This window comes from uncultured Lutibacter sp. (assembly GCF_937891065.1).
Taxonomy (GTDB): Bacteria; Bacteroidota; Bacteroidia; order Flavobacteriales; family Flavobacteriaceae; genus Lutibacter.
The window spans coordinates 1-57,671 of sequence record NZ_CALAEQ010000159.1 but is presented as its reverse complement, the minus strand read 5'-3'; the positions used below and the strand labels follow the sequence as shown (position 1 = coordinate 57,671).

At 28.1% G+C, this 57,671-nt stretch carries 54 protein-coding genes (1 of these 54 running past the window's edge); 36 read left to right on the top strand and 18 right to left on the bottom strand.

The window, feature by feature from the left end:
* The 3 genes in view from fmt to Q0352_RS08920 are tightly spaced (each overlapping or abutting the next) and all read right to left on the bottom strand, a layout consistent with a single transcriptional unit that may run on beyond the window.
* Window positions 1–909 carry the 5' portion of a methionyl-tRNA formyltransferase gene (gene fmt, locus Q0352_RS08930; protein WP_299526818.1) on the bottom strand. It extends 36 nt beyond the left edge of the window, so 909 of the gene's 945 nt are visible here — the first part of the coding sequence; it begins with the start codon at window positions 907–909; its stop codon lies off the left edge, out of view.
* Complete coding sequence (locus Q0352_RS08925) at window positions 909–2,804, bottom strand: ATP-dependent DNA helicase RecQ (RefSeq protein WP_299526816.1); 1,896 nt, start codon at window positions 2,802–2,804, stop codon at window positions 909–911. Before Q0352_RS08925 ends, fmt begins: the two co-directional genes overlap by 1 nt.
* Window positions 2,804–3,337, bottom strand: a complete 534-nt coding sequence (locus Q0352_RS08920; protein ID WP_299526814.1) for an ATP-binding protein — start codon at window positions 3,335–3,337, stop codon at window positions 2,804–2,806. The genes Q0352_RS08925 and Q0352_RS08920 overlap by 1 nt, the downstream gene beginning before the upstream one ends.
* Before the next feature lie 115 nt (window positions 3,338–3,452).
* Here Q0352_RS08920 and Q0352_RS08915 point away from each other — a divergent pair, with 115 nt between their 5' ends.
* From Q0352_RS08915 to Q0352_RS08895, 5 genes are all read left to right on the top strand, one after another.
* Complete coding sequence (locus Q0352_RS08915; protein ID WP_299526812.1) at window positions 3,453–3,734, top strand: DUF493 family protein; 282 nt, start codon at window positions 3,453–3,455, stop codon at window positions 3,732–3,734.
* A gap of 103 nt (window positions 3,735–3,837) precedes the next feature.
* On the top strand, window positions 3,838–5,442 hold the full coding sequence (locus tag Q0352_RS08910) for a peptidylprolyl isomerase (RefSeq protein ID WP_299526810.1): 1,605 nt from the start codon (window positions 3,838–3,840) through the stop codon (window positions 5,440–5,442).
* 7 nt (window positions 5,443–5,449) lie between these two features.
* On the top strand, window positions 5,450–6,298 hold the full coding sequence (locus Q0352_RS08905; protein ID WP_299526808.1) for a peptidyl-prolyl cis-trans isomerase: 849 nt from the start codon (window positions 5,450–5,452) through the stop codon (window positions 6,296–6,298).
* A 1-nt stretch (window position 6,299) separates the two neighbouring features.
* The gene (locus tag Q0352_RS08900; RefSeq protein WP_299526806.1) at window positions 6,300–7,688 is read left to right on the top strand and encodes a peptidylprolyl isomerase; all 1,389 of its coding nucleotides are present in this window, start codon (window positions 6,300–6,302) and stop codon (window positions 7,686–7,688) included.
* A gap of 1 nt (window position 7,689) precedes the next feature.
* Window positions 7,690–8,643, top strand: a complete 954-nt coding sequence (locus Q0352_RS08895; RefSeq protein ID WP_299526834.1) for a MoxR family ATPase — start codon at window positions 7,690–7,692, stop codon at window positions 8,641–8,643.
* Here Q0352_RS08895 and rsmD read toward each other — a convergent pair.
* From rsmD to Q0352_RS08880, 3 genes are read right to left on the bottom strand one after another with little or no spacing between them, the layout of a single operon-like run.
* Window positions 8,640–9,188: a 16S rRNA (guanine(966)-N(2))-methyltransferase RsmD gene (gene rsmD, locus Q0352_RS08890; RefSeq protein WP_299526803.1), complete on the bottom strand. Its 549-nt coding sequence runs from the start codon at window positions 9,186–9,188 to the stop codon at window positions 8,640–8,642. The genes Q0352_RS08895 and rsmD overlap by 4 nt on opposite strands.
* Before the next feature lie 3 nt (window positions 9,189–9,191).
* Complete coding sequence (locus tag Q0352_RS08885; protein WP_299526801.1) at window positions 9,192–10,034, bottom strand: DUF3822 family protein; 843 nt, start codon at window positions 10,032–10,034, stop codon at window positions 9,192–9,194.
* Window positions 10,003–10,734: a hypothetical protein gene (locus tag Q0352_RS08880; RefSeq protein ID WP_299526799.1), complete on the bottom strand. Its 732-nt coding sequence runs from the start codon at window positions 10,732–10,734 to the stop codon at window positions 10,003–10,005. Before Q0352_RS08880 ends, Q0352_RS08885 begins: the two co-directional genes overlap by 32 nt.
* Before the next feature lie 102 nt (window positions 10,735–10,836).
* Between Q0352_RS08880 and Q0352_RS08875 the strand changes: the two genes are divergently transcribed.
* The 4 genes from Q0352_RS08875 to Q0352_RS08860 all read left to right on the top strand — a co-directional run bounded on the left by Q0352_RS08875 (window position 10,837) and on the right by Q0352_RS08860 (window position 16,987).
* Window positions 10,837–12,264 carry an ATP-dependent RecD-like DNA helicase gene (locus Q0352_RS08875; RefSeq protein ID WP_299526797.1) on the top strand — a complete coding sequence of 476 codons (1,428 nt, stop codon included), beginning with the start codon at window positions 10,837–10,839 and terminating at the stop codon, window positions 12,262–12,264.
* Window positions 12,265–12,401: 137 nt separating this feature from the next.
* Complete coding sequence (locus Q0352_RS08870; RefSeq protein ID WP_299526795.1) at window positions 12,402–14,468, top strand: S9 family peptidase; 2,067 nt, start codon at window positions 12,402–12,404, stop codon at window positions 14,466–14,468.
* Between the two features lie 82 nt (window positions 14,469–14,550).
* Entirely contained in the window at window positions 14,551–15,588 is a 1,038-nt protein-coding gene (locus Q0352_RS08865; RefSeq protein ID WP_299526793.1) for a PLP-dependent cysteine synthase family protein, read from the top strand.
* Window positions 15,589–15,742: 154 nt separating this feature from the next.
* Window positions 15,743–16,987, top strand: a complete 1,245-nt coding sequence (locus Q0352_RS08860; RefSeq protein ID WP_299526791.1) for a pyridoxal phosphate-dependent aminotransferase family protein — start codon at window positions 15,743–15,745, stop codon at window positions 16,985–16,987.
* Between the two features lie 82 nt (window positions 16,988–17,069).
* Here Q0352_RS08860 and Q0352_RS08855 read toward each other — a convergent pair whose 3' ends face one another.
* A complete protein-coding gene (locus tag Q0352_RS08855; protein WP_299526789.1) occupies window positions 17,070–17,756 on the bottom strand; it encodes a Crp/Fnr family transcriptional regulator in 687 nt (228 codons plus the stop codon).
* 113 nt (window positions 17,757–17,869) lie between these two features.
* On the opposite strand from Q0352_RS08855, the gene Q0352_RS08850 reads away from it, so the two are divergent.
* The 10 genes from Q0352_RS08850 (at window position 17,870) to ppk2 (Q0352_RS08805) (ending at window position 28,041) form a co-directional block, all read left to right on the top strand.
* A complete protein-coding gene (locus tag Q0352_RS08850) occupies window positions 17,870–20,239 on the top strand; it encodes a heavy metal translocating P-type ATPase metal-binding domain-containing protein (RefSeq protein WP_299526787.1) in 2,370 nt (789 codons plus the stop codon).
* Window positions 20,240–20,349: 110 nt separating this feature from the next.
* Window positions 20,350–20,553, top strand: a complete 204-nt coding sequence (gene ccoS / locus Q0352_RS08845; RefSeq protein WP_299526785.1) for a cbb3-type cytochrome oxidase assembly protein CcoS — start codon at window positions 20,350–20,352, stop codon at window positions 20,551–20,553.
* 24 nt (window positions 20,554–20,577) lie between these two features.
* Entirely contained in the window at window positions 20,578–22,749 is a 2,172-nt protein-coding gene (gene ccoN, locus Q0352_RS08840; RefSeq protein ID WP_299526783.1) for a cytochrome-c oxidase, cbb3-type subunit I, read from the top strand.
* A 6-nt stretch (window positions 22,750–22,755) separates the two neighbouring features.
* Window positions 22,756–22,953 carry a CcoQ/FixQ family Cbb3-type cytochrome c oxidase assembly chaperone gene (locus tag Q0352_RS08835; protein WP_299526781.1) on the top strand — a complete coding sequence of 66 codons (198 nt, stop codon included), beginning with the start codon at window positions 22,756–22,758 and terminating at the stop codon, window positions 22,951–22,953.
* The gene (locus Q0352_RS08830; RefSeq protein WP_299526779.1) at window positions 22,946–23,626 is read left to right on the top strand and encodes a cbb3-type cytochrome c oxidase N-terminal domain-containing protein; all 681 of its coding nucleotides are present in this window, start codon (window positions 22,946–22,948) and stop codon (window positions 23,624–23,626) included. The genes Q0352_RS08835 and Q0352_RS08830 overlap by 8 nt, the downstream gene beginning before the upstream one ends.
* A 163-nt stretch (window positions 23,627–23,789) precedes the next feature.
* The gene (ccoG, locus tag Q0352_RS08825; protein WP_299526777.1) at window positions 23,790–25,205 is read left to right on the top strand and encodes a cytochrome c oxidase accessory protein CcoG; all 1,416 of its coding nucleotides are present in this window, start codon (window positions 23,790–23,792) and stop codon (window positions 25,203–25,205) included.
* On the top strand, window positions 25,206–25,661 hold the full coding sequence (locus Q0352_RS08820; RefSeq protein WP_299526775.1) for a FixH family protein: 456 nt from the start codon (window positions 25,206–25,208) through the stop codon (window positions 25,659–25,661).
* A 1-nt stretch (window position 25,662) separates the two neighbouring features.
* Window positions 25,663–26,385, top strand: a complete 723-nt coding sequence (locus tag Q0352_RS08815) for a sulfite exporter TauE/SafE family protein (protein ID WP_299526773.1) — start codon at window positions 25,663–25,665, stop codon at window positions 26,383–26,385.
* A gap of 2 nt (window positions 26,386–26,387) precedes the next feature.
* Window positions 26,388–27,245, top strand: coding sequence for a polyphosphate kinase 2 (ppk2, locus tag Q0352_RS08810; protein ID WP_299526771.1), 858 nt, complete (start codon window positions 26,388–26,390; stop codon window positions 27,243–27,245).
* A gap of 1 nt (window position 27,246) precedes the next feature.
* Window positions 27,247–28,041, top strand: a complete 795-nt coding sequence (gene ppk2, locus Q0352_RS08805) for a polyphosphate kinase 2 (protein WP_299526769.1) — start codon at window positions 27,247–27,249, stop codon at window positions 28,039–28,041.
* Between the two features lie 53 nt (window positions 28,042–28,094).
* Here ppk2 (Q0352_RS08805) and Q0352_RS08800 read toward each other — a convergent pair whose 3' ends face one another.
* The 3 genes from Q0352_RS08800 to Q0352_RS08790 are packed head-to-tail and all read right to left on the bottom strand — an operon-like array spanning window position 28,095 to window position 34,176.
* Window positions 28,095–29,252: a C1 family peptidase gene (locus Q0352_RS08800; RefSeq protein WP_299526767.1), complete on the bottom strand. Its 1,158-nt coding sequence runs from the start codon at window positions 29,250–29,252 to the stop codon at window positions 28,095–28,097.
* 7 nt (window positions 29,253–29,259) lie between these two features.
* Complete coding sequence (locus Q0352_RS08795; RefSeq protein WP_299526765.1) at window positions 29,260–30,450, bottom strand: alpha/beta hydrolase-fold protein; 1,191 nt, start codon at window positions 30,448–30,450, stop codon at window positions 29,260–29,262.
* Between the two features lie 24 nt (window positions 30,451–30,474).
* Complete coding sequence (locus tag Q0352_RS08790; RefSeq protein WP_299526763.1) at window positions 30,475–34,176, bottom strand: metallophosphoesterase; 3,702 nt, start codon at window positions 34,174–34,176, stop codon at window positions 30,475–30,477.
* A gap of 71 nt (window positions 34,177–34,247) precedes the next feature.
* Here Q0352_RS08790 and Q0352_RS08785 point away from each other — a divergent pair, with 71 nt between their 5' ends.
* Window positions 34,248–35,462, top strand: coding sequence for a Pycsar system effector family protein (locus tag Q0352_RS08785; protein ID WP_299526760.1), 1,215 nt, complete (start codon window positions 34,248–34,250; stop codon window positions 35,460–35,462).
* Between the two features lie 17 nt (window positions 35,463–35,479).
* Here Q0352_RS08785 and Q0352_RS08780 read toward each other — a convergent pair whose 3' ends face one another.
* A complete protein-coding gene (locus Q0352_RS08780) occupies window positions 35,480–37,873 on the bottom strand; it encodes a GAF domain-containing protein (RefSeq protein ID WP_299526758.1) in 2,394 nt (797 codons plus the stop codon).
* Window positions 37,874–38,048: 175 nt separating this feature from the next.
* Between Q0352_RS08780 and Q0352_RS08775 the strand changes: the two genes are divergently transcribed.
* Together Q0352_RS08775 and Q0352_RS08770 are read left to right on the top strand one after the other, a co-directional pair.
* Window positions 38,049–38,888 carry a 1,4-dihydroxy-2-naphthoyl-CoA synthase gene (locus Q0352_RS08775; protein WP_299526756.1) on the top strand — a complete coding sequence of 280 codons (840 nt, stop codon included), beginning with the start codon at window positions 38,049–38,051 and terminating at the stop codon, window positions 38,886–38,888.
* Between the two features lie 26 nt (window positions 38,889–38,914).
* Window positions 38,915–39,526, top strand: a complete 612-nt coding sequence (locus Q0352_RS08770) for a fumarylacetoacetate hydrolase family protein (RefSeq protein WP_299526754.1) — start codon at window positions 38,915–38,917, stop codon at window positions 39,524–39,526.
* 3 nt (window positions 39,527–39,529) lie between these two features.
* On the opposite strand, the gene Q0352_RS08765 is transcribed toward Q0352_RS08770, so the two are convergent.
* Window positions 39,530–39,943, bottom strand: a complete 414-nt coding sequence (locus tag Q0352_RS08765; protein WP_299526752.1) for a hypothetical protein — start codon at window positions 39,941–39,943, stop codon at window positions 39,530–39,532.
* A 293-nt stretch (window positions 39,944–40,236) separates the two neighbouring features.
* On the opposite strand from Q0352_RS08765, the gene Q0352_RS08760 reads away from it, so the two are divergent.
* The 8 genes from Q0352_RS08760 (at window position 40,237) to Q0352_RS08725 (ending at window position 47,313) form a co-directional block, all read left to right on the top strand.
* Window positions 40,237–41,484 carry a competence/damage-inducible protein A gene (locus Q0352_RS08760; protein WP_299526750.1) on the top strand — a complete coding sequence of 416 codons (1,248 nt, stop codon included), beginning with the start codon at window positions 40,237–40,239 and terminating at the stop codon, window positions 41,482–41,484.
* A 77-nt stretch (window positions 41,485–41,561) separates the two neighbouring features.
* A complete protein-coding gene (gene rpmB / locus Q0352_RS08755; RefSeq protein WP_299526748.1) occupies window positions 41,562–41,801 on the top strand; it encodes a 50S ribosomal protein L28 in 240 nt (79 codons plus the stop codon).
* Between the two features lie 12 nt (window positions 41,802–41,813).
* Window positions 41,814–41,999, top strand: coding sequence for a 50S ribosomal protein L33 (gene rpmG, locus Q0352_RS08750; protein WP_299526746.1), 186 nt, complete (start codon window positions 41,814–41,816; stop codon window positions 41,997–41,999).
* A 9-nt stretch (window positions 42,000–42,008) separates the two neighbouring features.
* The gene (locus tag Q0352_RS08745) at window positions 42,009–42,161 is read left to right on the top strand and encodes a DUF4295 domain-containing protein (RefSeq protein ID WP_299526744.1); all 153 of its coding nucleotides are present in this window, start codon (window positions 42,009–42,011) and stop codon (window positions 42,159–42,161) included.
* Window positions 42,162–42,247: 86 nt separating this feature from the next.
* Complete coding sequence (gene ftsY, locus Q0352_RS08740; protein ID WP_299526742.1) at window positions 42,248–43,201, top strand: signal recognition particle-docking protein FtsY; 954 nt, start codon at window positions 42,248–42,250, stop codon at window positions 43,199–43,201.
* Window positions 43,202–43,300: 99 nt separating this feature from the next.
* A complete protein-coding gene (locus Q0352_RS08735) occupies window positions 43,301–44,947 on the top strand; it encodes an amidase family protein (RefSeq protein WP_299526740.1) in 1,647 nt (548 codons plus the stop codon).
* Between the two features lie 70 nt (window positions 44,948–45,017).
* Window positions 45,018–46,328: a 30S ribosomal protein S12 methylthiotransferase RimO gene (gene rimO, locus Q0352_RS08730; protein WP_299526738.1), complete on the top strand. Its 1,311-nt coding sequence runs from the start codon at window positions 45,018–45,020 to the stop codon at window positions 46,326–46,328.
* A 52-nt stretch (window positions 46,329–46,380) separates the two neighbouring features.
* The gene (locus Q0352_RS08725) at window positions 46,381–47,313 is read left to right on the top strand and encodes a TerC family protein (RefSeq protein ID WP_299526735.1); all 933 of its coding nucleotides are present in this window, start codon (window positions 46,381–46,383) and stop codon (window positions 47,311–47,313) included.
* 47 nt (window positions 47,314–47,360) lie between these two features.
* Here the strand turns inward: Q0352_RS08725 and Q0352_RS08720 are convergent, their stop codons facing one another.
* Complete coding sequence (locus tag Q0352_RS08720; protein ID WP_299526733.1) at window positions 47,361–48,197, bottom strand: universal stress protein; 837 nt, start codon at window positions 48,195–48,197, stop codon at window positions 47,361–47,363.
* A 224-nt stretch (window positions 48,198–48,421) separates the two neighbouring features.
* Here Q0352_RS08720 and Q0352_RS08715 point away from each other — a divergent pair, with 224 nt between their 5' ends.
* Complete coding sequence (locus Q0352_RS08715; RefSeq protein WP_299526731.1) at window positions 48,422–49,072, top strand: methyltransferase domain-containing protein; 651 nt, start codon at window positions 48,422–48,424, stop codon at window positions 49,070–49,072.
* Window positions 49,073–49,168: 96 nt separating this feature from the next.
* Window positions 49,169–50,761, top strand: a complete 1,593-nt coding sequence (gene bshC, locus Q0352_RS08710) for a bacillithiol biosynthesis cysteine-adding enzyme BshC (RefSeq protein WP_299526729.1) — start codon at window positions 49,169–49,171, stop codon at window positions 50,759–50,761.
* On the opposite strand, the gene Q0352_RS08705 is transcribed toward bshC, so the two are convergent.
* Window positions 50,762–52,351, bottom strand: coding sequence for a peptide chain release factor 3 (locus tag Q0352_RS08705; RefSeq protein WP_299526727.1), 1,590 nt, complete (start codon window positions 52,349–52,351; stop codon window positions 50,762–50,764). It abuts the gene before it with no gap.
* 139 nt (window positions 52,352–52,490) lie between these two features.
* Here Q0352_RS08705 and idi point away from each other — a divergent pair, with 139 nt between their 5' ends.
* Both idi and Q0352_RS08695 read left to right on the top strand, forming a co-directional pair.
* Window positions 52,491–53,018 (top strand): isopentenyl-diphosphate Delta-isomerase, encoded by a 528-nt coding sequence (gene idi / locus Q0352_RS08700; RefSeq protein WP_299526724.1) that lies wholly within the window; start codon window positions 52,491–52,493, stop codon window positions 53,016–53,018.
* Window positions 53,019–53,429: a 6-carboxytetrahydropterin synthase gene (locus Q0352_RS08695; protein ID WP_299526721.1), complete on the top strand. Its 411-nt coding sequence runs from the start codon at window positions 53,019–53,021 to the stop codon at window positions 53,427–53,429. It begins immediately after the preceding gene.
* A gap of 36 nt (window positions 53,430–53,465) precedes the next feature.
* On the opposite strand, the gene Q0352_RS08690 is transcribed toward Q0352_RS08695, so the two are convergent.
* From Q0352_RS08690 to Q0352_RS08680, 3 genes are all read right to left on the bottom strand, one after another.
* Window positions 53,466–53,672 carry a DUF2892 domain-containing protein gene (locus tag Q0352_RS08690; protein WP_299526718.1) on the bottom strand — a complete coding sequence of 69 codons (207 nt, stop codon included), beginning with the start codon at window positions 53,670–53,672 and terminating at the stop codon, window positions 53,466–53,468.
* A 36-nt stretch (window positions 53,673–53,708) separates the two neighbouring features.
* Window positions 53,709–54,299, bottom strand: coding sequence for a hypothetical protein (locus Q0352_RS08685; RefSeq protein ID WP_299526716.1), 591 nt, complete (start codon window positions 54,297–54,299; stop codon window positions 53,709–53,711).
* A 198-nt stretch (window positions 54,300–54,497) separates the two neighbouring features.
* Window positions 54,498–55,505: an adenosine deaminase gene (locus Q0352_RS08680; protein WP_299526713.1), complete on the bottom strand. Its 1,008-nt coding sequence runs from the start codon at window positions 55,503–55,505 to the stop codon at window positions 54,498–54,500.
* 481 nt (window positions 55,506–55,986) lie between these two features.
* Here Q0352_RS08680 and Q0352_RS08675 point away from each other — a divergent pair, with 481 nt between their 5' ends.
* Both Q0352_RS08675 and Q0352_RS08670 read left to right on the top strand, forming a co-directional pair.
* Entirely contained in the window at window positions 55,987–56,253 is a 267-nt protein-coding gene (locus Q0352_RS08675) for a hypothetical protein (RefSeq protein WP_299526710.1), read from the top strand.
* A 116-nt stretch (window positions 56,254–56,369) separates the two neighbouring features.
* The gene (locus tag Q0352_RS08670) at window positions 56,370–56,567 is read left to right on the top strand and encodes a hypothetical protein (RefSeq protein ID WP_299526707.1); all 198 of its coding nucleotides are present in this window, start codon (window positions 56,370–56,372) and stop codon (window positions 56,565–56,567) included.
* Window positions 56,568–56,581: 14 nt separating this feature from the next.
* Here Q0352_RS08670 and Q0352_RS08665 read toward each other — a convergent pair whose 3' ends face one another.
* Window positions 56,582–57,529 carry a hydrogen peroxide-inducible genes activator gene (locus Q0352_RS08665; RefSeq protein WP_299526704.1) on the bottom strand — a complete coding sequence of 316 codons (948 nt, stop codon included), beginning with the start codon at window positions 57,527–57,529 and terminating at the stop codon, window positions 56,582–56,584.
* Between the last annotated feature and the right edge of the window lie 142 nt (window positions 57,530–57,671).

Sequence of the window (57,671 nt, the reverse complement as noted above, 5' to 3'; positions counted from 1 at the left end):
ATTTAACAAATTTTTACTTTCCATTTTGCGTTTACCAGCTAATTGTAAACTGTTAATTATTAGAAAGCCATTTGTAACACTAACTTTAATTTCTTGTTTTGAAGTAATTAATGTTCCAGTTTTAAAGTTGTGTTCTATATTTTCTTTTTTAACATCATAAATTTTAACCTTAATCTCTTCATTATTGTTTATTAAAGTTGTCCAAGCAGCAGGATATGGATTTAAGCCTCTTATTAAATTATAAATGTTATTTAAGGAATCATTCCAATTTATTTTACATGTATCACTGTATATTTTTGGAGCAGGTTTCTCATCAATTTCTGATTGTTTAAATGTTTTAACACTATTTTGTTCAATCTGTTTAACAGTTTCAACTACTAACTCACTTCCAATATTCATTAGTTTATCATGTAATTCACCAACAGTTTCAGTATTACCAATTTCAACTTCTTTTTGTATAATAATGTTTCCTGTGTCAATTTTTTCATCAATAAAAAATGTAGTAACGCCTGTTTTTGTTTCACCATTAATTATTGCCCAATTTATAGGCGCAGCTCCTCTGTAATCTGGTAATAATGATGCGTGTAAATTAAAGGTACCGTATTTAGGCATTTTCCAAACTACTTTTGGCAACATTCTAAAAGCTACTACTATTTGTAAATTAGCATTTAAGCTTTCTAATTCTTTTATAAACTCATCACTTTTTAAATTTGTAGGTTGCAAAATGTTAAGCTTGTTTTCTAAAGCATATTTTTTAACTGCAGATTCGGCTATTTTTTGACCTCTTCCGGCAGGTTTATCAGAAGCTGTAATTACGCCAACTACATTAAACTTTGCTTTTACAAGTGCATCTAAAATTGCAACAGCAAAATCAGGAGTTCCCATAAATACAATTCTCAAATCTCTCATTAAAAGTTACGTTTAAATTTATTTTGCGAAGTTATTGCTATTTTATTTTTTTCTAATAGTATTTTTAATGAATTTAAAATTTCACTTTCTGAATAATTTAAAAGTGTTGCTATTTCTTGTGACGATAGCTGTTTTTTATCCAATAAATTAATAATGTGGTTTGAAATAGTTTCTAAAGAATTTTCAGGTTTAATTTTAGCTTTACAAACATCACAATTACCGCAACTTTTTATGTTAGTTTCATTAAAATAGGCTAGTAGTTGAGTATTTCTACAAGTTTTTGTGTTTTGAATGTATGAAATAACGGCTTCTAATTTTTCGTATTTTAGATTATTTTGCTGCTCAATACTTTTTGAAATATAATTAATAGTGTAATTATCATCTCTTGTAACTAAAAATAATAACTTTGAAGTGGTATTTTCATATGAATAATGTACAATACCATTTGAATGTAAATCGTTTAAATGTTTAACAACTTCTTTTTTTGAGCTTTTTAATTTTTTGGAAAGTGAAAACTCATTAATTATGGTATAATGATCAAAAATACCGCCGTAGCTTCTTAATATTAATTGTATTAACTCACTTTTTGACGGCTGATTGTTTAAATAATCAAATATTTGAGTGTTGCTTATTAAAAATTTCAGCGTAGATTTTTTACTGTAATTTTCATCTAAACTCACAACATTTTCGCGCTCTAATGCTTTTATAGCATTGTATGTTTGTAGAAGTTTTAGTTGATAAGTATGACAAAATTCTTGAAAAGAAAAATCAAATAATTTTGTTGGTAATTCACCTAAAGTGATATTATAATATTGATTTAAATGGTTGTAAACAGTTTTCACAACCTTGGTTGAAGCCATATTAGTTTTAAACTTATTTGTAGCGTCAAAAAGATTAGATTTATTGGTTAAAATTATAGAATAAGCTGTTTTGCCATCTCTACCAGCTCTACCAGATTCTTGAATAAAATTTTCTAAACTGTTTGGTGTATTTATGTGAATTACTGCGCTAACATCGGGTTTGTCAATTCCCATTCCAAATGCATTTGTAGCAACCATTATAGGTGTTTCATTTTGCATCCAACTATTAAAAGCATTATTTTTTTCATTAGTTGAAAGTCCACCGTGGTAGTAACTACTTTTAAAATTATTCTTTGTTAAAAATTCAGAAACCTCCTTCGTTTGTTTTCTATTATTGGTGTAAATAATTACAGAAGCTTCTATTTTATTAACAATTTGAAGCAATTTTCCAAGAATATTTTCTGTAGTAATTACATGATAATTTAAATTACTTCGTTGAAAAGATTTTTTAAATATAAGAGCTTCTTTTATTTCTAAATTTTGTTGAATATCTTCTAAAACTTTTTGTGTAGCAGTTGCTGTTAAAGCCATAAAAGTAGCTTTGGGCTGTAATTCTTTTAAAATTTTCAACTGTAAATAGGAAGGTCTAAAATCGTGACCCCATTCTGAAATACAATGAGCTTCATCAATTGCAATTATAGAAACATTCAATTGCTTAATTTTTTCTTGAATAAAAGGAGATTGTAATTTTTCGGGTGAAAGATATAAAAATTTAAAATTGCCAAACTGTAAATTGTCAAAAGCTAATATGAGATCATCTTGACTTAGTTGAGAAGTCAAAGCGATTGCTTTTATGTTTTTTTCTTTTAAGCTATTAACTTGATCTTGAATGAGAGCAATAAGTGGTGAGATAACAATACAAATTCCATCTGAAATTAACGATGGGATTTGATAACATAATGATTTTCCACCTCCGGTAGGTAATAAAATAACGGTATTAGTTCCATTTAAAGCAGCTTCAATAATTTCCTCTTGTGGATCTCTAAATTCAGAGAAGTTCCAATATTTTTTTAATATTTCAAGAGGTGTATTCATTATTTTAAACAGTCTAATATAAAGTTTGTTCTAGCTTCAATGGTTCCTGTAGGTACTTCAATTATTTTATAGTTTAAATCTTTATATGTACGTTCTAAGTGATTATGAATAGCTAAAGCTTGTTCAAAATTTTCATAACGTTCATTATCTGAAATATAAATTTCTTCCCAAGGTGGCATTAAAAATATGTAATTGTATCTATACAAATTACTTTTGGTAAGATATGTAGTAGGATAATCAATACTTATATAATTCATATAGGCATGAACATCTGGGATTCCTCTATCAAAAAAAATAAGGTTTGAATTTTTTGTTTCAGCCTCAATATATTGGTTTATACGCCCTTCTAATAACAACTCACTAAATAACAGCGGTTTTGTTAAAAACAATTGTTCCGTACCATTTTTTCTTGCATTTAAAGTAACCTCTCTAGAGATTTCTTTCATACACGTATAATTTCGCTTTATCAATTCTTCAATAATGGTGGATTTTCCTGTTCCTGGTCCGCCAGTGATTACTATTTTTTGCTGCATAGTGCAAAATTAAGGTATTCATTAAATTATACTAAAAATATTCATGTAATTTTGTCAGTTAAATATTAACAATATTAACAGGTATAAAATTTGATACCTTATTTCTAAAAAGAAAATGGATAAAAGAGAGCAGTTTTATAAAAAATTAAAGAAAAAATTAAAGAAAGATACAGTATTTCCAGCAAAATACCTTTTTAAATTTATCGTGCCAGCATCAGAAGAAAAAATTAAGATGGTTGAAGATATTTTCGATTTTACAGGTGCTGTTATTACTAAAACATCTTCAAAAACTGGAAAATATGTTAGTTTATCGGTACTTGTAGTAATGAAAAAAGCGGATGATATTATTGTGAAATATATGGAAGCAGAAAAGGTTGAAGGTATTATTTCTTTGTGATTCCTTTAACATCGTTGTGAAAAAATAAAAAATATCTTGCAGCGTTTTATAATTATATTAATATCCACACTTTTTGTTATTTTTGAAGCAAAATTATTATTTTATGAAGTTTAAGTATTTATTTTTAGCATTGTTTTTTATTGGGTTTAAAGCTTTTTCACAGGAAAACCAAAATATATTATTTACAATTGATGATGAACCATATTATTCTCAAGAGTTTTTAACAGTTTATAAAAAAAATTTACAGTTAGTAACTGATTCAAAGTCAGATTTAGGTAGTTATTTAAAATTGTTTATTGATTATAAATTAAAAGTGAAAGAAGGCAAAGCATTAGGGCTAGATACACTTCAAAAATTCAAAAATGAATTAAAACAGTATAAAAGTAATTTGGTTTTACCTTATTTAAAAGATAAAGAGGTAACAAATAATCTTATTAAAGAAGCTTATGATAGGCTTAAAAAGGAAGTTAATGTTAGCCATATTCTTATTTTTTTAAATCCTGATGCTTCTCCAAAAGATACTTTAACAGCGTATAATGCTTTAATTGAAGCTAGAAATATAATTTTAGAGGGCAATGATTTCGCAGAAATAGCAAAAAAATATTCTAAAGACCCAACCGTTGAGCAGAATGGAGGTAGAATTGGATATTTTACTGCATTGCAAATGGTATATCCGTTTGAAAATATGGCGTTTAAAACTCCAGTAAATGAAGTTTCAATGCCTTTTAGAACTAAGTTTGGATATCATATTTTAAAAGTAAATGACATAAGAGAATCTGAAGGCGAAGTTGAAGTTGCTCATATCATGTTTAAAAATGATAGCACATTAGCAGTTAAGAGAAAAATAGATTCAGTTTACAAAGTACTTCTTACTGATAAAACAGGTTTTTTTGAATTAGCTAAAAAAGTTTCTGAAGATAGAGCAAGCGGCATGAAAGGAGGAATACTGGCTAAATTTGGCACAGGAAAAATGATTGAAGATTTTTCGAAAGTTTCATTTTCTTTAAAAAATGAAGGCGATATTTCTAAGCCATTTAAAACTCAATTTGGATGGCATATTGTAAAATTGATTAAAAAATATCCTATTGATAGCTTTGAGAAAATGGAAGGGAAATTAAAGCAAGAAGTTGAAAGAGACGAACGCTCTAATTTAATTAGTAAATCGGTTATTGATAAATTATTTCAGCAATATACTATTATTGTAAATGAAGAAGCACTTCAACAATTTCACATAGAAGGTTGGAAAAATAATTCTGAAAATTTTCATCAAAATTTATTATCAATTAATAATAAAAACATTCTTCAAAAGAGATTTATTTCTTACTTAAAAACAGTTAGTAATATGCCTTTAAATGAGGCTTTTGCGGCTTTTAAAGAAAAAGAGGTTTTAGAATATTATACAGAAAATATAGAAAATTCTAATGCTGAATTTGCAACAACTTATAAAGAGTTTAATGAAGGCTTATTGCTTTTTGATTTGTTGGAAAAGGAAGTTTGGGAAAAAGCAAAAGACAATAATGGTTTGCAAAATTATTTTAACTCAAATAAGAAAAAATATAAATCAAATGAGTTAAAAGCGATAAAAGGAGAAGTTATTTCAGATTATCAGAATTATTTAGAAGAACAATTTTCAAAACAACTTAGAGACAAGTATAAAGTAAAGATAATAGGTTCAGAAAAAAAGAGTTTAAAAAAAATGAAAATATAACTTATCAATGAAACGTTTATTTATTTATTTATTTGCAATTGTTATTTTACAATCTTGTAATTATTTCACTATTAAAGACGATACTCGTCAACCTGTTGCACGTGTTAATAATGTATATTTATATAAAGATGAATTAAAAAATATTTTTGTTGAAAACACTTCAATTCAAGACAGTATTTTAATAGCCAATAATTATATTAATAATTGGGTGAAACAAAAGTTACTCTTGTCTAAAGCTCAAATAAATTTAGAAAACAAAATTGATCAATATGAAGAACTTGTTAAAAAGTATAGAGAAGATTTGTTTATAAATTCTTACAAAGAAGCTGCGGTAAAACAATACCTAAATGTGGATATAACAGAAGCTGATATAGATAAATTTTATAATGAAAACAATCAAAATTTTAGATTAAATGAAGAATTAGTAAAACTTAAATATATTAAAATTGGTAAAGATGTTTTGAATAAAAAGGAGCTTATAAAACTTTTTATGTCATCAAAGAAAGAAGATTTAGACAGTTTAAATTCTAAAGAACTATACTTAAAATCTTATCACTTAAATGATTCAATTTGGATTAAATATAGTGATCTAATTGTTAAAATACCAATCTTTAATATTGATGACAAAAATCAGTTGTTAAAAAAAGACAACTTTATTCAAAAAGAAGATTCATTAAGCTTATATTTGGTGACAATTAAACAGGTGTTAAATAGAAATGAATTAGCTCCCAAAAGCTATGTGACGCCTACAATTAAACAGTTGATTTTACATCAAAGAAAATTATTATTATTAAGAAATATTGAAGAAACATTAATTGAGGATGCAACTAAAAAACAACAAATTGAAATTTACTAAAATGAAAAATAATATTATAGGAATAACATTTTTGTTATTTGTGATAGGAATAAATGCACAGGATAGTTTAAACGTTGAAACTAATAAATTTGAAAGAATTAAAGTAGACGGAGTTGCTGTTGTTGTAGGGAAAAATATAGTATTGGATTCCGATATCGATAAATTTAAAAAAGAATTGCAACAACGTATTGAAGGTAAAATAGACATTACGGATTGTGAAATGTTGGAAGAACTTATGACTCAAAAATTAATTGCTCATCACGCGGTAGTTGATAGTATTGTAGCTACAGATGCAGAAGTTAATGGAGAAGTAGAACGTAATATTGGTTACTTTACCCAACAATTAGGTACTATGGAAAAAGTGATTGAAATGTATGGTTTTAATGACGAAGAAGATTTAAGAAAAGAACTATTTGACATTCAAAAAGAGCAAATTTTAATCCGTCAGGAAAGAGCTAGCATAACAGAAAAGGTAGATGTTACTCCTGAAGAAGTTAGAACCTATTTTAAAAATCTTGAGAAAGAAAATAGTTTACCAGAATTTAGTGCCGAAATTGAGCTGGCTCAAATAATAAAAATTGTTAAACCTTCTGAAGAAGAAATAAATAGAGTGATTGTAAAATTAAATGAAATTAGGAAGGAAATAGAAGATGGTTATAGTTTCAGATTAAAAGCAATTATAAATTCTGACGATCCAGCAGTTTCTGGAAATGGAGAAGGAGCTGGTGGTAAATATACAATTACACGTGAAAGCGGTTTTATTAAGGAATTTAAAGAAGTTGCATTTAGTTTGGATGAAGGTGAAGTTTCTGAGCCATTTGAATCAGGATTTGGATATCATGTGATTCAAGTTGAGAAAATTAAAGGTCAAGAGCGTGATGTTCGTCATATTTTAATGCAACCAAAAATTAGTGAAACTGAATTACAAGCTTCAAAAGATGAGTTGTCTAAAATTCGTGAGGAAATACTTAGTGGGAAAATTACTTTTGAAGATGCTGTGGTAAAATATTCTGAAGATAAAGAGACTAAAAATAATAAAGGATTAATTTTAAACCCACAGACTAACGATACACGTTTTAATTTAACACGTATGGACCCAACATTATATGGGCGAGTTAGTAATTTAAAAGCAGGAGAAATTACAGAAACTTATTATGATGAGATAAGAGGAGGTGAAAAAATGCATAAAATAATTTTGTTAAAGAGCAAAGAAGAAGCTCATACTGCTAGTTTTACACAAGATTATGAAAAAATACAACAATTAACATTGCAAAAAAAGCAAGAAGAAACTGTTGATAAATGGGCAATAGATAAAATTAAAGATACTTACATTAAAATAAACAACGATTTTAAAAAATGTGAGTTTAAAAATAATTGGAAAAAAGATTAATATGTCTGATGTTGATGCATTAAAAGAACTCGTTGTAAAACATAAAGCTTTAAAGCAAGAAATAGGTAAAGTAATAATTGGTCAAAATGAAGCAGTAGACCATATTTTACTTTCAATTTTAAGTGGAGGTCATTCACTTTTAATTGGTGTTCCAGGTTTAGCTAAAACCTTAATAGTACACACAATTGCAAAAACTTTAGGGTTGGATTTTAAACGAATTCAGTTTACACCAGATTTAATGCCATCAGATATTTTAGGAAGCGAAATTTTAGATGAAACCAGTCATTTTAAATTTATAAAAGGGCCAATTTTCAGCAATATTATTTTAGCAGATGAAATAAATCGTACACCTCCTAAAACGCAAGCTGCACTTTTAGAAGCAATGCAAGAGCGAACTGTAACAGTTGCTGGTCATCATTATGATTTGGCAAAGCCTTTCTTTGTATTAGCGACACAAAACCCAATTGAGCAGGAGGGAACCTATCCTTTACCTGAAGCTCAGTTAGATAGATTTATGTTTTCTATAAATTTGGAATATCCTAGTTTTCAGGAAGAAGTTGATGTTGTTAAAAATACGACTAATGATGTAAAACCAGTTATTAATGCACTTCTTTCAGCTGAGGAAATAAATAAATACCAACATTTAGTAAGAAGAATTCCAGTTCCAGATAATGTGATTGAATATGCTGTTACTTTAGTTTCTAAAACAAGACCTAATACAGATAATTCACCTGAAATTGTAAATAATTATATAGATTGGGGTGCAGGCCCACGAGCTTCACAAAATTTAATTTTAGGTGCAAAAGCAAATGCTGCTGTTCATGGAAAATATTCACCTGATATAGAAGATGTACAGGCAGTTGCGTACTCTATATTAAAACATAGAATTGTTAAAAATTACAAGGCTGAAGCTGAAGGAATTACAGAAAAACAAATAATTGAAGCGCTGTTTTAATCTTCTTTTTCTTTTTCAAAAAAACTAAACATATTTCCTCCATATTTTTTTGAATAACTAAAATATTGATGGTTTGATAAATCAGTTTGTTTGGAGTGTTCAACAATTAAAGTACCTTCATTATTTAATAAATCTTTGCTAAAAACTAAATCAACAATTTTCTCGAATAATTCTAGTTCAAATTCATAAGGTGGATCTGCAAAAATGATATCAAATTTAGCATTTGATTTTTCTAAATATTTAAAAGCATCACTTTTTAGGGTGTTTATATTTAAATTTAGTTCCTTAGAAGTTTCATTTATATATTTTATACAGCCAAAATGTGCATCAACTGCTGTAATATTTTCAGTTCCTCTTGATCCAAATTCAAAACTTATATTACCTGTTCCAGAGAATAAATCAAGTACAGCTATATTATTAAAATAATAGGAGTTGTTAATAATGTTAAATAAAGCTTCTTTAGCCATATCTGTTGTTGGCCTTACAGGTAAGTTTTTCGGTGCTTGTAATCGCTTACTTTTATGTTTTCCTGAAATAATACGCATTGATTATAATTGATTTAATAAGGTAAAGTTAGAGTGTGAAGATATACTACTCAATATTGATGAAAAAGTTGATGGTTCATGAAATTTTATATTTCTTATATATTGATATGAAATAGTATACAATTCAGATTCTTTTTCAACAGCACCTAAAAGAACTAAATTAAACTCTTCAGGATTTAAATTTAACTGTTCAGCAGTAAAAAGTATATAATAAATAAAATCTTCTTTTGTAGCAAAGCTAAAGGTGTTAAACAACTCAAATTTCTTATTTTTTAATACAATAATTTCAAAAGTAGTATTAGAAACATTTACAAAACAAAAATCACCTTCTAAATTTTTATAATTGTTTAATAGTTTTTCAATAAGTATTGTAGAAGAATGTTTGTAGGTAAAGGTTCCATAAATATCTAATAAAAAATTATTAATATTTATAAAGGGAATGTAAACATTTATAATTTCTGAATTGCAGACTTCATCAAAAGTAATATAATCATTTTTAAGTACTTTAATAGTATGCTGTAGGTAGTCTTTTAAATTATTTTTATTAAAAAAGGCTTTAGGTACTTGTGTCACTAAATTATTAAAATGAGAAACACTAACTGACTCGTATTTTACATGAAGTAAAGTTTCTTGGTCATATAATTGTTTAACTTGCTCTAAATGCTTGTATGGGGAATTTGAGTTGTTTTCAAACTCAAATTCGGCAAAAACACCTATTTCTTCTTGTATTTTATTGTAGATACAAAAAGAAAATCCATCCAAACTAAGTTGGATGGATATGTGATTTTCTTGTAGATTTAAAAAATCTACGTTATTATTCGATATCTTTTTTATCTCCTTTATCATAAAATGGCGGCCAGTTACCGTCTTCGCTTACTTCACCTAAAGAACCAACTCTTAAATATTCACCTCTAACTTCTTCACCACCAATTGACTCTTTTTCTTGTTTAATTAGGTTCATATCCATTCCTTTTAAAATTAAAGCTTTATCAACTTTAATTTCAAATACAGGAGCAAATAAACCTTGTATTTTTTCAATTCTACCAATTTCAATTTTAAATTTCTGATCTGTACCAGGAATGTTAAGCATATTTTTATAATCTACTCCAGAAAACTGATTTCTAACGTCTTCATAACCAATAGTATCAACAACTCTTTCTTCAATTTCTTTTGTAATTCCACCTCCAACATTAATTGTTTTTGGAACGTTTCTTGTTTGAGTTAATGCAAATTTAGCAGTGTCAATAAATTGAATTAATCCTTCACCGTTTGCTGTATACTTTCCTGTTACTTTTTTATGAGCAACTTCAGCATCACGAAGAATTTTCATATTCTTAATTACTGCAGCATATTTTGCCTTTTTCTCTTTATTAAATTGTACAGGTTTTTGAATTTCAAAATTAATTTTGAATATTAAAAATGCTGCCAAAGCAATTAGTACTATAGAAACTATCCAATGAAGTTTCCTTGGAATAAAATTAACAATTGCATAAGCTAAAAAACCAGTAACTACAATACCAGCAATTATAATCAAAAATGTCATCATTTGTTTTTAAATTTAATGTGTGTACGCAAATCTACAAATTTTTTTTAATGAGAAAAATTTTTCTGCATAAATCAATTTGTATATTTGAATTTTATTTGAAATATGACCAAAACTGCACCTGAATTTTATCAAGATATTATTGAAAAGTTTCCTTTTGAACCAACAAGTTCACAAAATGAATTATTGGTTAAATTATCAGAGTTTGTTTTTGACACAAATAATGATGCACTTTTTTTAATGAAGGGTTATGCAGGAACGGGTAAAACAACTACAATTAGTACAGTTGTAAATAATTTATGGCGAGTGGGTAAAAAAGCCGTACTGTTAGCACCAACGGGTAGAGCAGCGAAAGTTATTTCTGGATATTCAAACAGACAAGCATTTACAATTCATAAAAAAATATATTTTCCTAAAAAGAACAAAGCTGGGGGCGTAGATTTTACGTTGCAAACAAATAAACATACAAATACGTTATTTATAGTTGATGAAGCGTCTATGATTCCTGATGTACAAACAGGTTCAAAATTATTTGAAAATGGATCTCTATTGGACGATCTAATCTCCTATGTTTATTCTGGAGCACATTGTAAATTAATTTTAATTGGTGATACTGCTCAATTACCGCCAGTTAAATTAGATATTAGTCCAGCTTTAGATGCCAAAAAGCTTTCATTAAACTATAATAAAGATGTTATTGAAATTGAATTAAATGAAGTAATGCGTCAACATGAAGATTCAGGAATTTTAAAAAACGCTACCGAATTACGTTTAATTTTAGCAAATAATGGCTTTAGTAATTTTCAATTTCAATTAGGTTTCCCAGATTTAATTAGATTAATTGATGGTTATGATATTGAAGACGCTATAAATACTGCTTATGATAATATTGGAGTGGAGGACACCGCTTTTATAGTTCGTTCAAATAAGCGAGCAAACCAATATAATCAACAAATTAGAAGTAAGATTAGAGGGCAAGAAAATGAGATTTCTACTGGAGATTTTGTAATGGTGGTTAAAAATAATTATTTCTGGTTAAAAGATGAAAGTGACGCTGGTTTTATTGCCAATGGTGATATTTGTGAAATATTGGAGATTTTTAGTATGAAGGAACTTTATGGATTTAGATTTGCAGAAGTTAAATTACGAATGATAGATTATCCAAATCAAAAACCATTTGAAACCGTATTATTATTAGACACACTTTCTTCTGAATCACCTTCACTTTCATATGAAGAATCTAATAAATTATACCAAGAAGTTGGTAAAGATTTTGCTCATGAGAAAAGCAAGTATAAACAGTTATTAGCCGTTAAAAAGAGTAAATATTTTAATGCGTTACAAGTAAAATTCTCATATGCAGTTACTTGTCATAAATCACAAGGTGGACAATGGAAAACCGTATTTATAGAACAGCCATATTTACCTGATGGTCAAAATATTGATTATTTACGTTGGTTGTATACAGCAATTACAAGGGCTCAAGAAAAGGTATATTTAATCGGGTTTGCAGAGGATTGTTTTACGGAATAAAATTTTCTGTAGTGCTAAATATTAAACTCTAAACTTGAAATTTATTATAATGTAAATAAGGCTTTAGATATTTTTAACTAAATAAAATTAGATAAAGGTTAAATTATCCTATTTTTGCCGCTCAGAAATTATTAAAAATGACAGAGAATATTATCATGGTACCAAAAGCTGAAAAGATTGAGAAGAAATTAGAAATTCATAATGATGTTAGAATTGATAATTATTATTGGTTAAATGATAAAGAAAATCCAAAAGTTATTGATTATTTAAATGAGGAAAATGCATATTATGACGCAAAAACAGCTCATACAAAGCAATTTCAAGAAGATTTATTTCAAGAAATGAAGTCTCGTATTAAAGAAGATGATGAGTCTGTACCGTATAAAAAAAACAATTACTATTACATTACAAGATTTGAAATTGGAAGCCAATATCCAATTTATGCAAGAAAAAAAGGTTCTTTAGAAGCAAAAGAAGAAATTTTGTTTGATGTTAATAAATTAGCAGAAGGGTATAATTATTTTAAACTTTCAGGTTTATCTGTTAGCCCAGATAATAATTTAGTCACTTTTGGTACTGACATTGTAAGTAGAAGAATATATACATTGCAATTTAAAAATTTAACAACAGGTGAAATTTATCCTGAAAAAATTGAAAACACAACTGGAAGTGCTTCTTGGGCGAGTGATAATAAAACAGTTTTTTATACACAAAAGAACCCAACTACTTTAAGAAGTGAAAAGATATTTCGTCACGTTTTAGGAACTGATCCTTCAAAAGATATTGAAGTGTTTTTTGAAAAAGATGAAGCATTTAGCACATATGTGTATAGAACCAAATCTGAAAAATACTTAATTATAGGTTCAAGCAGTACAGTATCAACAGAGTATCGTATTTTAGAAGCTGATAATGCTACTGGAGAGTTTAGAGTATTTCAGCCAAGAGAAAGAGATTTGGAATATAGTATAGCACATTATAATAATCATTTTTACATACTCACAAATAAAGACAAAGCCATTAATTTTAAATTAATGAAAACTTTAGATGAGAGTACATTAAAAGATAACTGGATTGATGTAATTCCGCATAGAGATGATGTTTTATTGGAAGATATTTCAATTTTTAAAGATTTTTTAGTTGTTGAAGAACGAACCAACGGATTGAATAAAATTAGAATTATGTATTGGGATAATTCTGAAGATTATTACCTTCCTTTTGATGAGGAAACGTATTCAGCAGGTGTTTATTTTAATCCTGAATTTGATACTAATGTAATACGTTATGGATATAATTCTATGACAACACCAAGTTCTGTTATAGATTTTAATGTAGATACCAAAAGAAAAGAAATAAAAAAAGAACAACAAGTTTTAGGTGGTAAATTTAATAAAGAAAATTACAAGAGTGAGCGTTTATGGGCTACAGCTATTGATGGTACTCTAATACCTATATCAATTGTTTACCATAAAAATACAGAAATAAACGCAAATACACCTTTACTTTTATATGGTTATGGTTCTTATGGGATTACTATAGATGCAGGATTTAGTACAACGCGTTTAAGTTTATTGGATAGAGGATTTATTTTTGCTATTGCTCATGTAAGAGGAAGTGAATACTTAGGTCGTAAATGGTATGATAACGGAAAATTATTAAATAAAAAAAATACCTTTACGGATTTTATTGATTGCGCAAAATTTTTAATTAAAAAAAATTATACTTCAAAAGACCATTTATACGCTAGTGGTGGATCAGCAGGTGGCTTATTAATGGGAGCTATTATTAATATGAATCCCGAATTGTTCCATGGAATTTTAGCTTCAGTACCTTTTGTAGATATTGTTACAACAATGTTAGATGATAGCTTACCACTTACAACCGGTGAATATGATGAATGGGGAAACCCAAATGAAAAAGAATATTATGACTATATGAAATCTTATTCGCCATATGACAATGTTTCTAAACAAAGTTATCCAAATATGTTAATTACAACAGGTTTAAATGATTCTCAGGTACAGTACTTTGAGCCTGCAAAGTGGATTGCAAAGCTAAGAGAACAAAAAATAGGCGAAAATATTTTGTTAATGCATACTGATATGGAAACCGGTCATGGCGGGGCTTCCGGGAGATTTGATTCCTTAAAAGAAATAGTTAGAGATTATAGTTTTATACTAGATTTGAATGGTTACACAAAAATTTAAAAAAAATTATTAAATTTGCACGTTATAATTATTATTCATAATTCATTTTTGAATATCTCATTATTGAATTAAACTTTAGAAAATGACTGAAAATACAGGTATAAGTAACAACATTTTAGACCTTGTCGGTAATACTCCTTTAATTAAGTTAAATAACATTACAAAAAACCTTAGCGGTAACTTTTATGCAAAGTACGAAGGGTTTAATCCGGGGCACTCTATGAAAGATAGGGCAGCTTTACATATTATTGAAGAAGCAGAAAGACAAGGGTTACTAAATAAAGATAGTACTATTATTGAAACAACTTCTGGTAATACAGGATTTAGTATTGCATTAATAAGTATTATTAAAGGATATAAATGCATGCTAGCGGTTAACTCTAAAGCTTCATCAGGAAAAATAAATATGCTAAAAGCTATGGGAGCCAAAGTATTTGTTTGCCCAGGACATGTTGATGCTGATGATCCCCGTTCATATTATGAAGTTGCAAAAAGACTACATAAAGAAACTGCAAATTCTATTTATATAAACCAATATTTTAATCAATTAAATGCTGAAGCCTATTATAATTCATTAGGCCCAGAAATTTGGAAACAAACAAATGGAGAAATAACACATGTAATTGCTGCTTGTGGTACAGGAGGTACAATATCAGGTGTTTCTAAATATTTAAAAGAACAAAATCCAAACATTAAAACATTAGGTGTAGATGCATTTGGATCAATATTAAAGAAATTTCACGAAACTAGAGAATTTGATCAAAATGAAATTTACCCTTATAGAATAGAGGGTTTAGGTAAAAATTTAATACCATCAGCTACAGATTTTGATCTTATTGATGTTTTTGAAAAAGTTACTGATGAAGCTGCAGCACATAGAGCTAGAGAATTAGCACTTACAGAAGGATTATTTACTGGTTATACAAGTGGAGCAGTTGTGCAAGCAGCTATTCAATATGCTGAAAAAGGTTATTTTGATAAAAATTCAAAAGTGGTTTTAATATTACCAGATCACGGTTCACGCTATATGGAAAAAATATATAGTGATGATTGGATGAAAGAACAAGGTTTTTTTGATACACAAAAGCAAGCACACGCTGAAGTGGAATACATAAAGTAATTTTTTTACATAATTATTTAAAGAGGTTGAAAGTTAATTTTTCAACCTCTTTTTTTGTAACATTAACATTTGAATAGCATAAAAAAAATGCCGTACTTTGCAATCTTAAATAAATGTAAATGTAAAATTACATTTTGCCCTAAATAATAAAACAATGAAAGATTTATTTGAAAGAATAGTTAAAGATAAAGGTCCATTAGGGAAATGGGCAAAACAAGCAGAAGGTTATTATGTTTTTCCAAAATTAGAAGGAGAAATATCTAATAAAATGATGTTTAATGGTAAAGAAGTTATTACTTGGAGTATTAACGATTATCTTGGGTTGGCAAACCATCCAGAAGTTAGAAAAGCAGATGCAGAAGCAGCTGCAGAATACGGTATGGCCTACCCAATGGGAGCTAGAATGATGTCAGGTCATACAAAATATCATGAGCAATTAGAAGAAGAATGTGCTGCGTTTGTTGAAAAAGAAGCTGCATATTTAGTAAATTTTGGTTATCAAGGTATGGTGTCTGCTATAGACGCATTAGTAACTAAACATGATGTTATTGTATATGATATTGATTCACATGCATGTATTATTGATGGAGTTAGATTGCACCATGGAAAAAGATTTACTTACCAACATAATGATATTGAAAGTTTAGAAAAAAACTTACAAAGAGCCACAAAAAACGCAGAGGAAACTGGAGGAGGTATTTTAGTAATTTCAGAAGGAGTTTTTGGAATGCGTGGGGAGCAAGGAAAATTAAAAGAAATTGTTGCTTTAAAAGAAAAGTACAATTTTAGATTTTTAGTAGATGATGCTCACGGTTTTGGAACCTTAGGAAAAGATGGTAAAGGAGCTGGTTTTGAGCAAGGAGTACAGGATGGAATAGATGTGTATTTTGCCACTTTTGCAAAATCTATGGCAGGTATTGGAGCATTTTTTGCGGCTGATAAAGATATTATTCAGTATTTACAGTATAATATGCGTTCACAAATGTTTGCGAAATCATTGCCAATGCCTATGGTAAAAGGAGCGTTAAAGCGTTTAGATATGCTTAGAACAATGCCTGAACTTAAAGAAAAGTTATGGGAAAATGTTAACGCTTTGCAAAATGGGCTAAAGGAAAATGGTTTTAATATAGGTAAAACAAATACATGTGTAACTCCTGTTTTCTTAGAAGGTGATATTCCAGAAGCAATGGCTATGGTAAATGATTTAAGAGAAAATTATGGTATATTTTGTTCAATTGTAGTATATCCAGTAATTCCAAAAGGTTTAATTATTTTAAGATTAATACCAACAACTACACATACATTAGATGATGTTAAAGTAACTATAGAAGCTTTTTCAGGAATACGTACAAAACTTGAAAAAGGTATTTATAAACGCATTGGAGCTACAATGATATAATAAATGAGCTTAAAAATGTTATAAAAAAAGCCTTTTAGAATTTCTAAAAGGCTTTTTTTATAGGATAAAATAAATTTTACACTTAATAACCGTCTGACATGTTTTTAAGTGCATTTTTATCTGTAATTTTTATCTTTTTATTAATTAAATCAATTACATCTTCTTTTTTTAAGTTTGATAATAATCTAATTGCTGATTCTGTAGCTGTTCCAATTGTATTCGCAATTTCTTCTCTAGTTAAAACAACATCAATACAACCTTCATTATCAACACCAAAAATTTCTTCTAAATTAAGTAGCGTTTCTGCTAAACGTTCTTTAACTGGTTTTTGTGCCATTTGAGATATTAAAGTGTTCGCTTGATTTAATTGATGAGATATAACCTTCATAATATTTAAAGAAAATTGTCCATTTTCTTTAATTGTATCTAAAATATCTTGTTTAGGAATAAAACAAACGTGCATATCTTCTAAGGCAGTAGTGTTTAAACCTACAGGTTCATCACTTAATATTGAACGTTGGCCTAAAATATCACCACCTTTAACAAATTTTATAATTTGCTCCTTTCCATTAGTGCTAAGCTTTGTTAATTTAGCTTTACCATCTCTAATACAATATAAGCCATTAATAGGATTTCCTTCAGTCATTAAATTCTCACCCTTTTTAATAAAAAGGGAGGTTTTATGATCAGAAAATTTTTCTAGCTCATCATGAGTTAAAGATTTAAGCGCGTTAAATCTTTTAATGATACATTGTCCGCATTTCGACATAAATTTGATTTTATTACTTGTAGTAAGTGCGGGTAAATGTACAAAAATAAATGATATTTGTCATACCAATGAATTATTTAATGAATAGTTTTGCATAGAACTTAATTTATAGGATGATTTTAAAGAGTTGTTATCATTGTGGAGCAGATTGTGGTAAAAAACCAATCCATTTTAATGAAAAAGAGTTTTGTTGTAACGGTTGTAAAACTGTTTATGAAATACTAAATGCTAATGAGCTAAGTTGTTATTATGATTTAGAAACTTCCCCTGGTACTATTCCAAAAGAAATAAAAGACAAATATAATTATTTAGAAAATGAGGAAATTATAGAAAAACTCTTAGAGTTTAATGATAATGAAACTTCAGTAGTAGAATTTTATATACCTAGTATTCATTGTAGTTCATGTATTTGGGTTTTGGAAAATTTGAATAAAATAAATAATGGAGTTTTAACTTCAATGGTAAATTTTCCAATGAAAACCATTAGAATTACCTTTAAAAATAAAGAAACTAATTTAAAACAACTTGTTGAGTTAATTACATCTATTGGTTATGAACCTTATATAAGTTTAGAAGATGCTGATGCGAAAAGAAATAAAGTTGATAAAACCTTAATTTATCAAGTTTCTATAGCGGCTTTTGCTTTTGGAAACATCATGCTATTATCATTTCCAGAATATTTTGCTGTTAATGAGTTTTGGTTAGAAAAATATAAGCCTTTGTTCAGATGGTTAATGTTTTTCATGGCAGTTCCAGTGGTTTTTTATTCTGCAAAAGATTATTTTATTTCAGCATATAAAGGAATTAAGCATAAAATTTTAAATATTGATGTTCCAATAGCTCTAGGAATTTCTGTTTTATTTATAAGAAGTTCAGTTGAAATTATGTTAGATATTGGCTCAGGCTTTTTTGATAGTTTAGCAGGGTTAATTCTTTTTTTGTTATTAGGTAAATTTTTTCAACAAAAAACCTATAATTTTTTATCGTTTGAACGTGATTATAAATCATATTTTCCTATAGCAGTTACTATAATTGTTGATGGTATTGAAAAAAGTATTTCTGTAAATGATATTGTTAAAGGAAATAGATTATTAATTAGAAATGAAGAATTAATACCGGTTGATGGAATTTTAATTAATGGGAATGCCGCTATAGATTATAGTTTTGTAACTGGTGAATCGGTAGCAGTAATAAAACAATCTGGAGATAAGTTATTTGCAGGTGGTAAACAAACCGCCGGAGCCATTGAAATGGAAGTTATTAGTACAATTTCTCAAAGTTATTTAACTCAACTTTGGAGCAATGATGTGTTTAATAAAACTAATGATATTACTATAAAAAATATCACAGATACCATTAGTAAATATTTTACAATTGCAATTTTAATTATCGCTATTATTGCGGGTGTATTTTGGTATTTCTATAATGCATCAATGGCAATAAATGTTGTTACGGCGGTATTAATTATTGCTTGTCCTTGTGCGCTAGCATTATCTGCTCCCTTTGCAATTGGAAATATGTTACGAATTTTAGGGTATAAGAAGTTTTACTTAAAAAATGCTGAAACTATTGAAAATATTTCAAAAATAGATACCATTATTTTTGATAAAACTGGAACTATAACATCTAATGATAAAACTCAATTATTTTATAAAGGTGAAGAACTTTCTACTGATGAACTTTCAATAATAAAAACTGTTTTAAGAGCTTCAAATCATCCATTAAGTAGGTTACTTTATAAATATATTGAAGTTGAACCTTCAATTGAAAATCCAACTTTCTTTGAAGAAATTTTAGGAAAAGGAATTATAGCTACAACTAATAATGCAGAAATTAAATTGGGTTCAGCGAGTTTTGTTGAGACAGAAAGTGTTGGAACAAATGAAACAGCAATTTATATTAAAATTAATAATATATTAAAAGGGAGTTACATTTTTAAGAATAATTATAGAGAAGGAACAAAACAAGTTTTCGAAAATTTATCAAAAAAATATAATCTGGTAATTCTTTCTGGTGATAATGATGGGGAAAAGAAATATTTACAAGAGTTATTACCTGAAAATACACAATTTCAATTTAACCAAAAACCAGAAAGTAAATTAAAATATATAAAAGCACTTCAAAATAAAGGTAACAAAGTAATGATGATTGGAGATGGATTAAATGATGCTGGTGCATTGGCGCAAAGTAATGTTGGGATTGCAATTTCTGAAGACGTAAATGTATTTTCTCCAGCTTGTGATGCAATACTTGATGCAAATTTTTTTAACAAATTACCAAGCTTTTTAACATTAGCAAGTCAGACAATGTCAATAATTAAAGCAAGTTTTGTTTTATCTTTTTTATATAATGTTATAGGAATGTATTTTGCTTTAACAGGCCAATTAACACCGGTAGTTGCTGCCATTTTAATGCCTTTAAGTTCAATATCAATCGTGATTTTTGTTACAATTTTAACGAATTGGATTTCGAAAAAAATATAGTATTTTTAATAAAAAAGTAACTTTAAAGAAGTATATGATAAATATCATACTTTTTTATCAATAAAAAATTATTTTTGTGTTTGAAGTAAAGGTAAAAAAATAGTTATAAAATGGAAGTAGTGTATATTACAATAGGCGTAAGTATTATTGTAGCCGTTTTGTTTTTTATTGCATTTATTAAATCAGTTAAATCTGGGCAATATGAAGATACATATACACCTTCAGTGCGTATGTTATTTGATGATGAGCTAGTTACAGAAAAAGAAGGCAAAAAAGAAAAAGAGAAAAAATTCAAGAATAAATCAACTAAATAATAATTAACAATTAATCAAACAAGTATGGAAAAAGAACAGTTTTATTATGATAATAAAATCGTAAAAATGTTTCTTTGGGCTACAATTCTATGGGGAGTTGTTGGAATGTTAGTAGGGCTTTTAGTAGCGCTACTTTTTATTTACCCAGGGTATTTAGAATTTGCAGGATCTGATAACGCCATTTCGTGGTTAAGTTTTGGTCGTTTGCGCCCACTTCATACCAATGCAGTAATTTTTGCTTTTGTAGGTAATGGTATCTTTTTGGGAATTTATTATTCAACTCAAAGATTATTGAAAGCAAGAATGTTTAATGATGTTTTAAGTAGAATTCATTTTTGGGGATGGCAAGCTATTATAGTAGCTGCTGCAATTACATTGCCTTTGGGTTTTAACTCATCCAAAGAATATGCTGAATTAGAATGGCCAATTGATATTGCAGTTGTTTTAATTTGGGTTGTATTTGGTATTAATTTAATTGGAACTATCTTAAAAAGAAGACAGCGTCATATATATGTTGCAATATGGTTTTATATAGCTACATTGATAACAATTGCTGTTCTCTACATATTTAATAATTTAGAAATGCCTGTATCGGCTTTTAAAAGTTACTCGGTATACTCAGGAGTACAAGATGCATTGGTACAGTGGTGGTATGGTCATAATGCAGTTGCATTTTTCTTAACAACACCTGTTCTTGGTTTAATGTATTATTTTGTTCCTAAAGTTGCGAATAGACCTGTTTACTCATATAGATTATCTATTATTCACTTTTGGACATTAATATTCTTATACATTTGGGCCGGTCCTCACCATTTATTATATACTGCTTTGCCAGAATGGGCACAAAATTTAGGGACAGTATTTTCAATTATGCTAATTTTTCCATCTTGGGGTGGTATGATTAACGGTTTATTAACACTTCGTGGAGCGTGGGATAAAGTTAGAGAGAATCCAGTATTAAAATTCTTTGTAGTTGCAATTACAGGTTACGGTATGGCAACTTTTGAAGGTCCAATGCTTTCATTTAAAAATTTAAATGCAATTGGTCATTATACAGACTGGATTGTTGGTCACGTTCATATTGGTGCTTTAGCTTGGAATGGATTTATGATTGCAGGTATTGTGTATTGGTTAGCAGAAAAACTTTGGAAAACACCATTATATTCTAAAAAACTAGCAAATACTCACTTTTGGCTAGGAACTTTAGGAATTCTTTTTTATGCAATTCCTTTATATGTAGCGGGGTTTACACAAGCATTTATGTGGAAACAATTTAATCCTGATGGTACTCTAGTTTATGGAAACTTTTTAGAAACTGTTACTGAAGTATTACCTATGTACGCTATGCGCGCAATAGGAGGTACTTTGTATTTAACAGGATTTATTTTATTAGCTATAAATGTTATAAAAACAGCAAAAGCAGGTTCAACAGTTGAAGATGAATTAGCAGAAGCAGTGCCATTGAAAAAAATTAGTGGACAAAGAATTGCCGGTGAAGGATGGCATACTTGGTTAGAAAGAAGAACTATTTTATTTACAGTTTTAACAACAGTTGCAGTTTTAATTGGTGGTTTGGTTGAAATAGTGCCTTTAATTTTAGTAAAATCTAATGTTACAAAAATTGAAAGTGTTAAACCTTATACTCCATTAGAATTAGAAGGTAGAGATATTTATATTAGAGAAGGTTGTAATAATTGTCATTCACAAATGATTCGACCTTTCCGTTCAGAAGTAGAACGTTATGGTGAATATTCTAAAGCAGGTGAGTTCGTTTATGATTTTCCATTCCTATGGGGATCACGTAGAACAGGACCAGATGTACATAGAATTGGAGGTAAATATAACGACAACTGGCATTTTAACCATATGTTAGATCCTCGATCTACATCACCAGGTTCAATTATGCCTCGTTATTCTTGGTTAATTAGAAATGATATGAATGCTTCGAATCTTGAAAGTAAAATGAGTGCTTTAGTTAAATTAGGCGTTCCTTATAGTGATGAAGAGATTACAGGAGCAAAGCAAGCATTATTAACTCAAGCTAAAGAAATAGAGAATAGTTTAAGACAAGATCCTGAATTTGTAACAAACTACGGATCTAGTAATATTCAAAATAAGGAAATTGTAGCTTTAATAGCTTATTTACAACGTTTAGGAACTGATATTAAAGGAAATAAAAATACAGCACTAAAATAATATTAAATGTTAAAATTTATTAAACATAATTTATCAGGTATTGATGGAGTTGAAATTTATCCAATAATTTCATTATTACTCTTCTTTGTAGTTTTTATAACAATGATAATATTTGTTATAAAATTGCCAAAAAGTAAAATTGATATTGTAAGTCAATTACCTTTAGATAACGATAATAACAGTAAAGAAATTACTCATGAATAAAAATTCAGAAAATATATCAGGTTGGAAAAGATTTATGAAATCTTTGACCAAAGCTCATGAATTAGGGACAGAAGAAGATATAATGTTAGACCATGATTATGATGGTATTAAAGAATTAGACAATGTATTACCACCTTGGTGGTTGTATGGTTTTTATATAACTATTATAATTAGTATATTTTATTACTTTCAAGTATTTTATAATTCTGAAGAGTATAGTCAGGCAGAAGAATATGCTGCTGAAGTAGCACAAGGTAAAGCAGAGGTTGAGGCTTATAAGGCTGCTAATCCAGAACTTTTTAATACAGATAATATTGTTGCTTTTAATGATGAAGAAAACTTAGCAAAAGGAAAAGAGTTGTTTACAACTAAAACTTGTTTTGCGTGTCATTTAAATGATTTAGGTGGTAGTATTGGACCTAATTTAACTGATAATAGTTGGATTTTAGGTGGAGACGTAAAAGCTCTGTTTAACACTATTACAAATGGAGGTAGACCTGGAAAAGGTATGATTGCTTGGGAAAGTACAATTACTAGAGAAGAAAGAATTCAATTGGCTAGTTATATTATTTCAATGCAAGGTACTTCACCTGCCAATCCAAAAACTGCTGAAGGAGATATTATTTTTCCAGTAGAAGAAGTTGAAGTTGTAGAAGAGGTAATAGAAGAATAAAAATAATAAAGTGCGTAAAAAACATAGTACTTTAATTAGTGCTATGTTTTTGTTTTTATAGTAAAACTAGCTTAGCTGTTTTATGATTTTTGTCACTTTTGTGTCTTTAAAGTTCTTTAATTAAGCATAAATTTGCTTGAAAAAAATACATTTTTAATCCATTATGAATTCAGAAAATAAAGAAATCTTTAGAGACACAATTGCAACAATTGATGATAGTGGTAATCGTAATTTTATATTTCCAAAAAAACCAAAAGGGAGATTTTATAATTATAGAACTATTGTAAGTTGGGTCTTATTAGCAATTATGGTAGCCTCTCCATTTATTAAAATAAAAGGTAATCAGTTTTTATTATTTAATGTTATAGAACGGAAATTTCATATTTTCGGATTTCCATTTTGGCCACAAGATTTTCATTTATTGGTAATTTCATTATTAGTAAGTGTTGTATTTATTATTTTATTTACAGTGATTTTTGGTCGAATTTTTTGTGGTTGGATGTGCCCTCAAACTATTTTTATGGAAATGGTTTTTAGAAAAGTTGAATACTTAATTGAAGGTGATAGGCCCAAACAAATAAAACTTGATAAACAAGATTGGAATGCTGAAAAAATCAGAAAGCGTTTATTAAAATGGATAACTTTCTTTATTATTTCATTTGTTATTTCTAATGTATTTTTAGCATACATAATTGGTTCCGACCAAGTTTTAAGTTATATAACAGACGGCCCTTTTGAACATTTAAATACACTTATTTATTTGCTTGTATTCACAGCTGTATTTTATTTTATATTTGCTTGGTTTAGAGAACAAGTATGTATTATTGTGTGCCCATATGGAAGGTTGCAAGGGGTTCTTTTAGATAATAAGTCTATTAATGTTGCTTATGATTTTGTAAGAGGTGAAGGTGATAATGGAAGAAAGAAATTACGAAAGGATGAAAATAGAGATGATTTAGGACATGGAGATTGTATAGATTGTAAACAGTGTGTACAAGTTTGTCCAACAGGAATTGACATTAGAAATGGTACACAATTAGAATGTATTAACTGTACAGCTTGTATTGATGCTTGTGATGAAATAATGGATAAAACAGGTTTTGATAGAGGTTTAATTAGATATGCTTCTGAAGATGATATTGAGAAAAAAGAAAAATTCAAATTTAATGCACGTTTAATTGCGTACTCAGCAATATTAACAATTTTGGTTGTTGTTCTTACAACAATGTTATTTTTAAGAACTGATTTGGAAGCAACAATACTTAGGTTACCAGGACAAACATTTCAATCAACTGAAACTACTGTAAAAAATGTGTATACCGTTAAGTTTATCAATAAAACTACTGAAGATATTGAGAATGTTGAAATAAAATTAATTTCACACAATGGAAGTATAGAAATGATTGGAGGAATTATGAATATTGAAAAACAAGGATTAAAAGAAGGAACTCTATTTATTGAAATTAACAAAATTGATTTGAGTTCATCAAAAGAAAAATTAAAAATTGGAATTTATTCTAACGGAAAATTAATTGAAAAAACTTCAACTAATTTTTCAGGACCTATAAAAATTAATTAAATGAAGTTTAAAATTAGTTGGCCTGCGGGTATTGTAATTGCATTAGCATCATTTATGATTTTTATACTATCATTTTTGTATAAGGCAGTTTTTATGCCAGAATATGGACATAACTTGGTTTCAGAAGATTATTATAAAGATGAATTAAATTATCAACAAGAAATTGATAAATTGAATAATGCGGCTGAATTAAAGCAAAATATTATATGGAAAAAGGTGGATTTAGGTTTATTAATTAGTTTTCCTTCAGAGTTTGAAGCTTCAAAAATTAAAGGAACTATAGCTTTTCAAAGATTATCTAATGATAAAATAGATTTTCTATTACCTATTGAATTAGTGACAAATGATTTGCTTATTCCTAATGAAAAGTTAGTTGAAGGACGGTGGAATGTTAAAATTGAATGGACTGTAAATAATAATAACACTTATTTATTTAAGGAAAAAATAATGTATTAATATGCTTTGGACTGCACTTGTTTTAGGCTTAGCAGGGAGTTTTCACTGTATTGGTATGTGTGGACCAATAGCTTTTGTATTACCTATTGATAGATCTTCAAAAATGAAAGTGTTTTTTCAAACATTTTTATATCATATTGGAAGGTTAATTAGTTATTCTTTAATTGGATTGCTGTTTGGATTTATTGGTAAAGGATTGTATTTAGCTGGTTTTCAGCAACGTTTATCAGTTTTAATGGGGGTTTTTATGATTGTTACTATTATTATTCCAATTTCTTTATTTAACAAATACAACTTTTCAAAACCACTTTATAAAATTATTAGTAAAGTAAAATCAAAACTCGGTTTTTATTTAAGTAAAAAGTCGAATAAGGCTTTATTTTTAATTGGGTTTTTCAATGGTTTTTTACCTTGTGGTTTGGTATACATGGCATTAATAGGCTCAGTTTCAACTGGGAACTCGTTTCAAGGGGCGTTATACATGGCAATATTTGGTTTAGGGACAATACCAATGATGAGTGCTGCAATACTATTAGGTAATTTTGTAAGCGTATCATTTCGAACAAAAATTCAAAAAGTAATACCAGTTTTTGTAGTGATTATAGGAATATTATTTATTTTGCGAGGATTAGGATTGGGAATTCCTTATATTTCACCTTCCGATGCTAAATTGCAACTCTCTAATAATCCAACGGAGTGTATAACTGTTGAAAATGATGATTAATAATGAAAGAAAAACAAAAATTAACTCTTAAAGATTTTGAAAAAGCATCTTCAAATAATGAACTTTTACAAATAATTAAGCAAAAGAAAATTTCAATTGATAAAGTAAATAAAAAATTATTTTATGAAGAGGAATTACGTCGTTTACAGATTGAATTAGTGAAGCTACAGCGTTGGGTATCTAAAAACAGAAAACGAGTTGTTATCCTTTTTGAAGGACGCGATGCTGCAGGTAAAGGAGGCACTATACGTAGATTTACAGAACATCTAAACCCGCGGTCAATGCGTGTGGTGGCGTTAGCTAAACCAACAGAAGTTGAGCAAGGACAATGGTATTTTAGACGCTACATTCGTAGATTGCCTAACCCAGGGGAAATAGTGTTTTTTGATAGAAGCTGGTATAATAGAGCTGTTGTTGAACCTGTTATGGGCTTTTGCTCAGAGGAACAATATCAAAAATTTATTGTACAAGTACCTGAATTTGAGCATATGTTGTATGAAGATGGAACAATTATTATTAAATTCTGGTTTTCTATTTTAAAAGAAGAGCAATTATCGAGGTTTAAATCTAGAATATCAACTCCATTAAAACGTTGGAAATTTAGCCCTGTTGACCAAAAAGGACAGGAACTTTGGGATAAATACACACACTATAGAGAACAAATGTTTAGTAAAACACATACAAGTTATAGTCCATGGATAACTGTGAAAGCTAACGATAAAGAAATTGCAAGATTAGAGAGTATAAGATATGTTTTATCGCAATTTGAATATGATGGAAAAGATGAGGCTTTAACAACTTTATTGCCTGATCCGAATGTTGTAATGAGATATTATAGATCGTCTAAAAGATTAAATTAAGATGGAGGAAAATGGATTTAAATTAACTGATGATGATGTTGCTATTCTAAATACAAATAAAGGGTTAAAAGCTTTGTTAGCAAAAGAACCATATAATTTAGAAAAAGCGGTTAGATATGTTAAATATGAAAAAAAATTAAAAAAGCTACAAGTTGAATTGATAAGATTACAATTTTGGGCAATTGAAAAAAATGAACGAATTATTGTGATTTTTGAAGGTCGTGATGCTGCTGGAAAAGGTGGTGCTATTAGACGAGCAACTGAACATATGAATCCTCGTCATCTACGCATTATCGCATTGCCAAAACCAACTGAAGATGAAAAAACACAATGGTATTTTCAGCGGTATGTTAGGCAATTTCCAAAAGCGGGGGAAATAGTTTTTTTTGACCGTAGTTGGTATAATAGAGCTGTTGTTGAACCAGTAAACGGGTTTTGCACAAAAGAAGAACACGAAATATTCATGAGTCAAGTGAATGATTTTGAACGTATGATTACTGAATCGGGGATACGTTTAGTTAAAATGTATATGTCAATCTCTAAAAAGGAACAAGTCAAACGTTTTGAGGATATTAAAAGCAATCCATTGAAACAATGGAAAATGACTGCAGTTGATGAAAAAGCTCAAGAATTATGGAATGTTTATACAGAATATAAAAATAAAATGTTTGAAAAAACAAAGGAAGGAAATATCCCATGGAAAATTATTAGAGCAAATAAAAAAACATCAGCTAGGGTAGTTGCTATTAATCATATATTAAATAGTATTCCTTATGATAAAAATAAGGAAGTCTAAAAAGTAAAAGAAATAGGGTTTAATTTTAAAATTAAACCCTATTTCTTTTAAGCTTAAATCTTAAATTCCTGTTTTAATTCCTCAGTTAATACATCTTTATGTACCATAACCGAAATGGTTTTAAGTTTAAAAAAAGCTTTACTCATATATACGTATCCTCTATTACCAATACGATCACCAGTACTTCCCCATGAATTCTTTACTTTATAATATTCAGTGTCGTTTTGGTCTTTAACTAAACCTACAATATGCATTAAATGGTCGTCTGTAGTATTGTAATTTTCAAATTCTTGTTGCCTTAATTCTGGTGTAATGTCATTTTCTTCAACAATATAGGTTAATGATTTTTCATTATTATCCACATTTTTAGGAATGATGGCAACACCAAATTTTTGTGAAAATGTTTTTTCAGAAACATCACAATCTAATGCTAACGAATAGCCTTTTTTTAGGGCATTATCAACTTCAGAAACTAATTGTTCTAATTTAATATTGTAAAAAGTTCCATTTGAAAAATTATCAGGAATGTTTAAAACAAATTTAGTGTAATATGGTTGATGAATAAATGACGTTAGTGTAATATAATCTGAAGCATTTACTTTGGTCATTTCTAAAAATGATGTTGGTGTGTAAAAAGTATCATTGTACATAAAATTTTCTGATACTTTTCCTAAATGCACATCTAAAATTGAATCTACAGCAATTCTCCAGTTTGGGTACTCAGATTTTTTATCATTTTTAATATAAGCATCTAATACTTTTTGAAGTTCAGGTACAATTTGTGCGTGATTGTGTTTTGTAGCTTCACCTTGCAACCCAGAATAGGCGCTATCAGGAACCAATCCGTTTTTTTGAATAGAATTCATAACATCATGTGCCAAACCACCTTCACTAAATTGAATTTTTCCTTGACGCATTACATAATTCCAGGCTTTAGCAGTATAAGTGTTTCGTACAGTATACATTTCAGAAATATCAATCAATTCACCAGAATTTCTATAAATTTCCGATTCTAAAAATGATGAAGCTGAAAAACTCCAGCATGTTCCTGTATTTCCTTGACTTTTAACAGCTGATGCTTCAATATCAATAATAGGTGTAAAATTGTATTTTTCATCGTTTGGAATGTTAACTTTTACAAAGCTATCTTCTTGTGCGAAGAGTGAAATTGCAATCGCAAAAAAAGCGATTGATAGTATTGTTTTTTTCATTGTTTATTTAATTTTCAATTGTTGGATCAATATAAGTTCCATCTCTTTTATTTAGAACTCTTTCAATATTTTCGTAATATCCATCAGCATTTGGATCGCCTTCTGGTAATTTCATATAACCATTTTTATAATATCTTAATGCTAATTTTAGTTTGTTTCCTGTTTCATAAAAACGGCCAATATAATAATCTCCAATTGGAGATTCTTTATATAATTTATTAATCATTTCACCAAAATTCAGTAAATAATCTCCATTTTCTTTATCTAAAATGATTGATTCAATAGCAAAAATATCTTGTTCTCTAATTTTTAAATTGCTACCAAACAAGTATTCAATTTCTACATATTTATTTTCTAAATAAGCAATTGCATCAGGTGGTGATAAATGCTTAATATTTGTATCAAATTCTTCTTTTGAAATAGCTGAATACATTTCAAAAATAAAAGCCAACGCACTTGGAATTGCTTGTCCAATAGATGCTGTTTTAGAGCTATTATCAAAAGAATCAAATTTGTATTTAAGTTTTGGATTATTGATTGTACTTAATAAAGTGTTTACTGTATTTATGGAGTTTTTCCATTTGTCTAAATTGTATTTAGTATTGCTTAAATAATAATAAATATTTTCACCATTTAAAGACGTTATTTTAGTTTGAAGCATTGTTGGCATATCCAATGCATAATATGGATTTATGTTAATGAATGCATTAAAAGCTGGGTAATCTTCAACTAAAAAGTAATTTGTGAAGTTTGCGGTTAATGTATTACCAACAATACTTTTAAAAGGTGAGATTCTATAATTTTCTTCAAAATATTGAAATAATTCACTTCTAATAAATCTATAAAATTTTTCACCTTGCTGTGTAGGGTAACTATTTTCTTCTAAATATGAACAATCTTCGTAACGTTCATTTCTATAGTTTTGGTTAATACCTACAATAATTTGTTCAGGTGCTTCTTCATTATTAGCAAAGAGTATCGCGTTTCCTACATATACATCAAATAAATATTCAGAATCGAGCACTATAGTTAGCGGATACATTTTTGTAGCATCTGTTTCATAGCTTGGCGGGATGTATATTTTTAAAAAACGTTCATTGTTTAGTTCCGTTGAGTTAAACTTTTTTACTTGTATGTTTTGAGAAAACATACAAGTTGAAATTAGTAACGTGAACATTAAAATGTGAAAGTGTTTCATGTCTTATTTTTTTAAATATTTTTATTAAAATCCAAAACCTAAACCAAACCTAACATAAGGGCCATCTTTGGCATTAAATACGGATAAGTTTAAATTAATCATTTCGGCACCTACTAACCAAAATCCAGCACCGTACGATGTTTTCCAATCTTTTGAATTTTCATTTTCTAACCAAATTCTTCCGTAATCAAAACCTCCAAATAAACCTATTTGAAGAGGTAATAAGTTGGTTTTAACTTTTTTTAAGTTAAAGCGTATATCAGTGTTTTGGTAAAATGATTTGTTACCAGAAAAACGTTGATTTCTATATCCTCGTAACCCGTCATAACCACCAATGCTTGCTGCATTATAGAACTCAAAATTATCACCAATTATTATATTACTTTTAAATTTTGTTGCAAAAACAATTTTTCCGTTTGATGTAATTTTGTGATTAATACTTAACGATGGTACAATGTAGGCGTGATTTTCTTTTTGATTATCAATATTACTTTTCCAACCAGTTTCAATTGAAAAACTCATTCCAGTTGTAGGAAATGCTTTAGTATCATAGTTATCATATGAATACGAAGTTTTAGCTCCTATATATGTTTTCCTTTTATCTAATATGTAATTAATAGTATTAATATATCTATTTGCTGTTTTTTCAACTTCAATACTCTCAAATATTCCACCAATTTTAAATTTTGCTCCCATGCGTCCGTTCCATATTAATGATGGGTCTGCAGCATACGTACTTAAACGAACTCTATTATAATCTTCATCAAATTCGTCTTCATAATTTATAGTTTCATTACCTTGTCCAAAATAATTTATAGTATAATTAGGGCTTGTATATTCAGTTTCTATTAAAAAATTCCAATTATTAAAAATAGAAGCAAATTCAGCATTGTATTTTAAATCAAAACCTTTGTTTGCAAAAAAGTAAGCTGCATTTAAAGTGTGTTGCTGCGTAAATGGATTCCTTTCAAAACCATATATCGTAAAAACATTATTAATTCCAATTTTAAATCCATCATCTGGATTAGATCCTATTGCTGGGATTAATTGATTTTGGCTGTACTTCAATTTTTTATAATTGTATGAGTTTGCATCATAATTATTAAATAGTTTTTGTTTGCCTTTGGTGGTTTTGAAAGTATTTTTTTTTGTTTTATAATCGTACAAGGTAACTTTTTTTCCATTCTCAATATTATATGTATCATTGTTTTGTCCTCCAATAATACGTATAGGAATTATAATATTTTTTACACCAGTTACATTAAAAACATCTTTATCATCTAAGCCATACACCCATATTTCTTTGGTTTCGTTTTTAGAATAGCTATTCTCAAATATTTGGCTTCCTTTTTCACCATTTTTAATATTGAAAACTTTTATTAAAGTTTTTCCACCTTGTAATCGCTCAATATCAAACCAATTATCTTTATCAGTTCCTTTTATAACAGCATATTTTGATAAATGCTGCTGATATACTTTAGCAATTTTTTGTAAGTTTTTAAGGCGACCTTTTAATTTTAATTTAATATCCGAAATAGTTTTATCTTTTACTTCATCAGGCATTTCATTAAAAGCGTTTTCAATATCTTCATCAGTAATATTATCTTGAAGATATTGTACTTGTTCTTTCCAATTTTTATATGTTGATATATTAATAAGAGCTTTGTCTAATGGGTAAGGCTCTAAATTAAACCACTTAACACTTCTCATTTCATCATCATACACTTGCATTAATTTTAATGTTGGAATTGCACGTGTTAAAAAGCCTAAAATAAACCCATCGTATTTTGAAAATGCCTGATCTCTGTCTCTTGGAACAGGTTTATAAATAGTTTTTTCACCATCTTTAAATTCAGCCCAGCGCCATTGGTCTTCGTGTCTATCCCAATCACCAATTAGCATATCAAACAAACGGGCTCTTATATAGCTTTCTTCATCTAGAGAATTATCATCAGATTTTCGTAAGTTTTTTAATAAATCTGAAGTACTAATCAACTTGTTTGAATATCCAAAACTTTCTAAATTACCATGGCCTGATGCTGCACGTTCTTCTATCATATATAATTCATCTCCATAATCAGTATTAAAGTCAAGTAACGCATTTTGTTTTGGAATGTAATACAATGTAGGGTTTGTGTGATAAATGTTAGCGGCATCAGCTAATTTCCCAATTGTAAATGGTGCATAAGGATGTGCGGTTGTATAAATATCTAACAATAAATTTTCAGTAAGTGTATTGTCAAATTGCCCTTCAATATATTGGTTTTTAAAAGCAACAGCTTGTAAATATTGAGTAGCACTTTTACGTAAAGCCCTCATAACATATTCTTTTCCGTTTTTATCTTCTAATCGAAGAGAACGGGATTGGTTTCCTCCACCTTTTCTAACAGGTGTTAACCCACCAAATAAAGTATCTAAAAGAACTGTTGGTGCTAAAATTTTTGTACCGTAATACTTTCTATAGTGTTTGCCCCATAAGCTTTTATAAAATTCCCCCTTTGAAACCTCTTTTTCTTCATAAATTGAAGCAGAAACAACTTTAGGGAAATTTGATGAGAAATTAATTTTGTGTTTACTTATGTCTGCTGGTTTAATTTCAGTTTTAAAAAGTAGTTTTTGTTTCCCCTCTTCTTCAGTATAATAATCAACCCAGGAAGAGCCATTTTTGTATACTGTTAATTTTGCATATCCTAAACCTCCAAATGAAAAATGGCCACCATTTATATTTCTTGTAGCCGAAGTTTTTGAGCCAGAACCACTAATTATTTGTGGAATATTATCTTTAAAAATGTATTGCAAATTATGGTCATGACCAGAAACAAAAATAATATTTTTATTTTTTTGAGATAGCGTAACCAATCTATTTTTAAGTTCTCTATATAAAGGATTCATCATGTCCTGTGGTGAAGCACCACTTGTTTTTCGTAATAAATTGGCTAGAGAGCCCAATAATGGTAAAGGAATTTTATTGTTTATTGGGTATAGTTGTTGTTTAAGCGAGTATTGCCCATTATGGGAGCCATTACTAAACATTGGATGGTGAATTGCAACTAGCGTTGTTTTATCTTCATTTTTTTTGATTAGACTTTCAAATTCACTAAAAAAATGTTTTCGTGTTTTAATTTCACAATCATCATTCATAGTTGGGTTGTTATCCCAGTTTTCTAAATACCATTGTGAATCAATAATAATTAAAACAATATTTTCTGAAATATTCACTTTTTCAATGGCACAACCATTTTTGGGTAAAAAAGTATTTTTATTTTGAAGTTTTTTAGTAATATATTTTTCTTGACGTGCAAGACCTTCAATTCCGTTGCTGTAATAATCATGGTTACCAGGAATAAAAATGGTTTGCCCTTTATAGTTTTCAACCAATTTTAATTGTGCATTTAATCGATGTTCAGCTAAATCACGCTCTGAATCTTCTTTTTTTGGTAATCCTTTTTCATAAATGTTATCACCCAAAAATAAAACAGTCGATTTTTTGGAAGCAGTAACTAATTCTTCTTTTAATAAATTAAAATGTAATAAATCTTTATTTAAGGCAGCATTACCGGCATCACCAATAAAATAAAATGAGTGCTCAATTTCAGAATCATCTGTTAATGTATCAATTTCAGTTTTCCAATTATCGTTTGTATACTGAGCATTATAAGTAGCGCAGCTCGATACTAGAAAACTAATAGTTAAAAAATATAATAGATGTTTAAAATACGTTTGCATTTATATCCTAATTTTGAAAGTCTAAAAGTACATAATTTTATGTATTTTTGGGGAATACTTAATATTTTGACATGTTAGAATCCGATTTTTTTAAGGAAATAAAAAGTTATGTTTTTCAATTAACTAAAAACCAACTTTCATCGCAGGTAGTTTATCATAATTTTAATCATACCGTAAATGTTGTAAATGCTGTAAATGAAATTGCATTGGCCGAAAATGTTACAGAAGAAGATTTAGAAATTTTGTTAATAACTGCTTGGTTTCATGATACAGGATTTATTAATTCTTTTGAAAAGCATGAAGAAAAAAGTAAAAAAATTGCCAAGGATTATTTGGAGGCTATTAATTTTTCTGAAGAAAAAATAAATAAAGTATTAAGCTGTATTGATGCAACCAAAATGCCTCAAAATCCAAAGAACAAATTAGAAGAAATTATTTGTGATGCCGATTTGTACCATTTAGGAACTGATACTTTTTTTGAAAAGGCAAATTTACTTCGATCAGAATGGGAATTGTTATGTAATAAGCATTTAACTGATATTGAATGGTTTACTGAAAATGAACAATTTTTAAGTAACCACAAGTATTTTACAAATTATGCTTTTAACAAACTAAATTCAAATAAAACTGCGAATTGGTTAAAGGTTAAAAAAGATTTGAAAAAAACGATTGCTAAAAGTGAAGATTCAAATATTAAATCCAACTCTAAAAAAGAGTTATTAAAACTTAAAAAAGATAAAATTGAACGACCAGAAAGAGGAATAGAAACACTGTTTCGGGTAACGCTTAAAAATCATATTAAATTAAGTGATATTGCAGATACAAAAGCAAATATTTTGCTTTCTGTTAGTGCAATTATTCTTTCAATAGCACTGTCTACATTGTTTCCTAAATTGGATAAAGCAGATAATTATTATCTTATTTATCCTACTATGTTATTTTTATTTGTTTCGGTTGTAACCATGATATTTTCAATATTATCAACCCGTCCAAAAGTAACCTCTGGTACTTTTACAAAAAAAGATGTTGAAGATAGAAAAGTGAATTTATTATTTTTTGGAAATTTCCATAAAATGCCTTTAGAGGATTTTCAAGTTGGAATGACGGAATTGATGAACGACAGAGATTATTTATACAAATCTTTAATGAAAGATTTGTATTTTTTAGGTATTGTACTTGATAAAAAATACAGGTTGTTAAGAATAGCTTATAATATTTTTATGATAGGAATTATTGCTTCTGTAATTACTTTTATTATAGCTTTCCAACTAATGAAAAACTCTTAATTTTAAGAAATTGTAAATTAATTTAAAGTTTCATCTTTTATAACATTCATTAAATCATTAAGTGTTATTGTATCTTCTGAAGTGTTATTATAATTAACGGAAACTCTTAGTGCTTTTAACCCAAATACACCTTGTAAATCTTTTAATTCAACATTTTCAATGGTAGGTAGTAATTGTTTTTTTGATTGAAGATGTTTAATGTATTTTATATATTCATCAGCATCACTTTTTTGACTGTAAACAATGGCTATTTTCCCCGGTTGAGTTAACCTTTCAGTAGTGTTTTTTATAAGAGCTTTATCAATACGTTTTTTAATAATTTCATACCTAATATTATAAGCGCCATCAACATCAAATTTCTTTTCATCCATTCTAAATTTAATAGCTAAAGGAGTACTATGTACTAATATTAGCGATGCTATTTCTAAAGGATGCTCTAAGGAATCTTTTAAGTTATGAGCAATATTTTCTACTTCACACATTAATTGTAATTGCCAAAGCCTAAGGTTGTGCAAATACATTTCATTATAAACGGAGTTTTGTACTAAAGACTGTCCAATGTACATGTTATAGTCTATACCATCTGTTTTGTAACGCTCAAAATAATGTGGAAACATTTTTTGAGCTTCTACCTGTTTACTATCGATAAATTTAGCAAGTTCATCATTTAAAATAGTGACACTTTCCTCATATTTTTTCCTCTTATCATAAACAACTTGAAGTTGTGGGTCAATTTGTTTCGTGTAATTATCTACTTCTTCTTTTAAACTTTTATCTAAAGTTTTTAAATGGTTAAATACAGGGTAAATTTCTTTTTTTAAGAAATCAGTTAGAGATACTTCATCTCCAGAGTTTAGCCCTTTTTTTATGTTAACTAAGCATTCCTCAATTCTAAATAATAAGTCACTATAAATTGGAAGATTAAATAAAGCAGCTGCTCTTTCAATTACAATTGAAGCAAGTTTAAGTTGTTTAATTAAATCTGCCTGAATTGCATTATTTCTAGCGGTTGAAGAACCTTTAATATCACTTTGACCATATAAAGGAATAACATTTTCAAAAACGATACTTTTTAAATTTGTTGAAGTTTTATTCCCAGCCTTTAAGTTAAAAAGATAATTTTCAGCTTGTTCATAAAATTTCCACTTAACAGTAGGGTGTAAAGAAGTGTAATTTTCTTGAATAACAGATTCTAGAGAGTTTTCAAACTCTTCCATATATCGTTTAACTGCAATTTTAAATACAGGAACAACATCTTCAAGTTTGTAGGCATTTATAGAGTTTAGTTCATATTTTTTTGTTGAAACTAATTCTAAAACACCCAATAAACCTTCTTTTAATTGTAATGGAACTAAAATTACACTTAATATATTTTGACTTTTTAAAACTTTGTAAAATCCATTGTAGTCAGTATTTCTACCATATTTTTCAATATCTGAAATTGCTAATAGTTCATTATTTTTAAAAACTTTATTAATAATTCCTCCACAGAAAAAATCCTTACATTCTTTGGTTGAGCAATCATCTAATTGAATAAAACTTTGCTCTTTTTTATAGTTTTTAAATTGTAATCCATCATTATTTGAATTATAAGTGGAAAATCCAATTTTTATAGTGTTTGAACTATATAAATTAGAGATGCTATTTTCTAATTCAGAAAAACCATGTTGATCTTTTTTAAGTAGGTTTTCTCTAAGATTAGATAATGATTGATCTGAAGTTACATCAAATAAATTCACAATACCAAACCCTTTAAATTCATAGCTGTTAGGTGGGAATTTCTCTCTCCAAACATCAATATTATTAAAGTTATCTAATAAGATTTTTACATCTTCATCTGTAATAAGTTTTGTGTCTTTTAAAGGTTTTACTTTAAAAAAATCACCATTAAATAATGTTCTGTAATGTTTAGTGATACCCGTTTTTAGGTTTGGTATATCATAAAAAAATGGTCTTCCAAAATCTATCTTCACATTATAGTGGTATGCTAATATAAATGTACAAGCAAGTATATAAATGTTAGATTCTTCAAAATTGCGCAATTTTAATTCAAAGTCATCTCCAGCATCATCCAGTATTTGTTGAAACCGTTTTGAAAGTTTAAAAGTTGTAAACTCAAAAGGTATGCTTGCTGCCTTTATTTCATTGCTTTGTAATAGATCAGGGAATAAAATATCTAATAATTTACCAATTTCTTTTCGGTATATATCTAAGTAGCTAAAATCTTCAAAACCTTCTCTTAATATGGTAAGATCTTTATATTCTTCTAATAGTTGAGTAGCGGAAGAGTGTAAATAATTATTTTTGTCTTTTGCTGTTTCTTCAAGATATTCAAATATAGCTTCAAAACTAATTTTTTGCTTTAAAGGTAAATCTGTAGTTTTAGTATAATTTGAAGGAATTATTTTCATCTGTAATATTTTAAATCGATGTATAGTAAGCTTCGTCGCTAAATATATGGCAAAATTACAATTTTATTTACTAAGGTAATTCTTTTCATTTTAAAAAATAACATTCATAATCTTTTAAATTATTAATTTTTTAAACCATTAAAATAATTTATTTTTACGCATAAATTTATCAAAAATGAAAGAAATAAATTGGGTAACGGTAAAAGAATTTGAAGATATCACCTATAAAAAATGTAATGGAGTTGCTCGTATAGCTTTTAATAGGCCTGACGTTAGAAATGCTTTCAGACCAAAAACTACGAAAGAATTGTATGATGCTTTTTATGATGCTCAAGAAGATACTTCAATAGGTGTTGTGTTACTTTCTGCTGAAGGACCTTCAACTAAAGATGGGGTTTATTCGTTTTGTAGTGGTGGAGATCAAAAAGCACGAGGTCATCAAGGTTATGTAGGTGAAGATGGCTATCATCGTTTAAATATATTGGAAGTTCAACGTTTAATTCGTTTTATGCCAAAACCAGTAATTGCTGTGGTTCCAGGTTGGGCTGTTGGTGGCGGACATAGTTTGCATGTAGTTTGTGATTTATCTTTAGCAAGTAAAGAGCATGCAATTTTTAAACAAACTGATGCCGATGTTACAAGTTTTGATGGAGGTTACGGTTCTGCATATTTGGCAAAAATGGTTGGTCAAAAAAAGGCTCGCGAAATATTTTTCTTAGGAAGAAATTATTCAGCTCAAGAAGCTTATGAAATGGGAATGGTAAATGCAGTAATTCCTCACGATGAATTAGAAAATACAGCTTATGAATGGGCTCAGGAAATATTGGCAAAATCTCCAACTTCAATTAGAATGCTGAAATTTGCTATGAATTTAACTGATGATGGTATGGTAGGGCAACAGGTTTTTGCAGGTGAAGCAACGCGTTTGGCTTATATGACAGATGAAGCAAAAGAAGGAAGAAATGCCTTTTTGGAAAAGCGTGCACCTAATTTTGAGAAAAAATGGATTCCATAAATAATTGACAATTAATAAAGAAATTTATGAAAATAATTTGCATTGGACGTAATTACGCAAAGCACATTGAAGAATTAGCAAATGAAAAACCAGAAAATCCGGTAATATTTTTAAAACCAGATTCTTCAATTTTGGCTAAAAATCAGCCTTTTTTTATTCCGCCTTTTTCTAATGATATTCATTATGAAGTTGAAATATTAGTAAAAATAAATAAAGTTGGAAAATATATTGATGAAAAATTTGCCAATAAATATTACGATGAAATTGGTTTAGGAATCGATTTTACTGCGCGTGATATACAAGATAAATGTAAAGAGAAAGGTTTGCCTTGGGAAAAAGCCAAAGCTTTTGATGGAAGTGCTGTTATTGGTGAATTTATACCAAAAGAAAATTTGGAAGATTTAACCAACTTAAAGTTTTCGCTTCATAAAAATGATATGTTAGTACAAGAAGGAAATACAAATGCAATGCTTTGGAAAATAGATGAACTTATTGCTTATGTTTCTCAATTTTTCACATTAAAAAAAGGCGACATTATTTTTACTGGAACTCCTGCGGGTGTTGGTAGAGTGGTTGAAAATGATATTCTTGTTGGGGCAATCAAAGAACAAGAAATGTTTTCAATAAAAATTAAATAAATATTAAAACGTAAACAAAATAGTTTCTAAAGGTTTAATTTCTTTGTGTCTATGTTGTTTTAAAATTTCAAAGCCGTAATGTGTATTTACAAGTTTTTTAAAGTCATATTTTAATCTAGGAAATTCTCTCAGTAATTTATCAAAATTTTTAGTAGCTGATTTTTGCATAAAATAATGTAAAATTTCAGTGTAAGATTTTGTTAACGGAAGATTAAATTTATCGCTATTTAAAACTTTGATAAAAAATTGTTCTTTTATTTTACAATTTTTCAGGGTAGCAATTTTTAAACCATATTTGTTTATTAAAATCCATGACAATCTTAATTGTGTTTCATGGTTGAACAATTCTGCACTTAAAGTACAGTTTTCAACTTTTTCAAGTAATTCGTTGTCGCTTAATTCATTAGTAGTTAACATAGCAGTAGGGTTTTTATAATTCTTCCTATTAGATAGATGCAATTTTATATCAAAGGTTGCTTTTAAATTAGTGTTTTTCTGATATTATTAAGTATAAATGTAAATAAATTAAGAATTACTTTTTTTAGTACAATTATAGCTTCTTTATGAGGGAATGAAATTATTCTATTAAAGTTAATTAATTGTGGTGTTTATCTCTCAAAATTTATGAATTTTAACGTTATAAATTACTGTTAAACTAAATCTTATTAAAAAAAACGTTATATTTTTACTTTTTAATTTTTGATGATAAGATGCAAGCAGAAATAATCACAATAGGAGAAGAAATTTTAATTGGACAAATATTAGATTCAAATTCTAAATGGATTGCAGAACAGTTAAATACAATTGGAATTTCAGTATATCAGATTACTTCTATTCAAGATGATAAACAACATATTTTAAAGGCTGTAAAAGAAGCGCAACTTAATTGTGATATTGTTATTGTTACAGGTGGGTTAGGGCCAACAAAAGATGATATAACAAAATTGGCTTTGGTAGAATATTTTAATGATACCTTGATTTTGAATGAAGAAATTGTTGAGCAGATTAAAGAAATGTTTGCAAAAATGAAATATCCCTTTACGGAAGTCAATAAACATCAAGCATTGGTTCCATCTAAATGTATTCCTTTAAAAAACGAATTAGGAACTGCTCCTGGAATGTGGTTTGAAAACAATGCTAAAATCGTGGTGTCATTGCCTGGAGTTCCAAATGAAATGAAAGGGTTAATGCAAAATAGTGTATTACCTAAATTAACAGCTGCATTTAAATTGCCCTATATATTTCATAAAACAATATTAACTTATGGAATGGGTGAAAGTATGGTTGCCGAACGGATTGAGCATTGGGAAGATAATTTACCCACTTATATAAAATTGGCTTATTTACCATCATACGGAAAACTACGTTTACGATTAACAGCTAAAGGAATAGATGAACAATTACTAAAGGAAGAGATCAATAATGAAGTTGATAAGTTGTTTAAGTTAATTCCAGATATTATTGTTGGTTTTGAGGAAAATGAAACAATTGAAGCTGTTTTAGGTAAATTGTTAACTGATAAAAAACAGACATTAGCAACTGCTGAAAGTTGTACTGGAGGTTCAATTGCTAAAAAAATTACTTCAATAGCAGGTTCTTCAAGTTATTTTGTAGGTTCAATTGTTGCATATCACCCATCAATAAAAATACAAGAATTAAATGTTGATGAAGAATTAATAACAAAATATTCAGTAGTAAGCGCACAAGTTGCTGAAGCTATGGCAAAGGGAATTCAGCAAAAATTCAATACAACTTATGCAATAGCAACTACTGGAAATGCAGGGCCTACGGCAGATAAGACAGACAAAACAGTTGGTACGGTCTTTATTGCAATTGCAACTCCAACCACCATTTTTTCGGAAGAATTTTTCTTTGGGAAGCCTCGTGAGAAAGTAATTGAAAGGGCATCTAATAAAGCATTAGAATTGCTAAGAAAAGAAATTTTAAAAAACAAGTAAAATAAGTTTGTGTATATTGTTTTAAAATTTTAATTTTGCATCTCGTTTTGAGAATATACTAAAAAGGTACAAGAGATATGTCAAGAGTTTGTGAACTTACTGGAAAAAAAGCAATGGTTGGGAATAATGTTTCTCACGCATTAAATAGAACTAAAAGAAAATTTGACGTTAATTTAATTAAAAAACGTTTTTATATTCCTGAAGAAGATAAATGGCTAACGTTAAAAGTAGCTGCGTCAGCTTTAAAGAATATTAATAAATTAGGAATTTCAGCTGTTATAAAAGACGCAAGAGAAAAAGGTTTCTTAAAAAAATAATTATAGTACGAAATGGCAAAGACTAAAGGAAATAGAATCCAAGTAATTTTAGAATGCACAGAGCATAAAGGTACAGGTTTACCAGGTACTTCTAGATATATTACTACGAAGAATAAAAAAAATACTCCTGATAGAATGGAAATTAAAAAATTCAACCCTATCTTGAAGAAAATGACTGTTCATAAAGAAATTAAATAATATAGGATCATGGCAAAGAAATCAGTAGCATCATTACAGACTGGATCAAAAAGATTAACTAAAGCTATTAAAATGGTAAAATCTCCAAAATCTGGAGCTTATACTTTTGCTGAAGCTATTATGGATCCTGCAAACGTAAAAGATTTTTTGAGCAAGAAATAATACTTGTTCATAAATATATATAAAAGCTACTTTCATAAATGAGAGTAGCTTTTTCTTTTTATATTTACATTGTAAATTTTTACAAAATGAGTTTATTTAAAAAAATATTTTCGAAAGAAAAAAAAGAAACTTTAGATAAAGGTTTGGAAAAAAGTAAAACTTCATTTTTTTCTAAATTATCTAAAGCAGTTGCTGGTAAAACAAAGGTAGATGACGATGTGTTAGACAACCTAGAAGAGATATTGATTTCTTCTGATGTTGGTGTAAAAACAACGCTTAAAATTATTGAGAGAATTGAAGCAAGAGTTTCTGAAGATAAATATTTAGGAACCGATGAGTTAAATAAAATTCTTCGTGAAGAAATTGCTGGTTTATTGGCAGAAACAAATGTGGGTAATGAAACCGATTTTAGTATTCCATTAAATAAAAAACCTTACGTAATTATGGTGGTTGGTGTTAATGGAGTTGGAAAAACTACTACTATTGGTAAACTAGCGTCACAATTTAAAAGGTCAGGGAAAAAAGTAGTACTTGGTGCAGCTGATACATTTAGAGCTGCTGCCATTGATCAATTGCAGATTTGGGCAGATAGAGTTGGAGTTTCATTGGTTAGACAAGAAATGGGGAGTGATCCAGCATCTGTTGCATTTGACACTTTAAAATCTGCAGTTTCTCAAAATGCTGATGTAGTTATTATTGATACAGCAGGAAGGCTTCATAATAAGGTTAATTTAATGAATGAATTAACCAAAATAAAGCGTGTAATGCAAAAGGTAGTTGAAGATGCACCACATGAAGTATTATTAGTTTTAGATGGATCAACTGGTCAAAATGCTTTTGAGCAAGCAACACAATTTACATTAGCAACTGAAGTTACTTCTTTGGCAATCACTAAATTAGATGGTACAGCAAAAGGTGGAGTGGTAATTGGTATTTCAGATCAATTCCAAATACCGGTTAAATACATTGGTGTTGGTGAAGGAATTGACGATTTACAAGTTTTTAATAAAATTGAATTTGTAGATAGCTTTTTTAAATAGAAAAATATATAATCAACAAAATAGGAAGACCTCTTGATGTAGTAAACATTAAGAGGTCTTTTGTATTATATTTTATACCTTAGTTTAAAATTTTTAATAATGAAAAAAATAGTATTTATTTTAGGAATCATTTTAATAGTAATTTCTTGCAATAAGAAAGAATTACCGGTTGTTTTTACAACTTATGATGAAACTTCAGAAATTGCTGAACAGCAAAATCATAAAATTAAGAGAATGCAATTAAAACTCATTCAATCTAAATATCTAGATATGAATGAAGTCTTTAAGCCATTCGAAGAGGATTTAGCTTATTTCTCAGAAAAAGATTATTTTAATCTAGAACCATATATTATTGAAAAAGATATTCCATCAATACAAGAATCTGTTGAAAATGGAATTTTATCATATGAAAAGATTGTATTGTTTTATTTGTATAGAATTAGAAAGTATGAAAGTAACAATCAATTGGCTTTGCATACTATAATTTCATTAAATCCAACTATAATTAGCGAGGCACGAGAAAAAGATAAAAATAGACCTTATGATACTTCATATTCACTTTATGGTTTGCCAATACTTTTAAAAGATAATATTAATACCGTTGGAATGCCAACTACGGCTGGTGCGTTTGCATTGCAAGGAAATATTAATACAGAAGATGCTTTTATAGTGCAGAAATTGAAAGAGAAAGGAGCACTTATTTTAGGGAAAGCTAATTTAAGCGAGTGGGCTTACTTCTTTTGTAGTGGTTGCCCAGTTGGTTATAGTGCTGTTGGTGGACAAACATTAAATCCATACGGAAGAAAAATATTTGAAACTGGTGGTTCAAGTGCAGGAAGTGGAGTTAGTGTTGCAGCTAATTTTGCAGTAGCAGCAGTAGGAACTGAAACTTCTGGTTCAATTTTATCACCTTCAAGTAAGAATTCTGTAGTTGGATTGAAACCAACAATTGGGTTATTGAGTAGAACAGGAATTGTACCTATTTCAAGTACTTTGGACACACCAGGTCCTATGACTAAAAGTGTGATTGATAATGCTATTTTTTTAGCAGCCATGATAGGAGAGGATTCCGAGGATAATACAACAAAGAATACGGATAAGAATATTGATTATTTAAAAAATTTAACAAAATCAACTCTTAAAGGAAAGAGGTTTGGTGTAATTAAACAATTATTAGCAGATTCAATTTATTTAAAAACCATTGCTAAAATTAAAAGAGCTGGTGCTGAAATTATAGAATTTGATCCTCCTAAACTGAAATTGGAAGGTTTTATTACGTTATTAAACATTGATATGAAATATGATTTACCTAATTATCTTAAGAAATATGCAGATAAGAATATTTTAGTAGCTTCTGTTGAAGATGTTATCAATTTAAATCTTCAAGATTCATTAAAGAGAGCACCTTATGGTCAACAATTACTTGAAGGAATTGTTGCTGATTCAACTTCATCTTTGTCATTTCAAAAAATTAAACAAAACTTGCATGAAAATGGTGTGATATTTTTTAGTAAGCCAATGGATTCACTTAATTTAGATGCCGTTTTATCAATAAACAATTACCATGCAGGATTTGCTGCTGTGGCAAAATATCCTTGTTTAACAATTCCAATGGGGTATGAAGATTCTGGTGAGCCAATTAGTTTAACCTTTATAGCAAAACCATTTCAAGAACAAAAATTATTACAAATGGGTTATGCTTTTGAACAATTAACAAAAGTTCGTAAACAACCAAAAGGCTATTAACAAAGTAGTTACGTAAAAAGATTAGTTTACCACTAAAAATTAGTATTTTTGCGCTCCTTAAATATAAAAGATGAGAACCAAATCGAAGAAAGAGAATAAAATTAATGTAGTTACTTTAGGATGTTCTAAAAACGTGTACGATAGTGAAGTACTAATGGGACAGCTAAAAGCAAACAATAAAAATGTGGTTCATGAAGATGAAAATGACGATGGAAATATTGTTGTAATAAATACATGTGGTTTTATAGGAGATGCAAAGGAAGAATCCATTAATACTATTTTGCATTATGTAAACAAAAAGGAATTAGGTGAAGTTGATAGAGTTTATGTATCGGGTTGTTTAAGTGAACGTTATAAACCAGATTTACAAAAAGAAATTCCAAATGTTGATGAATATTTTGGAACTCACGATTTGCCAAATTTATTGAAAGTTTTAGATGCAGATTATAAGCATGAATTAATTGGTGAACGTTTAACAACTACACCAACACATTATGCATATTTAAAAATTGCTGAAGGTTGTGATAGACCTTGTTCGTTTTGTGCAATTCCTTTAATGCGTGGAAAACACGTATCAACTCCAATTGAAAATTTGGTGATTGAATCTACAGAATTAGCAAAGAAAGGAATTAAAGAATTAATTTTAATTGCGCAAGATTTAACATATTACGGTTTAGATATTTATAAAAGAAGAGCATTAGCTGATTTACTAAAAGAACTAGCTAAAATTGATGGAATTGAGTGGATTCGTTTGCATTATGCGTTTCCAACAGGTTTTCCATTAGATGTTTTAGAGGTAATACATAATGAACCTAAAGTTTGTAATTATTTAGATATTCCTTTACAGCACATAAATGATGAGATTTTAAAATCGATGAAAAGAGGAACTTCTCATGAAAAAACTACTAATTTAATTGCTGAGTTTAGAAAATCGGTTCCTAATATGGCGATTAGAACTACACTTATTGTAGGTTATCCAGGAGAAACTGAAGAAAATTTTCAAGAGTTAAAAGATTGGGTACAAGAGATGCGTTTTGAACGTTTAGGAGCTTTTGCTTATTCACATGAAGAAAATACTACGGCAGCTGATTTAGAAGATAATGTTCCTGAAGACGTTAAGCAACAACGTGTGAATGATATTATGGAAATTCAAAGTCAGATTTCTTTTGAATTAAATCAAGAAAAAGTAGATAAAGTCTTTAAAGTTTTAATTGACAGAAAAGATGGAAATCAATTTGTTGGTAGAACAGAATTTGATTCACCGGATGTTGATAATGAAGTTTTAATTGATGCTACTAAACATTATGTACAAGTTGGTAAGTTTGCAGAAATAAGAATTACTTCAGCAACAGAGTTTGATTTATATGGAGAACCAGTTTAAATTTTAAGTAATAGAATAAAATGATTATTAATTTAAGTTATATAAAATTTATATGTTAGTGGTTGGAATTCATGTTTGGATTGGTTTTTTAGCTTTTGTATTTATTATGCTAGCGTTAGATTTAGGTGTTTTTCATAGAAAATCTCATATAGTAAAAATAAAGGAAGCACTTATTTGGAGTGCAATTTGGATTTCTATAGCAATGCTGTTTAATTACGGTATTTATGTTTATATGGGCAAAGAAAAGGCCATTGAGTTTTTGACTGGTTATGTTATTGAAAAATCATTGAGTGTAGATAATCTATTTGTTTTCATTATGATTTTTTCGTATTTCAATGTGAACCCTAAATTTCAACATAAAATTTTGTTTTGGGGTATTCTTGGAGCACTTATAATGAGAGCATTTTTTATATTTGCAGGTGTAGCATTAATTGCTAAATTCCATTGGATTATATACATATTTGGAGGTTTTTTGGTATTTACAGGAATAAAAATGCTTTTTCATAAAGATGAAAAAATAGAACCTGAAAAAAATCTTTTAGTGCGTTTATTTAAAAAATTTATGCCTGTAACTACTGAAGAACAAGGTGATAAATTTTTTGTAAAAATTAAAGGAAAAACTTTTGCAACTCAGCTCTTTATAGTTTTACTGTTGGTTGAGTTTACAGATTTAATTTTTGCAGTTGATTCAATCCCTGCAATTCTTGCTATAACAAATGATACCTTTATTATTTTTACGTCCAATGTATTTGCTATTTTAGGTTTAAGAGCATTGTATTTTGCTTTGGCAGGAATTACTCAATATTTTCACTATCTTAGTTATGGATTATCTGCAATTCTTGTTTTTGTTGGAGTAAAAATGTTAATTGTAGATTTGTATAAAATACCAATTATCTATTCTCTGTTTGGAATCTTAGGTATACTAATTATATCAGTCGTATTTTCTCTTATTTTACCTAAAACTGAAGAAGAATTAATAGATTAGAATTGTTTAATAACACTAAACAATTTAAGCTTTAAAAAGGACCATTTTTAGTTCATTTTATTAAATACCAATAAAGGTACGTTGGTATAAAATGAATAATTTTCAGATTTACTGCTATAAAATAATTTTTCAAAAAAACTTCTATTTTGACGGGTAAACATTACTAAAATTGAGGGCTTAAATAATAATACAGACTCATTAATTTTTGAAATTAAATTATCTGAATGGTCACAATCTATCAAATGTAAATCAATAGCACCCTTAGGGTATTTATTTATAAATGTTGCAATGTTAAATTCGTTATTTACTTTGTTAAAAGGGAAATTAAAATGTAATAACTTTACTTTGGCTTCTAATGGTTTTGCAAAGGTCATTACTTTTTTTAGTTCACTTTCAGTATTTATAAAATCTGAAGTGTAAAGTATCTTTTTTATTTTTTTTGTTCTATAATTGTTAGGTACTACTATAATTGGAACGCTTGAAAAATTAATTAGATTAGAAGTTGTTGTTCCCAATATTTTATGAATAGTCCCAGCTCCTCGTGCACTAATACAAATAAAATTATAATTATTTTTTAAAGCGTATTCTCTGATGTTGCTATCTGTAAAAATAGATTCTTTAATTACATATTTAACATTTTCAGGAACAGTACCCTTAATTTTATAAATAGATTTCACATATTGAATAAGTTTTTTTTGTGTTTTTTCTTTTTCAATTCTTTTTTGTGATTTAAAAGTAGCTTCGCTCCATGAAAATGGTTTAATAAAAGTATAGGAATGAAAGAATGTCAATTCAAATTTTTGCTGTTTTGCTAGCTGAATTGCAAAACGTACAGCTGTATTTGAGTTGATAGAAAAATCAGTAGGAACAAGAATTTTTTTCATCGTTTACCTTTTTGAATACTTAAATTTACAAAATTTTAATCAAATTTTATAATTTGCTTGTTATCAGTTGTGTTAAATATATAACGTGTCGCTTTATCTATGATTCTTAGAATTATACAAATTTTGTGTTTTATAGAATGAGTTAAAAATTTGTTAGATATTTTGTACAATTGCGTCAAACAACCTAAATTGTTTACTTTTAACAATAATTTATTTAAATAGTAATGGGAGGAAACGAATTACCGGATTACGATTTTGAAAAACATTGGAATAATGCTTATCAAAAAACACCTATTGATGGTTTAGGTTGGTATGAAGAAGATCCAATTCCGTCAATGGAATTAATTTCAGCATGTAATTTACCAAAAGATGCACAAATTTTTAATGCAGGTGTAGGTGCCGCAACATTAATTGAACTTTTATTAAATAAGGGCTATACAAATATTATTGTAAATGATATTTCATCGGCTGCTTTAACTGAATTGAAAAATAATTTAACGGAGCATAAACATTCTCAAGTTCAGTTTATTGCTGATGATTTAACCAATCCTTCAGAATTATTAAAGCTTAAAAATGTTGATTTGTGGCATGATAGGGCTGTTTTACACTTTTTTACTACTGAAAAGCAACAAAAAGTATATTTTGATTTGATTAGACAAGCGATTAAGCCAACTGGTTTTGTGATTTTAGCCGAATTTAATTTAGAAGGCGCAAAAAAATGTAGTGGTTTAGATATTGTTAATTATAATGAAGAAATGTTGCAAGAGCGATTAGGAACTGATTTTAAGTTACTAAAGTCGTTTAATTATACCTATACTCAACCTTCTGGAGGTTTAAGAGAATATGTATATACTTTATTTCAACGCACAGTTTAATTTTGAGAAATGAATATACTTAAAAATTGCATTTACAATGAATGTTATAACAATATGAATGACATCTGTCAAATAAATATTACTAAAAAATAACGGATGAAAGTACACCATATTCCATTTAAAAAGACGGGTTATTTTTCAAAAATAGTTTGTGATTATTTAGATAAAAAAGATGATTTATCTGATTTTTATGGAAATTTTCCTGATTTAGAAGGATTTAAAAAACAAATTGAAACTAAGGAACTATCATTCCAATCACAATCTAGGAATCTTTTAGTTGATGTTCTAAAAAGTCAATTTGAAAATACTGAAATTTCAGATAAAACACTACAAAATATTGAATCCCTTTCAAGCGATAATACATTTACTATTACAACAGGGCATCAATTAAATATTTTTACAGGACCGTTATATTTCTTGTATAAGATAATTTCAACGATCAATTTAACGAAAGTATTAAAAGAACAATTTCCAAAAAATAATTTTGTACCTGTTTATTGGATGGCTACTGAAGATCACGATTTTGAGGAAATAAATTTCTTCAACCTGAAAAATAAAAAGATAACTTGGAATAGAAATAGTAGCGGAGCTGTTGGAAGATTGAAAACTGAAGATTTTGATGTGGTTTTTAAGGAGTTTTCTAAAGAAATTGGTAATTCTAATGATGCAAATTACTTAAAAGAACTATTTAAAAAGTCTTACTTAGATCATAGTAATTTAAAAGATGCAACTCGCTACTTGGTGAATGAACTTTTTGGAGCATACGGCTTAATTATTATTGATGGTGATAATGTGCAATTAAAAGAACAATTTGCGCCTTTTATTAAAGATGAATTACTAAATAACACTTCATTCAAAGAAGTGTCAAAAACAATTGAGAATTTAGGTGAAAATTATCCAATTCAAGTTAACCCAAGAGAGATTAACTTATTTTATTTAAAAGATAATTTAAGGGAACGTATTGTTTTTGAGGATAATAAATATAAAATTAACAATACAAATCTTATTTTTTTAGAAGATGAAATTTTAAATGAAGTTTCAAATAATCCTGAAAATTTTAGTCCAAATGTAATTATGAGGCCGTTGTTTCAAGAAACAGTTTTGCCAAATTTATGTTATATTGGTGGAGGTGGAGAGTTGGCATATTGGTTTCAATTGAAAAATTATTTTGATGTTGTAAATATACCTTTTCCTATATTGTTATTAAGAAATTCAGTGTTGTTAGCTTCTGAAAAACAAGTAATTAAGAGTTGTAAACTAAAAATTTCTTTACGAGAATTATTTCTAGAACAAAATTTGTTAGTCACAAAAAAAATAAAAGAAATATCAGCTATTGAAATTAATTTTTCAAAACAAAAGGAACATTTACAGCAACAATTTATGGCTTTAAAAGAGCTTGCAAGGCAAACAGATGTTTCTTTTTTAGGAGCTGTAAAAGCTCAAGAAAAAAAACAATTAAACGGATTACATAATTTAGAAAAAAGATTGCTAAAAGCACAAAAACGAAAACTTTCTGATGTTGTTGAAAGAATTAAAATAGTTCAAAATGAATTATTTCCAAATCAAAGTTTAGAAGAGCGAACTCGTAATTTTTCCGAAATTTATTTAATATTAGGAGATGAATTTATTCCTATGTTAATTAATGCAATTAACCCTTTGCAATTAGAGTTTACAATTATTGAATATTAGCTATTTGTATTCACTTGTATAATGCAATTTTACCGTTGGGTATTTACTTTGTGTCATCTGAATTGTAAATGCAGAGTCTGCTAAAAACACCAATTGTCCTTGTTTGTCAGTTGCCAAATAGCGTTGTTTTACACGCTTGAATTCTTTAAATTCATTATTTTTAGGGTCTTCTGGCTCTACCCAACATGCTTTGTGCATAGGTAAATTTTCATAGCTACATTTAGCTCCATATTCATGTTCTAAACGGTATTGGATAACTTCATATTGCAAAGCACCAACAGTACCAATAATTTTTCTTCCATTTAAATCTAATGTAAATAATTGTGCAACACCTTCATCCATTAATTGATCTAAACCTTTAAATAATTGTTTAGATTTTAGAGGGTCAGCGTTATTTACATAACGAAAATGTTCAGGAGAAAAACTAGGTACGCCTTTAAAGTTTAAAACTTCACCTTCGGTTAAAGTATCTCCAATTTTAAATGTTCCAGTATCTTGAAGCCCAACAATATCACCTGGGAATGATTCATCAACAATTTCTTTCTTTTCAGCAAAAAAAGCATTTGGACTAGAGAATTTTAATTTTTTATTATGGCGAACATGTAAATAGGGTGAATTTCTCTTAAAAGTTCCTGAAACAATTTTAACAAAAGCCAATCTGTTTCTATGATTAGGATCCATATTAGCATGAATTTTAAAAACAAAACCAGTCATTTGCTCTTCTTTAGAATCTACCAAACGCTCTTCAGACATTTTTGGTTGTGGGGTAGGTGCAATTTCAACAAAACATTCTAATAATTCTTTTACTCCAAAGTTATTTAAAGCAGAGCCAAAAAATACGGGTTGTAAATCAGCACTTAAATATTCTTTTTTATTAAATTTAGGGTAAACTTCTGAAATCAATTCAAGTTCTTCACGTAAAATATTGGCAGGTTTTTCTCCAATTATTTTATCTAATTCTGGAGTTGAAATATCTTTAAATTCAACACCTTCAGAAACTGTTTGTTTGTTATCACCAGAAAATAGATTGATCTTTTTTTCGTAAATATTATAAATTCCTTTAAAATCATAACCCATTCCAATGGGGAAACTTAAAGGAGTGACTCTTAATCCTAATTTTTGCTCAACTTCATCTAATAAATCAAAAGCATCTTTACCTTCACGATCCATTTTATTAATAAAAACAATCATTGGTATTTTGCGCATTCTACAAACTTCAACCAATTTTTCGGTTTGCTCTTCAACACCTTTTGCAACATCAATAACCACAATAACACTATCTACAGCAGTTAAAGTTCTAAAAGTATCCTCAGCAAAATCTTTATGTCCAGGAGTATCTAAAATGTTTATTTTTTTGTCTTTGTAAATAAAAGCAAGAACAGATGTAGCTACAGAAATACCACGTTGGCGCTCTATTTCCATAAAATCGGAAGTTGCACCTTTCTTAATTTTATTATTTTTTACAGCACCAGCTTCTTGTATAGCGCCACCAAATAATAATAACTTTTCAGTTAAAGTAGTTTTACCTGCATCGGGGTGCGAAATAATTCCAAATGTACGTCTGCGTTCTATTTCTTTTAAAAAACTCATCTTCAAATTTTGAGGTGCAAATTTAGGGATTTAAAGATTAAAGATTGAAAAAATAAAAGATTAAATATCGACTTATTTCAGTGTTTCAAATAATTAAGTTTCAATTGAAAATTGTAAATTTGTTGCAATTCAAAATATAATGATAGAAGAACAAGTTATTTTAGTAAATGAAAAAGATGAGCAAATTGGTTTAATGCCAAAAATGGAAGCTCATGAAAAAGCAGTATTACATAGAGCATTTTCAGTTTTTGTTTTTAATGAAAAGAACGAGTTAATGTTACAACAAAGAGCAGCGGATAAATATCATTCGCCATTATTATGGACAAATTCTTGTTGTAGTCACCAACGTAATGGAGAAAGTAATATTGAAGCAGGTAAGCGTCGTTTGCAAGAAGAAATGGGTTTTGTTTGTGAGTTAGAAGAAGTAACTTCATTTATTTATAAAGCACCGTTTGATAATGGTTTAACTGAGCACGAATTAGACCATATTATGATTGGTTATTACAATGATAATCCAATAATTAATAGGGAAGAAGTTGAAAGTTTTAAATGGATGACTGTTGAAGAAGTGAAAAATGATATGTTAGAACATCCTGAAGTTTATACAGAATGGTTTAAAATTATTTTTGAAAAGTATTATAGTTTTATAAGTAAAAACAAAGCTTAAATGAAAGTAACCGTTAATAGAAAAGCACATTTTAATGCAGCTCACAGATTGTACAATGCTGATTGGACAGATGCAAGAAATGCAACGGTTTTTGGTAAATGTGCCAATCCAAATTACCACGGACATAATTATGAATTAGTAGTTTCAGTAAAAGGTGAAATTCACCCCGAAACTGGTTTTGTAATGGATATGAAAGTTTTAAAAGCTTTAATTGAAAGTGAAATAGAAGAAAAATTTGATCATAAAAATTTAAATGAAGAAGTAATTGAATTTAAAACCTTAAATCCAACAGCTGAAAATATTGCAGTAGTAATTTGGGATAAACTACGTGCTAAAATTGATGATAATTTAGAGCTTTCAGTGACGCTTTATGAGACTCCAAGGAATTTTGTAACTTATTGTGGTAAATAAAAAAGAGACTTACAGAAGCCTCTTTTTTATTAAATATTATTTTTTCTTACAAGTATTTAATCCTAAAATTGGATATAAAGGGCAATAACCTACCAAACTAGTTAATACAAATACACCAGCAAAAACAAGCAATACAATTGCTAATGTGCCACCACTTATAATTCCTTGCCAATATAAAACGGCAATTACTATTGCAATTAGCACTCTAATAATTTTGTCTACAGATCCCATATTTTTTTTCATAATAAAAAACACTTTTAGTTAAATTAAAAATTAAAGTTACTCTTTTTTTTGTTTATTTAATTCATCTTGTAGTTTACGCATTGCTTTTTGCTCACGCTCTAAAGCGCTTTTTCTGTGAGTCTCAAATTCTTCTTCTAGTTCTGTTAAGTCTAGTTTGGCTTGAGTGGTAATGCTATTACTGCTTTTATATTTAAAAATATAGTAGAATAATAAAATTAGTAGAATACCAATTATTGAAAACATTAAGGTTTTAAAAAATGATTTTTCAAACTCAATTCCTAATAAGGAAATACTTTGCTTTTCATTGGTTAAATTGGTGATATTACTTTCATGATTTACTATTGAAGTTTTTAAACTGTCAATCGTTTTTTTCTGAGAATTAATAATTGTATAACTTTTTAGAATTTCATTTTTCGACTTTGATAAAGAGTCTATTACGTTAGCCTCTAATTCAGTTAACCAATTTAGTTTTATATTTTTATATTCTTTATAACTGAAAGATTTATTGATAAGATAATCAAATTGATTTTTTACAGATCCTGTATCAATAAACTTTTGGTTAGTTTGGCTAAATAGCGTAGTTAAGGAGAAAGATAAAATGAGAATAGATATGATTTTCTTTTTCATAATTTTAATTAGTTTTATTAAGTCACTAACGAAAGTTAATGATAATTTATTACAATTTTAAAGTGATATTTATTGGTATTTGTTTTATTGTTTAATTAACCTTTATTAGTGTTAAATCTATTATTGAAATTTTCTAAAAATAGTTTAATATTCGTTGGTTGGATTGCTATGTTATCAAGAACAGTTTTCCAGATTTCATTAAGCATTATTTTTATAATAATTATCAAGTTCTTTAATAAGCACTTCTTTAGTCTTTTTATCTAATAATGAATATTGAAATGAATTTTTCGCCAACTGGTAGAGATCAGTTTTAGTTAAATTTAAAGCCTTTTGAATTTCAATATAATTTTTATTTACTTGTCCACCAAAATAAGCAGGATCATCAGAATTTATAGTCACTTTTAAACCTAAATCCATCATTTTTTTCAACGGATGATTTTTTAAATCATCAACAACTTGCAATGCAGTGTTTGATAATGGGCAAACGGTTAAAGCCATATCACGTTTAATAATTTCAGCAACTAATTTTTCATCTTGAAGTGAATTATTTCCATGGTCAATGCGCTTAATTCCTAAAATATCAATTGCTTCCCAAACATAATCAGCAGATCCTTCTTCACCGGCATGCGCAACAGGAATATAACCTTCTTTAACAGAAGCTTCATACACATTTTTAAATTTTGATGGTGGATTCCCTTTTTCGGAAGAATCTAACCCAACAGCAGCAATTTTACTTTTAAAAGGAAGTGATTGGTTTAATGTTTTAAAAGCATCGTCTTCACTTAAATGACGTAAATAACTCATAATTAATAATGAAGAAACGTTTAATTTTTCTTTAGCATCATCACAAGCTTTTGAAATTCCGTTTATTACAGTTTCAAATGAAATACCACGCTCTGTATGTGTTTGTGGATCAAACATAATTTCAGTGTGACGCACATTTTGAGTTGCGCATTTTAGTAAATAGCTATAAGTTAAGTCGTAAAAATCTTGTTCGGTTGTTAAAACCCCAGCACCTTGATAATAAATATCTAAAAAGTCTTGTAAACAATCAAACTTATAAGCTTCTTCAATTTCTTTAACTGAATTATATGGTATTTTAATGTTATTTCTTTTTGCAATCTTAAACATTAATTCTGGCTCAAATGAGCCTTCAATATGTAAATGCAATTCTGCTTTTGGTAAATTTTCTATAAATGTTTTCATTTGTATTTCTTATCTTTTTTTAAAGGCAGTAAAATTCGTATAAATTATTTGATTAGAAGAAACTATTTAGTTTGTTCATTTCATATTGCAAAACTAACTAATTATTTTTAGGGATATTTGTTAAAAATTAAATATGAAAAAATATGTCATTTTTATTTTGGGAATAATTGGAGTTCTGTTTCTAATTTAAGATTTAATTGCAGTTTATGGGAAAAAAATAGAAGTTGGGGATAAACTACCTTCATTTAAACTTTAGAATCAAAAAGGAATTGTACAGTATTTTTTTAATATTCAGTTTAATGCAGAAAAACACATTGAAAATTCGCTTAAAATTTTAAAGGGTTTAAACATTTCTCAATAATTATGATTATTATGGATGTAAATTCATTTTATGTGAAATTTAATAGTTAATATTTAATATTTTGATGAAATAATTAATCAATTTCTTGTAAATTTGCAGCGATAAAAATAAATAGAAATTATGGCAAGCATTAAAAATTTAAAAAAAGATATTAATTACGTTTTAGGAGATATTATTGAAGAGTGCTATACTTGGGAATTATTAAACCCTAAAACTGATTCTAAAGCTACTGATGCTATTATAGATGAAGCAATATTAGCATTTGATTCTTTAGTTGAAAAAATAAACATAAAAAATGTTGAAAATAAAAAGGCACATTTTAAAAACATAACTTTAGAATTAGAGGAGATAGCTAATAGTTTGCTTGAAAAGATAAACAAACTGTAAGTTTTACAAATTAAGTGTTAAAAATATTTATTTTATATATTTATTTTTTGTACTTTTAATGTAATAAAAATAGATATTAAACGTTTTTAATTTAACCAACTAAAATCTTTTAAAATATGGCAAGAGCAATGTTTGAGTACACAAAAACCGTACTTGAAAAAGTTAGTTTCAATAAAGACTTATTTAAAAAAGAATTAGAAAAAGCAATAAATAGATTATTACCTTATGAGATTAAAGAATTGTACTTTTGGTTAAGAGAGTTTACAATAAATAAACCAGATTTACATACTTGTTTATTATTAGTTAAAAATTAAAAAAAAAGGAGCTTTTAAGCTCCTTTTTTCTTGTGTATTGGGCTAATTATTTTTACATCGTTAAAGGCAATTACGCCTCTTACAATTCCATCAATAACATTTTTTAATGCTTCTATTAATTGAATTTTTAGCTGAGATTTATGATAAATAATACTAACTTCTCTGGCTGGAACAGGTTCTTTAAATTCTCGCAAATAAATTTTATCTTCTTGATTTAAATCTAAAGTTTGTAAATAAGGTAGCAGCGTCATACCTAAACCTTCTTTAGATAGTTTAATTAATGTATCAAAACTTCCACTGTGTAATTGAAAATGTTGGTTTTTACGTCCAAATGTACTACACAAGTTAAGAATACTGTCTTTAAAACAGTGACCATCTTCTAATAATAAAATATCATCAATATTTAAATTGTCAACATCAATTGATGTGTTTTTATATAAGCGGTGTTCTGTTGGTACAAACCCAACAAATGGTTCATAATATAGCACACGCTCTTTTATCATTTCATTTTCTAAAGGTGTTGCAGCAATACCTACATCAATATGGCCATCAGATAATTTCCTTATAATTTCTTCAGTAGTTAATTCTTCAATCTTTAAATTTACTTTTGGGTATTTTTTTATAAATGTTTTTAAGAAAATTGGCAATAGAGTAGGCATTACAGTTGGAATTATTCCTAATCTGAAATCTCCACCAATAAATCCTTTTTGTTGATCTACAATGTCATTGATTCGATTGCTTTCGTCTACAATAATTTTTGCCTGTTCAATAATCTTTTTACCTATTTCAGTAAGTTGAATGGGTTTCTTCTTTCTATTAAAAATTTGAGTGTCTAATTCTTCTTCAAGCTTCTGAATTTGCATACTTAGTGTTGGTTGAGTAACAAAGCAATGTTCTGATGCTATAGTGAAATTTAGATGTTCAGCTACCGCTAAAACATATTTAAGTTGTGTAATAGTCATTGTTATAAGTATTTTTGATAAAGATATTAAAACTATCAATAATAATTATATAATATCGAATTTATTTTTGAATAAATTTGTTTAGAATTAAAAATAGAATAAAAATTTAACAATAAAAGAATAATTATGAGCACAACAATTT

Excerpts from the sequence above, each read along its gene's own strand:
- Q0352_RS08885 (WP_299526801.1), bottom strand. The coding sequence starts at position 10,034 with ATGATAAAGGAGATAAAAAAGATATCGAATAATAACGTAGATTTTTTA.
- Q0352_RS08675 (WP_299526710.1), top strand. The coding sequence starts at position 55,987 with ATGGCAAGCATTAAAAATTTAAAAAAAGATATTAATTACGTTTTAGGA.
- Q0352_RS08790 (WP_299526763.1), bottom strand. The coding sequence starts at position 34,176 with ATGCAAACGTATTTTAAACATCTATTATATTTTTTAACTATTAGTTTT.
- Q0352_RS08770 (WP_299526754.1), top strand. The coding sequence starts at position 38,915 with ATGAAAATAATTTGCATTGGACGTAATTACGCAAAGCACATTGAAGAA.
- Q0352_RS08880 (WP_299526799.1), bottom strand. The coding sequence starts at position 10,734 with ATGATGACATTTTTGATTATAATTGCTGGTATTGTAGTTACTGGTTTT.
- Q0352_RS08690 (WP_299526718.1), bottom strand. The coding sequence starts at position 53,672 with ATGAAAAAAAATATGGGATCTGTAGACAAAATTATTAGAGTGCTAATT.
- Q0352_RS08785 (WP_299526760.1), top strand. The coding sequence starts at position 34,248 with ATGTTAGAATCCGATTTTTTTAAGGAAATAAAAAGTTATGTTTTTCAA.
- Q0352_RS08665 (WP_299526704.1), bottom strand. The coding sequence starts at position 57,529 with ATGACTATTACACAACTTAAATATGTTTTAGCGGTAGCTGAACATCTA.
- Q0352_RS08685 (WP_299526716.1), bottom strand. The coding sequence starts at position 54,299 with ATGAAAAAGAAAATCATATCTATTCTCATTTTATCTTTCTCCTTAACT.
- ccoN (WP_299526783.1), top strand. The coding sequence starts at position 20,578 with ATGGAAAAAGAACAGTTTTATTATGATAATAAAATCGTAAAAATGTTT.
- Q0352_RS08735 (WP_299526740.1), top strand. The coding sequence starts at position 43,301 with ATGAAAAAAATAGTATTTATTTTAGGAATCATTTTAATAGTAATTTCT.
- idi (WP_299526724.1), top strand. The coding sequence starts at position 52,491 with ATGATAGAAGAACAAGTTATTTTAGTAAATGAAAAAGATGAGCAAATT.
- Q0352_RS08670 (WP_299526707.1), top strand. The coding sequence starts at position 56,370 with ATGGCAAGAGCAATGTTTGAGTACACAAAAACCGTACTTGAAAAAGTT.
- Q0352_RS08795 (WP_299526765.1), bottom strand. The coding sequence starts at position 30,450 with ATGAAACACTTTCACATTTTAATGTTCACGTTACTAATTTCAACTTGT.
- Q0352_RS08870 (WP_299526795.1), top strand. The coding sequence starts at position 12,402 with ATGACAGAGAATATTATCATGGTACCAAAAGCTGAAAAGATTGAGAAG.
- Q0352_RS08875 (WP_299526797.1), top strand. The coding sequence starts at position 10,837 with ATGACCAAAACTGCACCTGAATTTTATCAAGATATTATTGAAAAGTTT.
- Q0352_RS08895 (WP_299526834.1), top strand. The coding sequence starts at position 7,690 with ATGTCTGATGTTGATGCATTAAAAGAACTCGTTGTAAAACATAAAGCT.
- Q0352_RS08850 (WP_299526787.1), top strand. The coding sequence starts at position 17,870 with ATGATTTTAAAGAGTTGTTATCATTGTGGAGCAGATTGTGGTAAAAAA.
- Q0352_RS08775 (WP_299526756.1), top strand. The coding sequence starts at position 38,049 with ATGAAAGAAATAAATTGGGTAACGGTAAAAGAATTTGAAGATATCACC.
- Q0352_RS08725 (WP_299526735.1), top strand. The coding sequence starts at position 46,381 with ATGTTAGTGGTTGGAATTCATGTTTGGATTGGTTTTTTAGCTTTTGTA.
- Q0352_RS08860 (WP_299526791.1), top strand. The coding sequence starts at position 15,743 with ATGAAAGATTTATTTGAAAGAATAGTTAAAGATAAAGGTCCATTAGGG.
- rpmB (WP_299526748.1), top strand. The coding sequence starts at position 41,562 with ATGTCAAGAGTTTGTGAACTTACTGGAAAAAAAGCAATGGTTGGGAAT.
- Q0352_RS08915 (WP_299526812.1), top strand. The coding sequence starts at position 3,453 with ATGGATAAAAGAGAGCAGTTTTATAAAAAATTAAAGAAAAAATTAAAG.
- Q0352_RS08680 (WP_299526713.1), bottom strand. The coding sequence starts at position 55,505 with ATGAAAACATTTATAGAAAATTTACCAAAAGCAGAATTGCATTTACAT.
- Q0352_RS08820 (WP_299526775.1), top strand. The coding sequence starts at position 25,206 with ATGAAGTTTAAAATTAGTTGGCCTGCGGGTATTGTAATTGCATTAGCA.
- Q0352_RS08910 (WP_299526810.1), top strand. The coding sequence starts at position 3,838 with ATGAAGTTTAAGTATTTATTTTTAGCATTGTTTTTTATTGGGTTTAAA.
- ccoG (WP_299526777.1), top strand. The coding sequence starts at position 23,790 with ATGAATTCAGAAAATAAAGAAATCTTTAGAGACACAATTGCAACAATT.
- Q0352_RS08835 (WP_299526781.1), top strand. The coding sequence starts at position 22,756 with ATGTTAAAATTTATTAAACATAATTTATCAGGTATTGATGGAGTTGAA.
- Q0352_RS08715 (WP_299526731.1), top strand. The coding sequence starts at position 48,422 with ATGGGAGGAAACGAATTACCGGATTACGATTTTGAAAAACATTGGAAT.
- Q0352_RS08855 (WP_299526789.1), bottom strand. The coding sequence starts at position 17,756 with ATGTCGAAATGCGGACAATGTATCATTAAAAGATTTAACGCGCTTAAA.
- ccoS (WP_299526785.1), top strand. The coding sequence starts at position 20,350 with ATGGAAGTAGTGTATATTACAATAGGCGTAAGTATTATTGTAGCCGTT.
- ppk2 (WP_299526769.1), top strand. The coding sequence starts at position 27,247 with ATGGAGGAAAATGGATTTAAATTAACTGATGATGATGTTGCTATTCTA.
- ftsY (WP_299526742.1), top strand. The coding sequence starts at position 42,248 with ATGAGTTTATTTAAAAAAATATTTTCGAAAGAAAAAAAAGAAACTTTA.
- Q0352_RS08780 (WP_299526758.1), bottom strand. The coding sequence starts at position 37,873 with ATGAAAATAATTCCTTCAAATTATACTAAAACTACAGATTTACCTTTA.
- bshC (WP_299526729.1), top strand. The coding sequence starts at position 49,169 with ATGAAAGTACACCATATTCCATTTAAAAAGACGGGTTATTTTTCAAAA.
- Q0352_RS08815 (WP_299526773.1), top strand. The coding sequence starts at position 25,663 with ATGCTTTGGACTGCACTTGTTTTAGGCTTAGCAGGGAGTTTTCACTGT.
- Q0352_RS08830 (WP_299526779.1), top strand. The coding sequence starts at position 22,946 with ATGAATAAAAATTCAGAAAATATATCAGGTTGGAAAAGATTTATGAAA.
- rpmG (WP_299526746.1), top strand. The coding sequence starts at position 41,814 with ATGGCAAAGACTAAAGGAAATAGAATCCAAGTAATTTTAGAATGCACA.
- Q0352_RS08720 (WP_299526733.1), bottom strand. The coding sequence starts at position 48,197 with ATGAAAAAAATTCTTGTTCCTACTGATTTTTCTATCAACTCAAATACA.
- Q0352_RS08800 (WP_299526767.1), bottom strand. The coding sequence starts at position 29,252 with ATGAAAAAAACAATACTATCAATCGCTTTTTTTGCGATTGCAATTTCA.
- Q0352_RS08705 (WP_299526727.1), bottom strand. The coding sequence starts at position 52,351 with ATGAGTTTTTTAAAAGAAATAGAACGCAGACGTACATTTGGAATTATT.
- Q0352_RS08765 (WP_299526752.1), bottom strand. The coding sequence starts at position 39,943 with ATGTTAACTACTAATGAATTAAGCGACAACGAATTACTTGAAAAAGTT.
- Q0352_RS08760 (WP_299526750.1), top strand. The coding sequence starts at position 40,237 with ATGCAAGCAGAAATAATCACAATAGGAGAAGAAATTTTAATTGGACAA.
- Q0352_RS08900 (WP_299526806.1), top strand. The coding sequence starts at position 6,300 with ATGAAAAATAATATTATAGGAATAACATTTTTGTTATTTGTGATAGGA.
- rimO (WP_299526738.1), top strand. The coding sequence starts at position 45,018 with ATGAGAACCAAATCGAAGAAAGAGAATAAAATTAATGTAGTTACTTTA.
- rsmD (WP_299526803.1), bottom strand. The coding sequence starts at position 9,188 with ATGCGTATTATTTCAGGAAAACATAAAAGTAAGCGATTACAAGCACCG.
- Q0352_RS08865 (WP_299526793.1), top strand. The coding sequence starts at position 14,551 with ATGACTGAAAATACAGGTATAAGTAACAACATTTTAGACCTTGTCGGT.
- Q0352_RS08745 (WP_299526744.1), top strand. The coding sequence starts at position 42,009 with ATGGCAAAGAAATCAGTAGCATCATTACAGACTGGATCAAAAAGATTA.
- Q0352_RS08695 (WP_299526721.1), top strand. The coding sequence starts at position 53,019 with ATGAAAGTAACCGTTAATAGAAAAGCACATTTTAATGCAGCTCACAGA.
- Q0352_RS08920 (WP_299526814.1), bottom strand. The coding sequence starts at position 3,337 with ATGCAGCAAAAAATAGTAATCACTGGCGGACCAGGAACAGGAAAATCC.
- Q0352_RS08905 (WP_299526808.1), top strand. The coding sequence starts at position 5,450 with ATGAAACGTTTATTTATTTATTTATTTGCAATTGTTATTTTACAATCT.
- ppk2 (WP_299526771.1), top strand. The coding sequence starts at position 26,388 with ATGAAAGAAAAACAAAAATTAACTCTTAAAGATTTTGAAAAAGCATCT.
- Q0352_RS08925 (WP_299526816.1), bottom strand. The coding sequence starts at position 2,804 with ATGAATACACCTCTTGAAATATTAAAAAAATATTGGAACTTCTCTGAA.